Source organism: Pseudomonas abietaniphila (assembly GCF_039697315.1).
GTDB classification, from domain to species: Bacteria; Pseudomonadota; Gammaproteobacteria; order Pseudomonadales; family Pseudomonadaceae; genus Aquipseudomonas; species Aquipseudomonas abietaniphila_B.
The window spans coordinates 980,418-1,038,088 of the sequence record NZ_CP155619.1; the positions used below are offsets into that span (position 1 = coordinate 980,418).

Sequence of the window (57,671 nt, forward strand, 5' to 3'; positions counted from 1 at the left end):
GCTTCCAGATCGCGAGCCCCGAGACCACGATCAACACGCCGGCCGCCAGGACCAGCCAGTACATCAAGCGCTGGACGGCGTTGTACACGCCCTTCTCGTGCTTGAGGCGAAAGCGCAAGGCATCGACCAAGTCGCGCTTGACCGCGGCCGGCGTGACCGGAAGAAAGTCGCGTTTAAAGTGTTTGCTGAACAGGCTGTAGAGCACGTAGATCAGGCCGTTGATCACCAGCAGCCACATGACCGCGAAGTGCCAGGCCAGCGCGCCGCCGAGCCAGCCACCCAAGGTGAAATCCCGAGGGAAAGAAAAACGAAACAACGGCGATGCGTTATAGATGCCCCACCCGCTCATGAACATGCAGACCATGCCGAAGGCATTGATCCAGTGCGTCAGGCGAATGGGCCATGGGTGAATTCTGGTTTTTTTCATGGTGTAAGGCTCATCACGGAGATCTCGGGAAAGCATCCAATCCCAAGTGTAGTGGTGCCCGGACAGATGTCTTCGTGAGCAAGCTCACTCCCACAGGTCCGAGGTGGTTTCACCGGACCGGGTCAGCGACAACGAACCCTGTGGGAGCGAGCTTGCTCGCGAATGAGGCAATGCGGTGCTGATGACACACCGCAATCGCTTACATCGGAGGCTGGAAGCCATCCTTGCCGACGGCGACACCGCGAGCAGTCTTGCCGTCTTCGGCCGGGAAGACCACGACCTTGGCGCCTTTGACCAACTCGTCCACCTTGCCTGCCTGCACGTAAGCGATAGGCACATCGTCCGGTACGACCAGCTGCTTCTCACCGCCTTTGTAGCTCACGCTCAAGGTACGGCCGTTGGCCTGGGTCAGCTTGCCCACGGTGCCGTTGGTCATGGTGCCGGTGCTGCCATCGGCGTTCTGCCAGCCGTAGTGACCTTCGCCGCTGCCTTTGAGGCTCGCTTCGAACACCGTCACTTCCAGCGCTTTCAGCGTGCCGTCAGCTTGCGGGGTGGCGGCCGAACCGATGAAGCTGTCCGACTTGATGGTGTCGATGCTGGTCTTGGACACCGAACGGATGCCCGTTTTGTCCGTCAGGCCAATGCTCTGGTGAGCGCCGGAACGGGTGGTGAAGTTCAAGGTGTTGTTTTCGACGCTGTCGACCGTGCCACGCAACGGTTTGACCACCGGCATGTCGGCGGCCGAGGCCATGACGGCAGCGCTGAGCATCAGCATGCCGAAGGTGGTGGACAGAGCAGTCTTCATCTTCATTGTGAGGATCCTTGTCGATTGGAGGTGCGGGTTGAATGGCGATCATCCTGTGCCCCGAACCGGCACTGCACGATGACCGGCCGATGACATTTTTGTCATTCACCCGGGACGCCTCGAACACGCTGCGCCGATGACAAAAATGTAACCGACCGGACAGCGCCAGTTGGTTACACTCCACGTTCGACACGGTGCTCAGCCGTTTAGTTGCCCTTCAAATCAACACCTGATGCCACGTGTCGGCCGCGCCGCCAATGACGTGAAGCGAGCCAGACAGACGATGCACATCCTGCTTATCGAAGACGACACCAAGACCGGCGAGTACCTGAAAAAGGGCCTCAGCGAGTCCGGCTACAAGGTGGATTGGACACAACACGGCACCGACGGCCTGCACATGGCGCTGGAGCAGCGCTATGACCTGCTGGTGCTGGACGTCATGCTGCCGGGCATCGACGGCTGGCAGATCATCGAAATCCTGCGCGCCAAACAAGACGTACCGGTGCTGTTTCTCACCGCGCGCGATCAACTGCAGGACCGCATTCGCGGGCTGGAACTGGGCGCCGACGATTACCTGGTCAAGCCGTTTTCCTTCACCGAACTGCTGCTGCGTATCCGCACGATTCTGCGCCGTGGCGTGGTGCGCGAGGCCGACCATTTTCATCTTGCCGATCTGGAACTCGACCTGCTGCGACGCCGGGTCACGCGCCAGCAACAGGTGATCACCCTGACCAACAAGGAGTTCTCTCTGCTGCATCTGTTCCTGCGGCGCGAAGGTGACGTCCTGTCCCGCGCGCAGATTGCCTCGGAAGTCTGGGACATGAATTTCGACAGCGACACCAACGTGGTCGACGTGGCGATCAAACGCCTGCGCAGCAAGATCGACCTGCCCTATCCCGTCAAACTGATTCACACCGTGCGCGGCATCGGTTACGTCTGCGAGGTGCGGCCATGCGAGCCCGACGCCAGCCTTCCCTGACCCTGCGCTCGACCCTGGCGTTTTCCGTGGTGGCGATGCTCGCCGTAGCCAGCGCCGGGATGTACCTCTACGAAACCATGAAAGCTGCGGTCATGACTCGCAGCGACCACGCGGTGCTGGCGCGGCTCGATCACTTTCGCAAATTGCTGCAGTACGACCTGACGCTCGACACCTTGCGCAGCAGCCCTCAGCTGTTCGAAAACATGCTCGACAGCGAGGACGATATTTTCATCATCACCGAGCCTGGCAAGTCCCCGGTGATCATGGTCAACCCACTGCATGCGCCGTTACCGGACATGCCGGTGGTCAAAGCCAATGCACCGCTCAGCGCCGATGCCCTGCGCAGCGGCAGGGTCAACGCCGGACCGGCGCCAGACGTGCCCATGCGCGCCGCCACGGTCGAGGCGATCTCCGGCGGCAAAGTCGTGCACCTGACCGCCGCGCACCTTGCAGTCAAGGAAATGGCCACGCTGGCGAATTTTCGCAACCGCATTCTGTTTGCCGTTGCGCTGGCGTTCGTGCTCACGGCATTGCTGGGTTACCTGTTGCTGCGGCGGGGCTTACGCCCCCTTCGCAGAATGGCCGATCACGCCGCCGCCATCACCCCGGCCCGACTGGACAGCCGCATGGACAGTCGCGACACACCGGTGGAGTTGCAGCAATTGAGCGACGCCTACAACGGCATGCTCGATCGTCTTGCCGACGGGTATCAGCGTCTTACCCAATTTTCGGCTGACCTGGCGCACGAGATCCGCACGCCCGTAGGCTCCCTGATGGGCCACTGTCAGGTCGCCCTGCGTCAGCCCCGAACTGCTGATGAATACCAGGCGCTGCTGGCCTCGAACCTTGAGGAACTGGAGCGTATCTCACGGATGGTCGAAAGCATTCTGTTCCTGGCCCGCGCCGACGATGCGCAGGCGGCGCTCAATCGCCAGACGTTGAGTCTGGAGGACGAATTGCAGCGGGTGACGGGGTATTTCGAAGGCCTGGCCGAAGAGCGACAGATGACGTTGCGCACTGAGGGCGGCGGCCAACTGGATGCTGATCCTCTGCTGTTGCGCAGGGCACTGAGCAATCTGGTGGCTAACGCGATCCGGTATGCCGATGAAAGCAGCGAGATCGAGATCCGCGTGGTCAACGCAGAGAAGACCTGCCGCATCGAGGTGGAGAACCAGGGCCCCGTTCTGAGTGACTCGGCCCTGGGCAAGCTGTTTGACCGTTTCTATCGCGGCGACGCTTCACGCCACCAAAGCTCCGACTCCAACGGCCTCGGCCTGGCCATCGTCGCCGCGATCATGCAGTTGCACGGGGGCGAAGTGACAGTGAGCCAGCCCGTGCCTGGCCGGATCTGCTTCGCGCTGGTCTTCTCTGCTCGATAATCATTCGATGGCTGCCGCACGTTCTCGGGCGGACGCAGTACATGTAGGAGCCGTCCGAGGTTACGAGGGCCGCGAATGCGGTGGGTCAGTCAAATCAGTGCTACCTGATACAGCGCATTCGCCAGCAAGCCGGCTCCCACAGGTTTGATTTCAACCACAAATCATCGGAACGAAGCAGTACATGTAGAAGCCGTCCGAGGTTACGAGGGCCGCGAATGCGGTGGGTCAGTCAAATCAATGTTGACTGATACACCGCATTCGCCAGCAAGCCGGCCACACAGGTTTGATGTCAACCACAAATCATCGGAACGAAGCAGCACGTGTAGGAGCCGTCCGAGGTTACGAGGGCCGCGAATGCGGTGGGTCAGTGAAATCAATGTTGACTGATACACCGCATTCGTCCGAACGCGGCCCGCACCAAGCCGGCTCCCACAGGTTTGATGTCGACCACAAATCATCGGAACGAAGCAGTACATGTAGGAGCCGTCCGAGGTTACGAGGGCCGCGAACGCGGTGGGTCAGTCAAATCAAAGTTGACTGATACACCGCATTCGCCAGCAAGCCGGCTCCCACAGGTTTGATGTCAACCACAAATCATCGGAACGAAGCAGCACGTGTAGGAGCCGTCCGAGGTTACGAGGGCCGCGAATGCGGTGGGTCAGTCAAATCAATGTTGACTGACCCACCGCATTCGCCAGCAAGCCGGCTCCCACAGGTTTGATGTCAACCACAAATCATCGGAACGAAGCAGCACGTGTAGGAGCCGTCCGAGGTTACGAGGGTCTGGGCCGCACTTCGGACGAATGCGGGGTGTCATTCACCCTCGTAATCACCGACCCACCGCGTTCGCCAGCAAGCCAGCTCCCACAGGTTTGATGTCGACCACAAATCATCGGAACCAAGCAGCACGTGTAGGAGCCGTCCGAGGTTACGAGGGCCGCGAATGCGGTGGGTCAGTCAAATCAATGTTGACTGACCCACCGCATTCGCCAGCAAGCCGGCTCCCACAGGTTTGATGTCAACCACAAATCATCGGAACCAAGCAGCACGTGTAGGAGCCGTCCGAGGTTACGAGGGTCTGGGCCGCACTTCGGACGAATGCGGGGTGTCATTCACCCTCGTAATCACCGACCCACCGCGTTCGTCAGCCGGCTCCTACAATGAGTTGAGCTGCATCGGGTTTATGCCTTCTTATCGTGCGAGATCTGCAGTTTGTAAAACGTCGCCGCCCCACCCTCCGTCGCGTACCCGGTGTTGTCCTGGGTATACACGCCTGCCTTGAAATAAAGCTGTTTGCCGTTCCAGCTCGGATCAAGCTTGGTGCCCCACTGCATCTCGTGCGCATTCACCGTCAGGTTGCCGGACGGCGTCAGGTGGATGGTGTACGTGAAGCGCTCCTTGAGCAGCACGCCCGTGGCGATTTGAATCACCTCGGGTTCCGATGTCGGTGTCAGGCGAAACTTGGCGACGATGTTGCCGTTTTTGGTCTTCTCCTTGTACTGATACTCCAGCTTGATCAACGGCTCGGTGCTGCCATAGCAATGGATCTGGCCGATAACGATCTTGCCCGTCGACGGCACTTGATCCACGGTCAGCGCCGCGCGCAGGAAATTGTCCGCCTGGGTGTACGTCCAGTTGTGGACCGCACCGTTGGCGTAGGTTTCGCGTAATTCCGTGCGCGGGTAGATAGCGTTGTCAGTCCGTGACCCGGTCACTGGCGCCCAGAAGAACAAGGTGTCTCCGGAGCGGAAGTAACCATCCTGGTAGCCGCCGACCAATTTTGGGGTATCGACGGTGACGGCGGGCGTACCGACAGGTACGGAAAGATTCCAGGTGGCGAGATCGATCATGTTGCACTCGTGGGTGCGCACTGCGCACCAGCAAAGGGAGGTGTCTGGAACGGGGTTTTAAGCCCGGATTCCTGTCGCCTTTGCTATCGGCTGAATCGGTTGTTCTTTAACGTGTCCACACAGTCAAGAAACCGCCGAAATTGCGCGAAAAATAGCCAATGCCACTATTACAACATCAACCAGTTTTAACGCCGGATTGAACAAAGTTTGATCAACGTCCCGATTTCTGGACACGGTCGTCCTTTCTTACCCCGCCATTTTTTTGGTTTGGCGAGATCAGAAATCCGAAATTAAGTTCAAACGCCACGGAAAAGTCCGACAGACGGTCTCTAATTTCGACGTGGCCACGCCACGGAGAGCATACGGGCGATCTCAACGCGACAACTTCGCCCCACCGCTCGTCCACTTTTCATTTGACGAATCAACTTTGTTACCGGATATTAATAGTTAGCAACCTAATAATACTGAGACTAATCATTCACTGCCTAACCAAAATCCTTTTCGTGAATCAACCCAGTGGCACCTTCATGACTCTAGACTCACTGCAAATGCACATCACCGGCGGCGTCGTCGCGGCGTCCCGTCAATGGCGGCGCGTGTGTCAGACCACGCTGATGAACTATGGCGTGTCCGAGGCGTGCGCAGGTCCCTTGCTGATGATCGCGCGGCTGGGTGAAGGCGTGCGCCAGGTCACGGTGGCTCAGGCCTGTGGCCTGGAAAGTCCTTCGCTGGTGCGTTTACTCGACCAACTGGGCAAGGCCAATCTTGTGCAGCGGACCGAAGACCCGACCGACCGCCGTGCCAAGGCCCTGAGCCTGACCAACGAGGGCCGCGCGTTGGCCAACTCAATAGAAGAAGAACTGATCCGCCTGCGTCGCGATGTGTTCAGCAGCATTGATCCGGCCGACCTGGAAGCCACGCTGCGGGTCTTCAAAGCCTTCGCCAACGCCAGCCCCGTGGGGCCGGAGCTGTCATCTTGAACGGCATATTCAAAGGCTTCTTCGACGGTGTTCCGCCGTCCCGCGACTGGTTTTACGGCATCCGTACCTTTGCTGCGTCGATGCTTGCGCTGTACATCGCACTGATCTTCGAGTTGCCGCGTCCGTATTGGGCGATGGCCACGGTCTATATCGTCTCCAGCCCGTTCGTGGCACCGACCAGCTCCAAGGCGCTGTACCGCGCTGCGGGGACTTTTCTCGGCGCGGCCGCTTCGGTGCTGGTGGTGCCGATGTTCGTGCAGACGCCGTTTTTGCTGGCCATCGTCATCGCGCTGTGGACCGGCACCCTGCTTTTCCTTTCCCTGCACCTGCGCACCGCCAACAGCTATGCGCTGATGCTGGCGGGTTACACCATGCCGCTGATTTCCTTTCCGGTGGTGGACAACCCGCAAGCGGTGTTCGACATCGCCGTGTCGCGGACAGAAGAAATCCTGCTGGGCATCGTCTGTGCGGCCGTGGTGGGCGCGATGTTCTGGCCGCGTCGCCTGGCGCCGGTGCTGGTCGATTCGATGGGCAAGTGGTTCAAGGACGCCTCGACCTACAGCGACCTGTTCCTCTCGCGCAGCGCCACGCCGGAAGCGGTCGGCGCACTGCGCACAGCCATGGTCGGCACCTTCAACAGCCTGGAGCTGATGATCGGCCAGTTGCCCCACGAAGGCACCCATCGCCAGACCGTGCGCAACGCCAAGGAACTGCGTGGCCGCATGATTCACCTGCTGCCCGTCATTGATGCCCTCGATGACGCGCTATGGGCGTTGGAGCGCCGCACACCGGAGCTGGTCGCCGACCTGGCGCCGCTGATCATCGAATGCCGCGACTGGGTGGAAAAAACCGCCGAGGGCGCACCGGTCCGCTATTGGGAAGCGCTGCACAGCGAACTGGATCGGCTGCAACCAACACCGGCGCAACTGGATGACCGCCGCCAGTTGCTGTTGTCCAACGCGCTGTATCGTCTGCGTGAGTGGATTGACCTGTGGCAGGACTGCCGCAGCCTGCAATGCGCCATCGAAACCGGTGATCATCGGCCCTGGAAGGCGGTCTATCGCCACTGGCGCCTCGCCCGTCTTTCGCCGTTCCTCGACAAGGGCATGATGCTGTACTCGGTGGCGACCTCCGTCAGTGCAATCATCGTCGCGTCGGTACTGTGGATTCTGCTGGGCTGGCAAGACGGCGCCAGTGCCGTGGCGCTGGCGGCGGTTTCGTGCAGCTTCTTCGCCGCAATGGACGACCCCGCGCCACAGATCTACCGCTTTTTCTTCTGGACGCTGATGTCGGTGATCTTCGCCAGCCTCTATCTGTTCGTGGTGCTGCCGAACCTGCATGACTTTCCGATGCTGGTGCTGGCCTTCGCCGTGCCGTTCATCTGCGTCGGAACACTGACCGTGCAGCCGAAGTTTTACCTGGGCACGTTGCTGACCATCGTCAACACCTCGTCCTTTATCAGCATCCAGAGTGCTTACGACGCCGACTTCCTCAACTTTGTGAATTCCAACCTGGCGGGCCCGGCAGGCTTGGCCTTTGCCTTCGTCTGGACACTCATCGTCAGGCCTTTCGGCACTGAAACTGCGGCCCGGCGTCTGACCCGTTTCAGTTGGGGCGACATTGTTTCGCTCAGCGAAGAAGCGACGCTGGCCGAACACCGTCGGATGGGCGTGCGCATGCTCGACCGTCTGATGCAGCACCTGCCGCGTCTGGCGATCACCGCGCAAGACACCACCATCGCCCTGCGCGAGGTGCGCGTGGCGCTGAACATGCTCGACCTGCTGGCGTACATGCCGCGGGTCGATGCGGTTCCGCGCCAGCTTCTGCGCAATGTGGCGACCGAAGTCGGCAGCTATTTCCGTGCCTGCCTCAAGGCCCGTGAGCGTTTGCCCGCCCCCAAAGGTCTGTTGATGACCATGGACCGCGCGCGCCGCTCACTGACCTATGACTGGATGGGCGATGACGCCTCCCGTCTGCACCTGCTGCACGCCTTGAGCGGCTTGCGTCTGGCCCTGCTGCCGGGCGTGGAGATCGTCGATGTGCGAGCCGAGCAGGCAGAACAACCGCCGTATGGCATCGATGGAGCGCCACTGTGATCGGTGATCTGGATATCAGCGGGATTTTCCTGCCCACGTTCCTGGTGCTGATGGGCATCGCTTACGTGATTTTTCTGGTGGTCCACGCGGTCCTCACGCGTGTGCACTTTTACCGCCTGGTCTGGCACCGGGCTTTGTTCAACGTCGGTCTATACGCTCTGCTGCTCGGCGTCGTGGATACCCTTAGTCGATACCTGATGAAATGAAAAAACCTCTACTGACGCTGGGCCGTGTGGTCCTGACACTGCTGGTTGTCATCCTCGCCGCGATCGTCGTCTGGCGCATGGTGATGTATTACATGTACGCCCCCTGGACCCGCGACGGCCACATCCGCGCCGACGTGATCCAGATTGCCCCGGACGTGTCCGGCCTGATCGAAAAAGTCTCGGTGAGCGACAACCAGGCGATCACCAAGGGCCAGGTGCTGTTCACCATCGATCAGGACCGCTTCCGTCTGGCGCTGCGTCAGGCACAGGCCACCTTGTCCGAGCGCAAGGAAACCTGGGAGCAGGCACAACGCGAGAACAGGCGTAACCGTGGCCTGGGCAACCTGGTCGCTCGCGAGCAACTGGAGGAAAGCCAGTCCAAGGAAGCCCGCGCCCTGTCGGCGATGAACGAAGCCCAGGTGGCGGTCGATGCCGCGCAGCTCAACCTCGACCGTTCGGTGATCCGCAGCCCGGTCGACGGCTACCTCAACGACCGCGCGCCGCGCGACCGCGAGTTCGTCAGCGCCGGGCGCCCCGTGTTGTCGGTGGTCGACAGTGCGTCGTACCACGTGGATGGCTACTTCGAAGAAACCAAACTGGACGGCATTCACATTGGCTCGGCGGTGGACATCCGCGTGATCGGCGACAACGCTCGCCTGCGTGGCCATGTGGTGAGCATCGTGGCCGGTATCGAAGACCGCGACCGCAGCAGCGGCTCGAACCTGCTACCCAACGTCAACCCGGCGTTCAGCTGGGTGCGTCTGGCGCAGCGGATTCCCGTGCGGATCGCCTTCGATGAAGTGCCCGAAGACTTCCGCATGATTGCCGGCCGTACCGCCACGGTCTCGATCATTGATGACGTGACGGCCCGCAGGACCGACGCCAAGGCCACTGATAAAGGAGTCGCTCAATGAAACCCGGCGCACGCCTGTTAACCGTTGGGTTGGGCATGTTGCTCTCGGCCTGCACCGTGGTCGGGCCGGATTACTCGCTGCCCAAAGACGCGGCGGTCAATCGTCAGGACTTGCAGGGCGAACTTGCAGGCACCTCAGCCAACGTGGTGTCGGCGCCCGTGCCTGCCGACTGGTGGCGCCTGTACAACGATCCGAAACTCGACCAACTGGTGGCTCAGGCACTGGTGTCCAGCACCGACCTGCGCGTGGCCGCCGCCAACTTGCAGCGTGCGCGTTACCAAGTGAGCGAGGCCGATGCCGCCGGCGGATTCACCAACACCGCCAAGGCGGGCGCACAGCGTCTGCAGGAGGCCGGACAGGCGTTTCTGCTGCCAGAAAAAGTTCCGGTCTCCAACGTCGGCGACGCCAGCCTGACCACGTCCTATCAGTTCGACCTGTTCGGTGTTTTGCAGCGCGGTATCGAAGCGTCCGAGGCCAACGCCGACGCGGCTCAGGCAGCGGCGGACACCGCACGCATCACCTTGGTCGCCGATGTGGTGCGTTCGTACACGCAAATCTGCGCCGCCAACGAAGAACACGAAATCGCCCTGCACTCGCTGGACTTGCAAAAGCAAAGCCTGTCGCTGACCCAACGCCTGCGCGATGCCGGTCGTGGTGACGAAACCCAGGTCACCCGTTCTGAAACCCAGTTCAAATCCCTGCGCGCCGACTTGCCGCGCTATGAGGCGGCACGTCGCGCCGGGCTGTATCGCCTGTCGATGCTGCTGGCCCGACCATTGAATCAACTGCCGCAGGGCGTCGCTGACTGCGCCGAGCTGCCACGCATTGCTCAGGTCATGCCCGTGGGCGACGGCGCGGCACTGCTCAAGCGTCGTCCGGACGTGCGTCAGGCCGAGCGTCGCCTGGCCGTCTCCAGCGCTGCGATCGGCGTGGCCACCGGCGAGCTGTATCCGGACATCAGCATCGGTGCCACCGTCGGGACCGTCGGTATCCTCAAGGAACTGGGCGAACCCTCGACCAACCGCTGGGGTTTCGGCGGCGTGATCAACTGGACCATCCCGTCCAACGGCGCCCGCGCCCGGATTCACATGGCGGAGGCCTCGAACCAGGCCGCGCTCGCGCACTTTGATGGCGTGGTGCTCAATGCCATCCGCGAAGCCCAGACCGGCCTGTCGCAATACACCGCGCTGCTGGAACGCCGCGATGCACTGGCCGACACCGAAGAATCGGCAAAACAGGCGGCGGACCAGACCCATCGCTTCTTCCTGGCAGGCCGCGAATCGTTCCTGGCGGACTTGCAGGCCACACGCACCTACACCGACGTTACCGCGCAACTGGCGGCGGCGAACACGCAGGTGGCGATGGGACAGATCGATTTGTTCCTGGCGCTGGGTGGCGGTTGGGAGAATTCCAGGCCGGCGCAGAGTCCGGAACAGGCGCAGGCACAGAAATGACTGTCTGATGGAGATCAGACTGTGGGAGCGAATTCATTCGCGAAACGTAGGTCCCGGCGACAGAAATGTATCGACTGTAAGGCCTCTCGCGAATGAATTCGCTCCCACAGGGCTTATGCGTCGGCCCCTCAGTTGGGCGTGAAGCTCCAAGCGTGAAGTCCGAACCTGCTTACCAAATTGAACCCCTGCCCGCCTGAACTGCCTGATCTCTCATTACCCCATTCGGCAGGAGGCATCCCATGCGTACGCTTCAACTGGCAGACCAAACCGTCCCCGTCATCGGTCAGGGCACCTGGCGCATGGGGGAGGATCGGCACCAGCGTGACGCAGAGGTGTCAGCGCTGCAGCAGGGGATTGATCTGGGCCTGACCCTGATCGACACCGCCGAAATGTATGGCGAAGGTGGCGCTGAGGAGGTGGTCGGTCAAGCCATTGCCGGTCGGCGCGATAAGGTCATGCTGGTGAGCAAGGTCTACCCGCACAACGCCAGCCGCACGGGCATTCCCGCCGCATGCGAACGCAGCCTGCAACGCATGAAGACCGACTACATCGACCTTTATCTGCTGCACTGGCCGGGTTCTTACCCGCTCGAAGAAACCGTCGAGGCCTTCGAACGGTTGCGCGAAGCGGGCAAGATCGGGCGCTGGGGCGTGTCGAATTTCGACGTGTCAGACATGCTCGAGCTTAACAACCCGCGCTGCGCTACCAACCAGGTGCTCTATAACCCGGAGGAGCGCGGCATCGAATACGACTTGCTGCCCTGGATGCAGAGCGCCGGGATGCCGCTCATGGCCTACTGCCCGATCGGTCAGGCCGGGAACCTGCTGATGAATCCCGCGATCCTCGAAGTCGCCGAACGCCATGACGCCACGCCCGCGCAGATCAGCCTGGCGTGGGTGTTGAGGCAGGACGGTGTGATCGCGATTCCGAAAGCGGTCGATCCGCATCACCTTCAGTTGAACGCTGCCGCCGCAGACATTGAGCTGAGCATCGAGGATGAGCTGCTGATCGACACCTCATGGCCCGCGCCGATTCGCAAGAAGCGTCTGTCCATGGTGTGACCCATTCCTTTATGTAGGAGCGCGCTTGCCCGCGATTGCAGCGTGTCAGTCGGCATCAAGGTATCTGAGTCGGCACCTTCGCGGGCAAGCGCGCTCCTACAAAAGCGTTGCTGTAACGCGTCGATACAAACCGTCACAAAACTGTCAAAACCGCTTGCGATGATGCCGCTTCAGATCCTGTGTCTTTAGCGGCCTCTTCGCTTGTGAGCCTTCATGAATCAACGCATTGCTCCTCATCAGGAATCCGACCTGTTCGGGCTGCTGTACGGTTTTCGCTTTCGCCCTGGTGAACCCGGTCGAGAAATCGACTCCAGTACTGCCCTCGAATGCCTGCGGGCCCCTGCCGATCCCCAAGAATTCGTCTGGCTGCACTTGAATCTGGCCCACGCCAGTTGCGAACGCTGGATGAAAACCAATTTCGAATTGCCCGACGAATTCCTCGAAGCCCTGCATGAGGGCTCGCGCTCGACGCGGATTGAGCACGTCGACTCCGCCCTGCTGGCGGTGGTCAACGACGTGGTGTTCGACTTCAATCGGGTGTCCACCGACATCGCCACCTTGTGGGTCTGCGTGCGCAGCAACCTGATGATCTCGGCCCGGCATCAGCCGTTGCGCTCCGTGGACAAGCTGCGCTCTTCGGTCAAGCACGGGGAAATCTTCCGCTCGCCCCTTGAGCTGCTCGCGCACCTGCTGCGTGATCAGAGCGAAGTCCTGGCGCAGTTCATGCGCAAGACCAGCATCAGCGTCGATAAGATCGAGGACCAGTTGCTCTCGCAGCGGCTGAGCAACAACCGCACCGAACTGGGGACCATGCGTCGGGTGCTGGTGCGCCTGCAACGCCTGCTGGCGCTGGAACCCGGCTCCCTGATGCGCTTGCTGCACCGCCCGCCTACTTGGTTGCTGGAAGACGACTTACAGGAACTGCGACAGTCCACTGAAGAGTCGGCGCTGGTGATCAGCGACCTCACGGCGCTGGGTGAACGTATCAAGCTGTTGCAGGAAGAAATCGCCGCCAACCTCAACGAACAGACCAACCGCACGCTGTTCACCCTGACCGTTGTGACCGTGCTGGCACTGCCGATCAACATCGTCGCCGGTTTCTTTGGCATGAACGTCGGTGGCATCCCGCTGGCCGGGGACCCTCACGGGTTCTGGGTGTTGGTGGCACTGGTGGCCACGTTCACGTTCATCGCCGGGCGCTGGGCGTTTCGCAAGAGTCGGGATTATTGAGCGTGGCGTTGCGCAATCCCTTGTAGGAGCCCTCGGCAGAATAAAAGGCGGGGTTGCGTTTCCGAAGTGATCGGGCGAAACCCATTTTGCCAATGCCATCTGTCCCTTAGCGCAACAAATCCGTCGCTTGCCTGACCTGCGTCGCATCTCTGTCACATTTTGAAATGATCATGATTGCCATCCCATCTCAACAGGAATGTGAATCATGGCGACCCCAACACTGGCTCAAGGCTCCTTGCAACAAGGTGCCGGGCTGAGTTCCCAATTCGGGCGCAAGCCCGGCGTTCTGACGATGGTGATCTTCTTCGCCGTGCTCGGCCTGGGCTTGTTGTTCACCGCCTATAGCCTCAAGCAGGACATGGATGAACTGGGCACGGTCGTGCTGACCTGGACGCCTTTCCTGCTGCTCGGTGTAGCACTGCTGATCGCGTTGGGTTTCGAATTCGTCAACGGCTTTCACGACACCGCCAACGCAGTGGCAACCGTCATCTATACCCACTCCCTGCCGCCGAACTTCGCGGTGGTCTGGTCGGGCGTGTTCAACTTTCTTGGCGTGCTGTTTTCCAGCGGCGCGGTGGCGTTCGGCATCATCGCCCTGCTGCCGGTGGAACTGATTCTGCAGGTCGGTTCCTCGGCGGGTTACGCGATGATCTTCGCCCTGTTGATCGCGGCGATCCTGTGGAACCTCGGCACCTGGTGGCTCGGCCTGCCGGCGTCGTCGTCGCACACGCTGATCGGCTCGATCATCGGCGTCGGCGTTGCCAACGCGCTGATGCACGGCCGTGACGGCACCAGCGGCGTGGACTGGTCGCAAGCCACCAAAATCGGCTACTCGCTGCTGCTGTCGCCACTGGTGGGCTTCACCTGCGCGGCGCTGTTGCTGCTGGCGCTGCGCGCGTTCGTGAAAAACCGCGCGCTGTACAAGGCGCCGGAAGGTAACCAGCCGCCGCCCCTGTGGATTCGTGGCCTGCTGATCCTGACCTGCACCGGCGTGTCGTTCGCCCACGGCTCCAACGACGGTCAGAAAGGCATGGGCCTGATCATGCTGATTCTCGTCGGCACACTGCCGATGGCCTACGCGCTGAACCGTGCGATGCCTGCCGATCAGTCGGTGCAGTTCGCCGCGGTCGCGCAGGTCACCCAACAGGCACTGATCAAGACCGCGCCGCTGCCCGCGCCGGCCGACTCGCGCCAGACGCTGTCCAACTACATTCGCGACAAACAGGCAACGCCAGAATTGATTCCGGCGCTGGCGGTCATGGCCGGCAAGATCGGCGATCAGGTTGGCAGCTACGGGTCACTGTCCAAAGTGCCCGCCGAAGCGACCGCCAACGTGCGTAACGACATGTACCTGACCTCCGAGGCCATCCGTTTGATGGACAAGAACAAGGTCGGCAATTTCGACGCGGACACCCAAGGCAAGGTGCAGCTCTTCAAGCAGCAGATCGACAATGCCACGCGCTTCATTCCGCTGTGGGTCAAGATCGCCGTGGCCATCGCGCTGGGCCTGGGCACCATGGTGGGCTGGAAACGCATCGTGGTCACCGTCGGTGAGAAGATCGGCAAAACCCACATGACCTACGCCCAAGGCGCCTCTGCGGAAGTCGTCGCCATGCTGACCATCGGCGCGGCTGACATGTACGGCCTGCCGGTGTCGACCACCCACGTTTTGTCCTCAGGCGTGGCGGGCAGCATGACCGCCAACGGCTCCGGCCTGCAGATGCGCACCCTGCGCAACCTGGCGATGGCCTGGGTCCTGACCCTGCCGGCCGCCATCCTGCTGTCGGGTGGGCTGTACTGGTTCTTCACCCAGATTTTCTGATGATCAGCGCTTCACGTGCTCTCCTTCACAGGCGCTTCGGCGCCTGTTTTTTTGCCCGTCATAACGCGCCCGCCCTGGCGCCTAACCCGACCCATCAAACACGATCCATGTTTCAAGCCCTCACCGTTCGGCCATTGATGGCCACCCTCGCCTGCTTAAGATGTCAGCAAGCCTTCAAGGCCGTGATTTCTTTCAAGTGAGCCTGCTGATGACGCCAACAAGACCGACCTCAAGAACCCTGTACGACAAACACATCGACTCACACACCGTGTGCACGCTTGATGATCAGGGCCATGTGCTGCTCTATATCGATCGTCAGGTGATCAACGAATACACCAGCCCGCAGGCCTTCAGCGGTTTGCGCGAAGCGGGGCGCGATGTCTGGCGGCCTGAAACCGCGCTGGCGGTGGTCGATCACGTCAACCCCACCGCGCCGCAACGTGTCGCCGCCATGGCCGATCCGGGTGGCGCGCTGCAAGTGTCGTACCTGGCCGACAACTGCGAAAAATTCGGCATCGAACTGTTCGACGTGCTCGATAAACGTCAGGGCATCGAACACGTGATCGCTCCTGAGCAGGGCTTCATTCTGCCCGGCATGGTGATTGCGGCTGGCGACAGCCACACCACCACCTATGGCGCGCTGGGTGCGTTTGGCTTCGGCATTGGCACCTCGGAAATCGAACACCTGCTGGCCTCGCAGACACTCGTTTACAAACGCCTGAAAACCCTGCGCGTGACGGTCGATGGCGGCCTGTCCAGCGGGCTGACGTCGAAGGACGTGATCATGGCGCTGATCGGCAAGATCGGCGCATCGGGCGCCACTGGGTACGCCATCGAGTTCACCGGCTCGACCATTGCGGCGCTGAGCGTCGAAGCGCGCATGACCATCTGCAACATGGCCGTCGAAGCTGGCGCACGCGGTGCCTTCATGGCGCCGGACGACAAGGTCTTTGCCTACCTCAAAGACAAACCCCGCGCGCCGAAAGGCGAGCTCTGGGCGCGCGCCGTGGCCCGCTGGAAACACCTGCACAGCGACCCCGGCGCGGTGTTCGACCGTGAGATCCAGCTCGACGCCCGCGACCTCCAACCGATGGTCACCTGGGGCACAAGCCCGGATCAGGCGACCGCGATCAATGGCAGCGTGCCGGACCCGGAGGCCATTGCCGACCCGATCCTGCGCCAGGACATGCGTCGCGCCCTGACTTACATGGGCCTTGAGGCTGGCATGCCGCTGAGCGATATCGTCATCAGCCACGCGTTTATCGGCTCCTGCACCAACGCCCGGATCGAAGATCTGCGCGACGCCGCGAAGGTGGTGCGCGGCAAGCACGTCGCCGACCATGTGCGGGCGATGATCGTCCCCGGTTCCACCGCCGTGCGTGACCAGGCCGAAGCCGAAGGGCTGGCCGCGATTTTCCGCGACGCCGGCTTCGAGTGGCGTCAGTCGGGTTGCTCGATGTGCCTGGCGATGAACGACGACGTGCTCGCACCCGGCGACCGTTGCGCCTCCAGCACCAACCGCAATTTCGAAGGCCGCCAGGGCGCCGGCGCGCGCACCCACTTGATGAGTCCGGCGATGGTCGCCGCAGCCGCCATTACCGGTCACCTGACCGACGTTCGCAGCCTGCAAGGGAGTTTCTGAGATGGAGCCTTTCATCCAAGTCAGCGGCAAGGCCGCGCCAATGCTGGCGGCCAACATCGACACCGACGTGATCATGCCCAAGCAGTTCCTCAAAGGGATTGACCGGGCAGGGCTGGACCGGGGTCTGTTTTTCGACCTGCGCTTTCTGCCGTCGGGCGAACCCAACCCCGACTTCATCCTCAACCAGCCAGGCTGGCAAGGCGCGAAGTTCCTGGTGACCGGGCCGAACTTCGGCTGCGGGTCAAGCCGCGAGCACGCGGTCTGGGGCCTCAAGCAGATGGGGATCAAGGCGTTGATCGGCAGCAGCTTCGCCGGGATTTTTTACGACAACTGCCAGCGCAATGGCGTGCTGACCATCGTGCTGGAAGAGGCGCAGGTCCAGCTGTTGGGCAAACTGATCAGCCAGGCGGCGACGGCACAGATCGAGGTGGATCTGCAGGCCCAGGAGATTCGTTTGCAGGACGGCCGGGTCCTGCCGTTCAAGATCGATGAATTGAGGAAAGACGCACTCTTGCTGGGGCTGGATGCGATCGGCAGCACGTTGCAGAAACGCGAGCAGATATTGGCGTTTCAGCAGAAACACCTGGCCGAGAATCCTTGGCTCTAACACACCTTGAATACCTGTAGACGCTCACCAGGTTACTCAGACGTGTAGGAGCGTGGCTTGTCCCGCGATCTGCCGGGAACCGGCAGCAAAATCAGGCACCTTTGTCTACCTGACACACCGCATTTGCCGGGTTTGCTGCCGCTTCGCGCCAGATCGCGGGACAAGCCACGCTCCTACAAGGTGGTCGTGCTGAGTTACAACGACAACCCCCGAAAATGCGCCTGCAGAAACTCCACGCACACGCGCAGCTTCCCTGAATTGGCCAGCCGTGTCGGGTAGACCGCCCAGACGTTGGCGCTTTCGGTGTACTCCGGCAGCACTTGCACCAGCCGTCCCTGTTCGAGGAACGGTTTGACGTCCCACAACGAACGCTGCAAGACCCCTCGCCCGTCGAGCCCCCACTGCAAGACGATCTCGCCGCTGTTGGACGACAGCGGTCCGCTGACCCTCACGCTTTCCTGCGCCCCGTCGCGCTCGACGTGCCAGATGCCGAAGGCATTGTCGCGCTCCTTGATCACCAGGCAATCATGCTGTTCGAGGTCCGCAAGCTGCTGCGGCGTGCCACGGCGTGCCAGGTAATCCGGCGCAGCGCACAGCACCCGCCGGTTACTGACCAGTTGTCGGCCGATGTGCTGGCCGGGAATGTCATCGCCGACGCGTATCTCCAGGTCGAACCCCTCGCTGACGATGTCCACCACCCGGTCGAACAGGTCCAGGCGCACCTCCAGGTCGGGGTAAGCCTCGGCCAGTTTCGAAATCGCCGGCGCCACGTGATTGCGCCCGAACCCGAACGAGCTGCACAGGTGCAACTTGCCGCGCGGTGCCGAATGCGCGTCGGACAACTCGTCATGCAGCAGTTGAAAGTCCTCAAGAATCCGCACCGCCCAACGCTGCACGCGCTCGCCGTCTTCGGTCAGCGCGACCTTGCGACTGGTGCGATGCAGCAGGCGTGTGGCCAGGGTCGATTCCAGAATCTGAATGCGCTTGCTGACGTAAGCCGGGGACAGCCCGAGTTCGTCCGCTGCGGCGGCGAATCCGGCTTTGCGAATCACGGTGAGGAAAACCCGCAGGTCTTCGGGGAGTGGCGCCACTTCTTTTTTTGAGGTCATGCGGCTTCTTTCACGTTTTTCGTTTTTCTCACCTGTAGGAGCGGCCCAGAGACAAGCCACGCTACGGCAGGTTGCGTGCGGCTGAGGATACCACCGCGGCATGGACAATCGTTTCAACACTTAAAATCCGGCATATCTCTTTACGTTCTAAAAATATGGAATTCAGTTCTTTTACGGAATAAATCACAACCTCTATAAATAGTCCCCACTTGGCCTACACAGCCGACCCCGACAAAAGCCACCGATTCTGCTCGAAGGACTCTTCATGGATGTTTTCTGGTTTCTACCGACCCACGGCGACGGCCATTTTCTAGGCACCACCAAGGGCGCGCGCCCTGTCACCCTCAATTACCTGAAACAAGTCGCCCAGGCCGCCGACGACCTGGGTTATCACGGCGTGCTGATTCCTACCGGCCGCTCCTGTGAAGACTCCTGGGTGATCGCCTCGGCCTTGGTGCCGCTCACCGAACGCCTGCGTTATCTGGTCGCGATCCGCCCGGGCATCATCTCGCCGACTGTGTCGGCGCGCATGGCGGCGACGCTGGATCGGCTGTCAGGCGGGCGTCTGCTGATCAACGTGGTGACCGGTGGCGACCCTGACGAAAACCGTGGCGACGGCAGTTTCCTGAGTCACAGCGAGCGTTACGAAGTCACTGACGAATTCCTCAAAATCTGGCGTCGCGTGTTGCAAGGTGAAGCGGTGGATTTCGAAGGCAAGCACCTGAAGGTGCAGAACGCCAAGGCGCTGTACCCACCGATCCAGAAACCCTACCCGCCGCTGTACTTCGGGGGTTCCTCCGAGGCCGCGCACGAACTGGCCGCCGAGCAAGTGGACGTGTACCTGACCTGGGGCGAGCCGCCGGCCGCTGTCGCCGAGAAACTGGCTGACATCCGCGAACGCGCTGCCCGCAACGGTCGCACCGTGAAGTTCGGGATTCGCCTGCATGTCATCGTGCGCGAGACCAGCGAAGAGGCATGGAAAGCCGCCGACACGCTGATCGAGCACATCAGCGACGAAACCATCGCCGCCGCGCAAAAGTCCTTCTCCCGGTTTGACTCCGAAGGCCAGCGTCGCATGGCCGCGCTGCATGACGGTCGCCGCGACAACCTGGAAATCGCCCCGAACCTGTGGGCCGGCGTCGGTCTGGTCCGTGGCGGCGCAGGCACCGCGCTGGTCGGCAACCCGCAAGAGGTCGCGGCCCGCATCAAGGAATACGCGGACCTGGGCATCGAGAGTTTCATCTTCTCCGGCTACCCGCATCTGGAGGAAGCGTACCGCTTCGCCGAACTGGTGTTCCCGTTGCTGCCTGAGCCTTACCGCAGTCTGGCCGGTCGCGGCATCACCAACCTGACGGGCCCGTTCGGCGAAATGATCGCCAACGACCTGCCGCCGCAAAAGTAAGTCCCCTACCACCTTATGTGGGAGTGAGCTTGCTCACGAAGAGGCCGGTACATCCATCCCTCCTTCAGTGGATGTACCGCAGCCTTCGCGAGCAAGCTCACTCCCACCGGGAATCCCGTTTGCCGGGCGTTAGCGTAATGCTCAGCCGGCGGGCGTCCCCCACGGCGACAAGGAGTCATCCATGACCGCCAGCGTACCGTTTCAACCACAAGTGATCCCCATGCAGCTACTGACACTCCCACCCTCTCCCGCCCTGGCCACCTCGATCCGGGCCACCGCGCAGGTGTTCGAGGACCCGAAATCCCAGGCGTTGCTGGCCCATATCCAGCAAGTGGCGCCCAGCGATGCCAGCGTCCTCATCATTGGCGAAACGGGCACGGGCAAGGAATTGGTCGCGCGTCACGTGCACAACCTCAGCAGCCGTCGTCATCAGCCGTTCGTGGCGGTGAACTGCGGTGCATTCTCCGAATCGCTGGTGGAAGCCGAGCTGTTCGGTCATGAGAAAGGCGCATTCACCGGCGCGCTGACCGCCAAGGCCGGCTGGTTCGAAGAAGCCAACGGCGGCACGCTGTTTCTCGACGAAATCGGCGACCTGCCCTTGGCGATCCAGGTCAAGCTGTTGAGGGTGTTGCAGGAGCGTGAGGTGGTGCGGCTGGGTTCGCGCAAAAGTACCCCGATCAACGTGCGCGTCCTAGCGGCCACCAACGTGCAACTGGAACGGGCAATCAATGCCGGACATTTCCGCGAGGACCTGTTCTATCGCCTAAACGTGGTCAATCTGGAGCTGAGCACCTTGCGTGAACGGCCAGGCGACATCATGCCGCTGACCCGTCACTTCATCGAGGTCTACAGCCAGCGTCTGGGCTGCGGGCCGATCCAGATCAGCAGCGAGGCGGAGCACAAGCTGCGCACCTACAGCTGGCCCGGCAATATCCGTGAGCTGGAAAACGTTATCCATCACACGCTGTTGATTTGCCGCAATGGCGTGATCCAAGCCAATGACCTGCGCCTGTCGAACCTGAGGCTGGAACGTCAGGATGAGCCGTCGCCCATCGTCGATGACTCGACGGACGCGTTACTCGCTCGGGCATTTCAAAAGCTGTTTGAAGAGCAGGCCGGTGCGCTGCACGAGAAGGTCGAAGATGCCCTGCTGCGTGCGGCCTATCGCTTCAGCCACTACAACCAGGTTCATACCGCGCAGTTGCTGGGTTTGAGCCGCAATGTGATTCGCGCTCGGCTGATCAAGATTGGCGAGCTGGCCGTGAATAAACGCCGCCCTGGCGAACAGACTCAGGGTGACCGGATGATGCAGTTGTCGGTGTGACACGCATGGCTTGAAGGCTCGCCTCTTAGCTGTGGCAGTGAGCGTGCTGCCACAGGTTGCAACGCTCAACAGCGTTCATCTGCGCCGAGGGTCAGCGCGGCCCGACCGTTTCGCTCACCAGCTCATAGGCATTGAAGGTCATCGCCGTGGTGCGATGAGCACGAATCAGCCCCCACAGATCACCCTCGCCCTGCTCGGCATTCTCGAACGCCTTCTCACAATCGGATTTGGACCGCCACAGCACATGGCTGAGGACGCGCTGCTGATCCTCACTGACGTGCAGACTGGCGCGGATGAAGCCGGGGTAGGTGCGGGTGAATCGCTCGAAGCGCTCATTGAGCGCCGTCACCAGGCCCGATTGATGACGCGGATCAACCATAAACTCGACGAACTGACTGAACGGAAGGTTTGAGTCTTGTGACGTCATGGACGCTCTCCACTGATGACGGGTGTCGCTGAACAGAATGCTTCATGGCCTGATCGTGCGAACTACGAATCTTGCGGTGCTGTTACCGATGGGTTTCGCGGGACTCCCTGTTGCGAACCGAGGCCACGAAGGGTAAAACCTCCACCTAACTAGAGGTCAAGTGCGATTTGGCAATCAACAATGGAGCCCACAGCGACATGCGAAGCGCCGATACCCCGCTGGTCAACCGCGAACTCACTGTCGGCCAACTCTCGGCGCGCAGCGGCGTGGCCATTACCGCGCTGCGGTTCTACGAAGCCAAGGGTCTGATCAGCAGCCAGCGCAACGCCGGCAATCAACGTCGATACCCTCGCGACATGCTTCGTCGCGTGGCGCTGATCAAGACCGCACAACGCCTGGGGATCCCGCTGGCCAGCATCCAATCGGCCCTGGACACATTGCCCGCCGATCGCCCGCCGACCACCGAGGACTGGAACAGGCTGTCCGAGCGCTGGAAAGCCGACCTGGACGAACGGATCAATCGCCTGACGGCGCTGCGCGATCAACTCAACGGTTGTATCGGCTGCGGCTGCCTGTCCATGGAAGCCTGCCCGCTGCGCAACTGGGGCGACAGCCTGGGCGAAAGCGGCGCCGGACCGCGCCTGCTGGATCAGGACTGAAGGTTTTGCGGACTGACCAGCGTTGCCGCCAATGTACGGTCATCCAATGACAGTTTCATTTGCTGCATCGCCTCGTTCAGCTGATTGGTCGCCTGAATCAGTGAGTTGGTCATGGCCATGATTTCCATCTGCAATTGACGGATCTTGCCCTCGCGCGCCCTCGGCGACAGCGAACGGTCTTTCATGAACGCCTGCATGTCTTTCATGCGTTTGGCGATGCGCTCCTGAATCGAGCGGATCATCTTCAACTGTTCCTTGATGCGCTTGGGCAGGTTGGTTGCGTCGATGTCCGCGTTTTTATCACCGGTCTTCGCTGCCTGTTGCGCCTCGGGCGACAGCAACACCTCGATGCCCTGACGCACCTGGTCGGCCGCGCTGGGCGTGGGAGTTTCTTCGACAGCCTGCTGATTTTTAACGAAGGTTTGCTGCACCAGCGTCGCGGCGTCCGCCGGGTTCCTGAAATTCAAGCTCAACATGACTGAACGCCTCCATAGCCCTGATCATCGCATCGATCCACCCGGCCGCTTCAAACGGTATAACCGGGGCGATATCGGGCTTTCGGCTCGTTCGGATAGGGCTTTAGAGCAAACAGCAAAATTTGTGTCGAAGTCGACACAATCGGGGGCCATGCGGTGGGTCGTTCAACATTGATATGTCTGACCCTGCTTATTCGTCGGAATGCCGCCCAAACCAAGCTCGCTCCCACAGTTCTGAGGTTTGGACACAGATTTACACATGTCCTCAAACCCTGTGGGAGACGTCCGAGGTTACGAGGGTATGGGCCGCACTTCGGACGAATGCGGTCGGTCATTCCCCATTGATTCCGCTGCAAAACCGCCCCCCAGAAAGACGACTCAGTTTCGACGCCGGGCTCCCTGTGCGAGTTCGTTTCAACCAGCAACCAGCCGTGCAGCCAATGCCTTGGCCTGCAACGCCACGTCGGTCACCGCGGTGCTTTCCCACCACAGACCGCGCAACGGCGGGCCCATGGCGAACAGGCGGGAAGACACCCGTCCCTGTGCGTCAACGACCGCGCCGCCGGGATCGGCCGCGATCCCCAGCGCCAAGGGTCCAGGCTGAATGAGCCCGCGCGCCAGCAACTGGCGGGGCAAGGCGCGGTCGACTCGGCGCCAGTCGTATTGAATGCCGGTCGAATTGATCAGCGCCGCACCGCTTTCTACCGTTGAATGATCATCGCCACGATAGCGCACGCTGATCCGCACCTGCCCCGCGTGCGCCTCCTCAACGCTCAGCAAAGAAGCGGCGTGAATGTTCAATCGCCCCTCCTCCACCAGCCGGTCCAGCAACCGTGCGCTGGGCGGTGGCGAGCGGTGGTGATGGCTCTCCCACCAGGGACGCACATGGCGAACGAATTGACGTCGCTGCAGATCGCTCGCCTGACTCCACAACCGCGGGATGTGCACCCGAACGGTGTCCAGCGGCGCTTGCCAGTCGATGCCCTGCGCAATCGCCTGCTCGCATTGCTCGCGCAGTGCCCGGACCAACTGCCGGGTGCTGCGAATGCTGTGATCGGCGCCGAGAAAATCCGGCCAGGCCGGCGGTTGGCGGCGCACGTGGGGCAACAACCCGTGGCGAGAAAACACGTCGATCGGGCCGCGATGCCCGGCCTGTTCCAACGACACCACCGCATCGACCATGGTCAAACCCGATCCGATGATCAACACCCGCCCGCCCGGATCAAGGTGATGCATCGCCTCGACATCCCAAGGATCGACCGCTGCGGCATTGAGCGCGTTGGAGTCGCGTTGTGGCGTTCGAGCGGCCGCGAACATGCCGGTGGCCAGAACGCCGAGATCGCCCTTCAACCGAGCACCGTCCGCCAGCGTGAGGACAACACCTGAAGTATCGCTTTGCAGATCGGTGACTTCGCCACGCACGTGCTCGACCGTCGAGCCGTGAAGCGCGCCGACGGCCTTGGCTTCGGCCAGACGCTGCTGCACATAGAGCCCGAAAATGCCGCGCGGCGGAAACAGTTCGGCCACCGGGACATGCTGTTCGTCAGACTCGGGCCAGCCGCCTGCGGCGATGTAATCACCGAGCCATTGGGTCAGGTCGTCCGCGTTGTCCGGATCGACACTCATGCGCGCGGCGTTGCCGTTCAGCGTGTGACCCAGTTCGGTCGCACTATAGGCCTCGCCGCGCCCCAGTTCGCTGCGCGACTCGACGATCACGATGTGCCGCCTGCCCGGCAGACGCAGCAGCTGCACCGCCAGCATCGTGCCGCTCAGGCCGCCGCCAACGATGAGGACATCGGCGCCCGCTTGCGTGTTCTCTGAACTCATTATTCTTCGCCTTTTTCGCATTACTCATTGCCATGCCATCAGCACGGGCGCGCACGCCTGATTATGAAGAGCGTGCAAAGGGATTCAAGCAGGACCTTGGTCGGTCCGTTGCGGTACGAAGGATGCAAGGCACGGCGCATGCCGGGTTTTGGCGGGGTTTGGTGATTCAACGCGGGCAAACTGTTGATCAGCTGTCCCGCTTGCAACAGCACTGAGGCCGAAAGTGATCCCCGTGGGAGCGAGCTTGGTCTGGGCGGCATTCCGACGAATTCGGTGGGTCAGCGACATCCATGCTGAATGACACACCGCGTTCGCTGCCGTCGTAACCTCCGACGTCTCCTACAAATAGTGCGGGGTTACCAGAATTCGCGGTGGAGACTCAATCTGTGGGAGCCGGCTTGCTGGCGAATGTTGATGATGGGATGCACCGACCTTCTACAGCACCACATTGCGCACAAACCGCAGCACCTGGTCGCCATCGTTGCGATAAGCATGGGGCCGGTTGCTGGCGAACATGAAAAACTCACTGGCGGCGACCTGCCGTGTTTCATCCGGCAAGGCGACGGTCAGGCAACCCTCGATCACGTAGACCTGCTCGCTCCAACCATCGGGATCGGCCTCGGAAACATAGGACTCGCCTGGGGCGAGACTGAATTCCCACAGTTCCACCTCACGCCGCGCGACCGCCTTGGCCAGCAAAACCGCCTTGCTCCCCGGCAACGACCCGGCCCAGGCGACTTCGTTGATACGGCTTGGATCACGCTCGTCCGGCGCCTGGATCAGGTCACTGAACGCCACGTTCAGAGCCTCGGCCACCCGGTCCAGAGTCGCCAGGCTGACGTTCCTCTCGCCCGCCTCAATGGCCACCAGCATGCGCCGGCTGACCCCGGATTTTTCCGACAACACGGTCTGACTCAAGTCCGCCTCATGCCGCAGGCGCCGTACATTGAGGCTGACGTGTTGCAGCACCGAGGCGCGGGGTAAATTTTCCTTGGGCACTCGATCAACTCCTTCAACAGACGGCTTGAAACCCCTGTCTCACGCTTTGCGCTTCATATCCAGCCGTCGCAGGTGGCAGGTCACTTCCTCACGATCGTGGTAGAGCTGTTTGCAGCCAATCGAAACCTTGACGCCCCGCGCCTTGAAGCCTTCCTCGATGCGATCGAGCAAGCGACGCACCTCGGCATACCGCTGCTTCATCGGCAGTTTGAGGTTGACCACCGCCTCGCGGCACAGGCCCTCGCCCAGCCAGGTCTCCAGCAAGGCCGCGTTGCGCGCCGGTTTTTCGACGATGTCGCACACCATCCAGTCCACGGGCTGACGCGGCTTGTAGGTGAAACCGTCGGCCATCAAGTGCTGCACCAGCCCCGTGTCCATCAGGCTCTCGGCCATCGGACCGTTGTCGATGGCGGTCACCAGCATACCGCGCCTGACCAGCTGATACGTCCAGCCACCGGGCGCTGCACCGAGGTCGACGCCGGTCATGTCGCCCGACAACCGCTCGTCCCACTGATCACGCGGAATGAAGTGATGCCAGGCCTCTTCCAGTTTCAGCGTCGAACGGCTCGGCGCCTCACGCGGGAATTTCAGGCGGGGAATGCCCATCGGCCACATCGCTGAGTTGTCGCCATCGGCCAGGCCGAGAAACACTTCCCGGCCGCTTTTGAAGGTCAGCAGCAGGCGCGGCAGGCTTGGGTTTTCCACCAGTTTCCCGGCTTTCTCCAGCGCTTTGCGCAGCGGGCCTTCGAACTTGCGACAAAACGTCGAAAGCTCCTTGCCGTCGTTGGTATCGACCACCTCCAGCCACAGACTGCCGCACGTGCCAAAGCCGGCCATGTGCTCAAGGATGACGCTGATGCGGTCGGTTTCCGGCAGCTCGACGAACACGCCGCGGGCCCATTGCCGAGGGAAAATCAAATCGGTGAAGCGCACGCCGTTCATCAGGCGTTCGGCGCCATCCGGCTCGGTGCAGATGAACTCGGCGCAGGCGGCATTGGGTTTGGCCTTGGCATAACCCGACACGTTCAGCCGCGCGGCATGCTCGCTGATTTCCGAGCAGACTTCGCCTTCGAAGCCGGGGCGGCAGTGCATAAAAAGGGTGTTCACTGGACGGTCTCCTCGCGCACCGGACAATGGCCGGGCGCAACCTATACTTGAGGATTAACCTCAATGACTCGAAAGCGGCGCATGATAGCCGAATCAGGAACCACTGGCTTGGCCAGAGGGTCCAGTACTACTCAATGCGCATTAACAGGCGCCGACCAGAGCGCTCGACGACATCGTCTTACCGCCCGTTCCGTTAGTCCGTTTCGCCCGTCCGTACCGTGCGGACCCGTCAAGGAGTTAGTCATGCCCTCCCTCGATAGCCTGAAAAGCCTCAAGACACTCGACGTCAACAACAAGACCTATCACTACTTCAGCCTGCCTGACGCCGCGAAGGCGCTGGGCGATCTGGACAAACTGCCCATGTCGCTCAAAGTGCTGCTGGAAAACCTGCTGCGCTGGGAAGACAACCAGACCGTGACTGGCGAAGACCTGAAATCCATCGCCGCCTGGCTGAGCGAGCGCAAATCCGACCGGGAAATCCAGTACCGTCCCGCGCGCGTACTGATGCAGGACTTCACCGGCGTGCCAGCCGTGGTCGACCTGGCGGCGATGCGCGCCGCCGTCGCCAAAGCAGGCGGCGATCCGCAACGCATCAACCCACTGTCTCCGGTGGACCTGGTGATCGACCACTCGGTGATGGTCGACAAGTTCGGCGATGACAAGGCCTTCGGCGAAAACGTCGACATCGAAATGCAGCGCAACGGCGAGCGTTATGCGTTCCTGCGCTGGGGTCAAAGTGCCTTCGATAACTTCAGCGTGGTGCCGCCGGGCACCGGTATCTGCCATCAGGTCAACCTCGAATACCTGGGCCGCACGGTGTGGACCAAGGAAGAAGACGGCCGCACCTATGCCTTCCCGGACACCCTCGTCGGCACCGATTCCCACACCACCATGATCAACGGCCTCGGCGTATTGGGCTGGGGCGTGGGCGGGATCGAGGCGGAAGCCGCCATGCTGGGCCAGCCGGTGTCGATGCTGATTCCCGAAGTGATCGGCTTCAAGCTGACCGGCAAGCTCAAAGAAGGCATCACCGCCACCGACCTGGTGCTGACCGTGACCCAGATGCTGCGCAAGAAAGGCGTGGTCGGCAAATTCGTCGAATTCTACGGCGACGGCCTGGCCGACCTGCCCTTGGCGGACCGCGCGACCATCGCCAACATGGCGCCGGAATACGGCGCCACCTGCGGTTTCTTCCCGGTTGATGACGTGACGCTGGAATACCTGCGCCTGTCGGGACGCCCGGACGATACGGTCAAGCTGGTCGAGGCCTATTGCAAGGCTCAGGGCCTGTGGCGTCTGCCCGGCCAGGAGCCGGTGTTCACGGACGCGCTTGAGCTGGACATGGGCTCGGTGGTTGCCAGCCTTGCCGGTCCGAAGCGTCCGCAAGACCGCGTTGCGCTGCCGGATGTTGCCCAAGCGTTCAGCGATTTCCTCGGTCTCGCCCTGAAACCCACCAAACATGAAGAAAGTCGCCTTGAAAGTGAAGGCGGCGGTGGCGTGGCGGTCGGTAACGCCGAACAAGTGGGCGAGGCGGAATACGAATTCGAGGGCAGCACCTATCGCCTGAAAAACGGCGCAGTGGTGATTGCCGCGATTACGTCCTGCACCAACACGTCAAACCCGAGCGTCATGATGGCCGCAGGGCTGCTGGCGAAAAAGGCCGTGGAGAAAGGCCTGCAGCGCAAGCCGTGGGTGAAGAGTTCACTGGCGCCCGGTTCGAAGGTGGTGACCGATTACTACAACGCCGCTGGGTTGACCGAGTACCTGGATGCTTTGGGTTTTGATCTGGTGGGTTACGGCTGCACGACCTGCATCGGCAACTCCGGCCCGCTCCGTGACCCGATCGAAAAAGCCATCCAGCAGTCTGACCTGACCGTTGCATCGGTGCTGTCAGGCAACCGCAACTTCGAGGGGCGCGTGCATCCGCTGGTGAAAACCAACTGGCTCGCGTCCCCGCCGCTGGTGGTGGCGTACGCGTTGGCGGGCACCGTGCGCATCGACCTGAGCAGCGAGCCGCTGGGCGAAGGCAGCGACGGCCAACCGGTGTACCTGCGCGACATCTGGCCGACGCAAAAGGAAATCGCCGACGCGGTGATGAACGTCAGCACGGGCATGTTCCACAAGGAATACGCCGAGGTGTTTGCCGGTGATGAGCAATGGCAGGCGATTCAGGTGTCGAAAGACCCGACCTACGTCTGGCAAGACGATTCCACCTACATTCAACATCCGCCGTTCTTCGAAGACGTGGCCGGGCCATTGCCTGTGATTGCCGACGTGCAGAAAGCGCGTGTTCTGGCGATCCTCGGCGACTCGGTGACCACCGACCACATCTCCCCGGCCGGTAACATCAAGGCCGACAGCCCGGCGGGCCGTTACCTGCGCAGCAAGGGTGTAGAGCCGAAAGACTTCAACTCCTATGGCTCGCGGCGCGGCAACCACGAAGTGATGATGCGCGGCACCTTCGCCAACATCCGCATTCGCAACGAAATGCTGGGTAACGAAGAAGGTGGCTACACCTTGCACGTCCCGACTGGCGAGAAACTGCCGATTTACGACGCCGCCATGCGCTATCAGCAGGAAGGCACGCCGTTGGTGGTCATCGCGGGTCAGGAATACGGGACTGGCTCCAGCCGCGACTGGGCGGCCAAAGGCACTAACCTGCTGGGCGTCAAAGCGGTGATCGCCGAGAGCTTCGAGCGCATCCACCGCTCTAACCTCGTCGGCATGGGCGTATTGCCGTTGCAATTCAAGAATGGCCAAAGCCGTAAAACGCTGGAGCTGACCGGTAAGGAGGTGCTGAACATCACCGGCCTGACCGGCGCCACCCTGCAACCGGGCATGAACCTGACCCTGCAGATCACCCGCGAGAATGGCGAACAGGAGAGCGTCGAGGTGCTGTGCCGCATCGACACCTTGAACGAGGTGGAATACTTCAAGGCCGGCGGCATTCTGCATTACGTATTGCGGCAGTTGATCGCTTCGTAATCGAGGCCGCAGACACGCAAACCCTGTAGGAGCGAGCTTGCTCGCGAAGGCGTCAGATCAGAGACCTCTCTACTCATTGATCCAATGCATTCGCGAGCAAGCTCGTTCCTACAGGCTCACCCTTGAAGTCTGCCTTCTCGATAAACACCCTCCACCCTCGAAACGCTTTTCATCCCCTCACTTTCAGCCGATTCCCACAAGCATCCTCGTTTAATCAACGCTAAAATCGCCGGCCTTATCCCACCCTCAAGGACGACCTCATGCCGGCGCTCCGCTGGAGCACACTGACGCTGCTCACCCTCGGTTACTGCATCGCGCTGGTGTACGGGCAATTGAGCACGCCCGTGGTCGTCACATTCGGGCTGTTGATCATGGCCGGGATTTGCGTCAGTCATTTCCCACACCTGGGTGTGCGCACGTTGGGTCATGCGCTGTTCGTCGCACTCGCTGCGGGCCTGGCCAGTCATTGGTTGCCCGGCTTTTTCAGTGCCCGTGTGATCACGGCCGTACGCTTCACCCCGGAAGCCGCGCCCTTTTCGATGTACCTCAACCTCGATAAACCCTTGATTGGCTTCTGGGTAGCGCTGGCCTGTCCCTGGGTGTTCACCGCCGTTGCCCTGCGCCGTGCCGTGATCGCCACGTCCGTGATGCTGCCTGTCACCACCGTCCTCTGCCTGATCACCGCAATGTCGATGAGCCTGATTGGCTGGACACCGAAATGGCCCGCGCAAGGCGGTATCTGGGCGTTGAACAACCTGTTGCTGGTCACCCTCACCGAAGAGCTGATTTTCCGGGGTTACCTGCAGGGAGGGCTGACCCGTTTGCTCAAACGCGTGCCATATCACCAGACGCTGGCCCTGCTCCTCGCCTCGCTGGCGTTTGGTCTGTCCCACCTCGGCGCAGGCTGGCAATGGGCCGTGCTGGCGGGCATCGCGGGGCTCGGCTATGGAATCGCCTACCGTTCTGGCGGGCTTGCGGCTGCGGTCGTTACCCACTTCGGGCTCAATCTCGCGCATTTCAGTCTATTCACGTACCCGATGTTCGATCGCTGAGCGACATCCGCGCCAACCCTTCCCATGACGCAGTTCACAAAACGCTTAATTTCCTGACTGACGGGCCGATAACTCATCAAAGCCTTTCCGGATTGAACAGCGCATGCGAAATAACCAGCCCATCACCCAACGCGAACGGACGTTCCCGGCGCAACAACGGTTGATCTCGACCACCGACGCGCGCGGCGTGATCACCTATTGCAACGAAGCGTTCGTTGAAATCAGTGGTTTTTCCCACGATGAACTGATCAAAGCGCCACACAACACCGTGCGCCACCCTGACGTACCATCCGCGGTGTTCGAACACATGTGGGGCACCCTCAAACAGGGTCTGCCGTGGATGGGCATCGTCAAGAATCGCTGCAAAAACGGCGATCATTACTGGGTCAACGCTTACGTCACGCCGATCTTTGAGAACAAGCAGGTCGTCGGCTTTGAATCGGTGCGCATCAAGCCCACAGCCGAACAGATCCGTCGGGCGGAAGCGCTCTATCAACGCCTGAACAGCGGCAAGGCCGCCGTGCCGGGCCGCGATAAATGGCTGCCGGTGCTGCAGGACTGGTTGCCGTTCATCATGGTCAGCCAACTGAGCTTCCTGATCGGCGTGTGGCTCAACTCCCACTGGGGCTTTGCGCTGGCTGCCGCCCTCTCCGTGCCGCTGGGCCTGCTCGGCCTGAGCTGGCAGCAACGTGGCCTCAAGCGACTGCTGCGTCTGGCAGAACAGACCACGTCCGACCCGTTAATCGCGCAGATGTACACCGACAGCCGCGGCCCGCAAGCGCGCCTGGAAATGTCCATCCTGAGCCAGGAAGCGCGCCTGAAAACCTGCCTGACCCGGCTGCAGGACACGGCCGAACACCTGAACTCACAAGCCCGGCAGTCCGACACCCTGGCCCAGGCCAGCTCCAGCGGCCTGGAACGCCAACGCGTGGAAACCGAGCAAGTCGCCACGGCGATCAATCAGATGGCCTCGACCACTCAGGAAGTCGCCAGCCACGTACAACGCACCGCCGACGCCACCCAGCAAGCGAACGAACTGACCCGTCGCGGGCGCAACATCGCCAGCGAAACCCGTGAAGCCATTCAGCGTCTGTCCGCCTCGGTCGGCGAAACCGGCCTGACCGTGACTCAACTGGCCAAGGACAGCGACGAGATCGGCGGCGTGGTCGACGTGATCAAAGGCATCGCCGACCAGACCAACCTGCTCGCCCTCAACGCCGCCATCGAGGCTGCCCGTGCCGGTGAAATGGGCCGTGGTTTTGCCGTGGTCGCCGACGAAGTTCGTCAGTTGGCGCAGCGCACCACCGAATCCACCGGTCAGATCCATTCGCTGATCGCCAAACTGCAACAGACCGCCAACAACGCCGTGCAGACCATGGAAGTCGGTCGCCGTCAGGCCGAAGAAGGCGTCGAGCAGGTCATGGAAGCCGACAAGGCGCTGGTGGGCATCAGCGATGCCGTCGCCAACATCACCGACATGGCCACCCAGATCGCCGCCGCCACCGAAGAACAGAGCTCCGTGGCCGAAGAAGTCAGCCGCAACATCAGCACCATCGCCCACTTGGCCGACCAGACCTCCGACGAAGCCCGCCGCTCAGCCACCCTCAGCGCCGAACTGACCCACACCGCCAACACCCAATACTCCTTGGTGGAGCGATTCAACCGCTAACCTCTTCACGCAATACCCCGAGCCCCGACAGTGCTACTGTCGGGGCTTTTTTATTGTTTGCGAGAAAGTAGGAAGTTTCCGAAAGTTGCACACAGCTGCATTTTTCGCCGAATTATTGAGGAATGTCGGGTTGACAGAGCAGAACAATCGCTATTAGTTGAAATTCAGATAGCGAAATCAAATAACACCATGATGGTGTTGGCGCTGATCTAGAGCGCTTGTTCTCGAAGAATGCATTCCAGCGTTTGATCCGGACAATTGCGACTCACTACTAGCAAAACAAAGGAATCCAAATAATTAATAAGAAACTTGCAATACCTTTTATCCCGGTTGCCGCACCGGACGGCCTGATTTCTCTTGCAGACTCTCAAGACGACATTACTGTTCTTCTTGAAGTTTGGCTCTCCTCCGACCCGGGGGACACGTATCAACTAATGCTTGACGGTAATCCGATAGGCCCGATTGAAGCACTTCCAGATCCTGTGCCTGAAGAAGGTTCAGAATTGATGCTTACGCTGGCTCGGGAGTATCTCGAGCATGACGGCATGTATAGGGTTGCCTACAAAGCCACTAATGTCATAGGCCAAGTCTCGGCAACCTCTGAGTCCGTCCCAATTCGAATTGACCGCACCGCTCCAGGTGCAGCACTTCTTGCGGCAATGGTGTTTCCATCTGAGCCGTTCGGCGATGAAGTGACTGGCCTGGTCCCCGGCTACGCCGGCATGGAGCAAGGCGACGTCATCCAGACCTTGTGCAACAAAACCCCAGGCCCGATCCATCTCGTCCATGCCGATGAGCTCTCCCTGCGACCGATCGAGATCACCTTTAAGCGTGAATTTTTGCAAAGCGTCGGGAGCGAAAACGTCACGATCGAGTACTTCGTGACCGACCGGGCGGGCAACGAGTCGATCATTTCCCTGCCTGTTAAGCTTTTTCTGCAATTGTAACGGATTATTTTCACGATCCATCCGGATATCTGACGAGAAAGCCTCCACGCATTTGCGTGGAGGTCCGATCCTTTCAGAAAAAATCGGCGCGCGGTTACAATTTTCTTCAGCACTTTTACTTCCTCATTCCCTACAAGTTTGTCGGAAGTTTCCGAGAGGCAGCAGATTTTTTGTGACGCGTGTATATAAATAAATATTTTTAACCTCAATAAATCGGCAAAAAATGGCGGAAAACACATTTCCAGGCAATGTTCAATAACCTTTTTACACTTTAAAAGTCATGTAAAACCTCTGCATTTGAAGCGATTGACAGTAATTATTTTGCAACTGAACATATGCGGAAAGCGGACGGGTCTACACACCCCGTTGATAGACCCGAGCTTTTAAACATCATCACAGCCCGCTAACCAAGGAGTTTCCATGGAAGATGAAATGGACATCCCGCCACCCGTTGAATCACAAGCAAATACACCCGACAGCGATAAGGAGTCTAAGGAAAATCCAGTAATGGGAAACAGTGACGAACCGAAACAGCGGGCAGGTTATACGCCTTCGATTCCGCACTTTGAAGAGTTTCAGGCGGTGCCCTCTGCGGACGTCATTGCAAACGAAACCGCGATCATTTTTGAACACTATCTGCGCAGTGTCCCCAGCTTTCCCTGGCAGCCCCATGAAGCAACCATGGACGCCACGCCGGTGTTCGCAGCCCCGACACTCGTCAACAACAAGAGCGGCGTCGTGACCCGGGAGCAGCTCATCGATGGCATTTTCATCGAGGTTCCCCGTTCACCCAAGCTTTGGGCAGGTGATCAATTGAAGATGCGCTGGGGTTACAACACCTTCCTCACCACGGTCGGCGAGACCAAGGGCCGTAACGGGCCGCGCTTGACGCAGTACCTGGCCCATGCGGCGCTGGCGGACTACAAGAACGGCTTTGTCGAGGTCAGCTACGAAGTCGTTCGTCGCTCGCGTCTGGTGGGCGTTTCCGAAGTGCTGACCGTCGTTTTGAAGGGCAGTGCCAAACGGCGATCAAGTCGCAACCGCGTCCTTCGTCGAGGCAATCCGCACCCTTGATGGGTGCTGACCGGAACGGCTGACGCCGGGCATGAAAAAGCCCCGGTTACAGCGATGTAACCGGGGCGCTTACAACAAAAACAACAGACGCATCAGATCAGACGATCGAATGCCCGACGATCAGAACGCAAGGCGTAAACCGACGTTTGCGCCCCACGGCTGCTCGACATGCTCGCCCTTCATGTAATCGAAGTCGGCATGCACCTGCAGGCGTTCAGACAACGCTACCGAAACACCGGCTCCCAGCTCAGCCCGGGAACCGAACAGGTCGTTATCGAAACGCTGATCGTTGACGCTCACGTCATTGCTACGGGAAAACTCATGAGCCAAAGCCACACGCACATAGGGTTGAACCACACCACCGTCCTTGAGCGCAAACTGACGCCCTACGGTGCTACCCACTTTACCCAGTACCGATTGAGTCTGGCTGGTCCTGGCCTGCAGGCCATTGTCCAGCGTGTAGCTGTCGCCCTCGATCCAAACGCTCGACAACTGCGCATAAGGCGCCACGAAGTAATCGTCAGGCAGCTTGATGTGCTTGCCGAACTCTACAGAGCCGCCTACCGCCTTGTTGCTGTAGTCGCCTTTGGCCTTGCTGCCACCGCTCATCGCCACCTTGGACGCGTTGTGAAATTGGTTCAGCTTCAACACGCCGTCCACGTAGTAACCCTCGTCCGACAGCCAGGTGCCATAAGCGCCGACGTAGTAGCTGTCCACCTCCCCCGAGGTGCCACGGCTCATGTCCAGATCGGATTTGCTGTAACCCCCCATCAACCCCACCAACAGATGCCCGTCGTTGACCGGAATCGGCGCATCCGCACCGAACGACAGCCCTTGCTGCTTCTGCTGATAATCCACGCCCGCATCCAGCGACGCGTTGAAGCGGTTACCGTAACTGCGAATCCAGCCACCACCCTGCTCCTGACCACGCACCTCACCCATGCGGCTGCGCAAGGTGGTCAATTCACTGTTCCAGATGGTCGGCCCTGCGCTGAACAACGCCAACGCACTCTGCGTCGACGGGCTGACGATCTTGCCGGAGCCGACGATGAACCAGTCGTTGCCTTGCTGCTCCAGCGCGTAGGAGTAGACGCCGAGGTCGGCACGGCCACGGTCACCCGCCAACTCGAAAACCGCGTTACCGCTCTCTGTATGAATGATTCGCAGCGCGTCGAACTCCGCAGGCACGACCTCTGCGCCGGTATTCTCGACGTTAACGTGGTGAAAGCCGGTGGCCTGTCCAGTGACGTTCAGCATGTCGCCCGTGGCGTTGTCCAGGTTGATGCGCATGTCGAATACACCGCGGCCAGACAACTCGCCCACCGTAAGGGTATTGAAGGCGTCACCGCGGAAGCTGACACGGCCAGCCCCCATCTTCAGCGTCGGCACCTGGTTATCGGCCAGCAACTTCCAGCGCGCATCGGAGTTGATGGTCATGCTGTTGACGTTGGTCACATTCCCGCTCAATCGCGCGTCGTTTTGCAATACGACATCAAGACGAGCGCCCTCTGCAGCCAGCAGATCGCCCTTGAGGCGGCTGTCGTCGACGATCAGGTCAAGCTGACCCTTATCCTTGACCTCCACCAGATTGCCATTGCCAGCCACCAGTTCGGTGTTGTTTTGCAGCGTGATAGTGGCAACGGCGGGCGAAGTAGCATTGTCAAAAAGCTCTATCGCGGGCCCGAAGTGCCCCACCACCATGGAGTGATCGATCATCACGACGTCTGGGGGGGGGGGAAGATTGCCGGAACCAGGTATTGGACCAGAGGTGGTGACCGTCAGCCCCACCCGTTCACCCTCGATAAGGCTGTTATTTTCGATAGTGAGATTCGAACCACCGGTCTGCACGCCTACCCCGGGCCCGCCAGCACCCCCTACGCCAAGCACGTGGGTAGCGGTCAAAACGGCGTCGCTTCTCGCCATTTTTATCGCGTTACCAACGCCCGATACGAAACTGTTGTTCAGATTCATCGCATTGCTCGACTCGCCAGCAGCAACGAGGTCTATCGCCGTCTTGGTATCGCTCCATACAATCGCATCGGTCGCATTCAGCGTACCGGCGCTCACCAAAATGGCGGCCGATATGCTGGGGGCATCGATCGTTTGCTCGACTACGCCCCCTGTGATATTTACGAGCCCATCAAAAAAACCCGCTTGAATGTTGTTGATCACCCCTCCCTCAAGCAGGTTCAGCGTAGCGCCCCGGTTCAGCAGATACTCCAGGCCTGTGGCCTGATCAACGGTTTCGACGGCCCCCGCCGGAATAGTTATGGCGCCCGGCAATAACCTGAGAGGTTGCTCCTGTGCCACGCTCTGTATTGTGATCGACATGCCACATAACACCCCCAAAAGTTGCCAATGGGTGCCTGCGCCCTGAAATACACTGCATTTATCGTTCACGCTATACGCCCTTCTTTTAAAAGAACGACAGATTGCGACAGAGAGACTTTCTTCCAGCAATTAAAATGGATATAGGACAGCGTTACTCACTCCCAAATGAGTGTCATACCTTTCCTACGGAAAAAACGCTTATTGTGATGTTTTGTACAAACAAACAAGACGACTGCCCGGATGTTCAGAACGCAGGGGTGAGCTACCTCATTTCGACCAACGCTTGATTAAGTGACCGAGCCAAGACCCATTGAGTGACAATTACTCCTCAGATGAAAAAAAGACCTTTAACTATGCGCGTTAGCTTCCAGCAATTGCCCTAAATCAGAAAAGCCACTCGCAACTGACTTGAGCCAGATCATTCGTGAGTCCGTATTTTTACTCCAAATAAAAACTGCCCCCCTATATTTGCACGCCCACCATTGACAACCCGACGAAACCGCTATTAGTTAAGAAGTGCCACTCACATACCGCGCGTTTTACGCGTGAATGAAGCCTGCTGTTAATGACGCGTCAATACGCAGGAAGGCACTTGTATCTGTGAAGACGAAGCAACAATAAAAAACCATAACCTGCATCATCCAACAAGAGGCCAAAGCATATGTTGAAACCACCACTCATCCCTCAAGCCGACCCGGTAGATGGACTATTGACCCTGGAGGCCCTGCAACAGCCGATCATCATCAATCTGGTGGCATGGGCACAGGCCTTGCCTGGCCATTCTTATCAACTGGTTTGGAACGGTAGAGAGGCGGGTGAGAAAAAATACATTCGCGATGAACGTCCCGGCGATCCGTTGACGCTGGTCATTCCTGCAAGCCTGCTGGAGGAAGAGGGCACCTATGCCGTTGGTTACGTACCCAAGAACGAACCGGGTGGACAAACCGCCTACTCACCCGTATCCCCGTTGATCGTCGACCGCACCCCACCCGGTGGTGATCTGCTGGCGCCGCTGTTGTTCGAGGCCCACCAGCAGCCGTTGACCGAAGAGGCCCTGGCGCTGGCGGGCGATGTGCTGACCGCCCGGCTGCCCAGTTACTTCGACGCCAAATGGGGCGATGTGGTGCGCACCTACTGGGGCGAGCAGCCAGGGCCGGAACGCACCCTCAAGGCGGATGAACTGGGCGGCGGCAACATCGTGTTCAGCTTCACGCGGGATTTTCTAGAGCAATTGAAAGACGGCGAGGTCGTCGTGACCTACACCGTCACCGACCGCGCGGGTAATCTCTCCAGGGTGTCGGAACCGGCGCTGCTGAGCCTGCAACTGCGTAACCTGCCGCAGGCGTTGTTGGCGCCTGAGGTGCCTTCCGCCACCGACGGCTTGCTGGACCACAACGACGCTCGCCATGGTGTACGGGTGGATATTCCCCGTTATGACAATGTGCAGCAGGGCGATGAGGTCGTGCTGCACTGGGGCAAGGTGACGCTGCACGGCCAGTTGCTGAACGACACCTCCGTTTTACAGCCGATGATTCTGTCGTGGCATGTGCCCTACGCCACGGTGCAGGCCGCCGGAGACGGGCTCGTTGAGGTCCGGTATGAGGTGTACCGCAATGGCGTGTTGGGCGGCACCTCTCCCGCTGCGCAGGTGAATGTCTTCGTCACCTTGCCCGGCCCACAAGACCCGACACCCGCCACCTTGATCAACGAGCAACTGGCAGCGCCTACGGTGCGAGGTAGAAGCGAGCAGGCCAACCGTGAGCACAACGTTCTTGATCAAGACGATTACCGCCTCGACGCGGATGTGATCGTTCCTTGGCAAACGGGCTTCAAGGCGTTTGATCAGATCGCGTTGTTCTGGGGAACATGGCCACTCCCGGTTATGCGGACACTTGATCAAAACGATGTCGATGCCGGTGCCGACCTGGTGATCTGCCTGCCCAACAAGCTGATTGTCGGTGAAGGCCCCGGCCGTGCGATTCCTTTGCATTACACCGTCACCCGAGCGGACAACCCCAACACTTCATACTCTTCGACGCAACCTGTGCGGGTGGTGAACCAGGCGCAATTACCTGGTGGTGAGTGCGGGTTGGCCGGTGCCGTATTCGTGGACGCCGACACTACCCATACGTTGCGACTGCCTGCGGTGACAGAAGGCACTTCATTATGGGTCAAACCTTATCGCAACCTGAGTGTTGGGGATCTTATAGAAGTGTCTCTGAAAGGGTATGACGCGTTTATTGACGGGCAACTGATTGAGGCCACAGAGATGAACATGTCCGCAACGGTCGATGAACACACCCACCTCAATGAGGTGCTATTTAAAATCCCATCCACACTGCTCGATCATTTTACCGTCGGGCGAATTGAAGCGCGCTACCAGATTAAGAACGACTATGGCGGCGCCTGGTCATTAAACAGCGACGTTTATATTGACAGACGCTCCATCACGCCACAGCCAGTTAAATCCGATTGAAATATTTAGCAATCTAGACTCACTAAAATATAAATAACTACCACACGCCTATTGACAAGCCACACCCACTACAATTAGTTGAACTGCATCCCGTATATAGCAACCTATTTAAACGTACGCGGATGACCTTAATTGCAATACCCACAGGCGCACCCTGCCCTGTTAACTTAATAAAAAACTCGGCGGCCTTTTCAATCAAGGATCCCGGCTGCCTATTTAATGGAGAAGCACTATGTGTGAATTAAATCATCAATCATTGGTTACCCGCCACGTTAACAACAGAGCGTTGCCGCAACCGAGCGTTCCCGTCGCCGACCCTGTGGACGGCCTGCTGACCCGTGAAGACCTGCAGCAACCGGTCACCATGGATCTGGTGGCATGGGGAGAGTCTTTGCCTGGCCATTCTTACCAATTGGTTTGGAACGGCGACCTGGTGGGTGAGAAAAAATACATTGCCGATGAAATCCCTGGCGATGCATTGACGTTGCCTATTCCGGCCACTTTGCTGGAAAACGAAGGGGTCCATGCGGCTGGCTACGTAGCCAAGAACGAACTGGGAGGACAAACCGCCTACTCACCCACAATTCCGTTGATCGTCGATCTCACCGCGCCAGGCGGTGGCCTTCTGGCCCCCATGATCTTCCCGCCCGAAGCACAGGACGGCACGCTGACCTCGGACGAACTGACCGCCATGGGTGATGTGCTCACCGCCGAGGTTCCGGGCTATGCAGGCATGGACTGGGGCGACAAGATTGAGACCTTCTGGGGCAGCGTCCCAGGCCCACAGCATACGGTCACCCCGTCAGAAGTCACTCAGGACCGCGTGATGATTGGCTTCACGCGCGCGTTCCTCGAAAACCTCGGCGATGTCAGAGAGCCAGTGAGCTACACCGTCACCGACCGAGCGGGAAATACGTCGATCCCATCGCTCCCGGAGACGTTTCAACTGTTTCTGACGGAAATTCCGAACGACTACCCCGCGCCTCTGTGTGCACAAGCTGACGACGGCCTGATCGATGACGCCGACGCTCGCGCCAAGGTGGCCGTAGACATTCCGCAATACCCCAACCCTCAGGTAGGCGACAAGATCACGTTGTATTGGGGCAGCACCGCGCTCCCGGAAGTGCCTTTGCAGGCCGGCGATGAAACCTCGGATCCGGTTTTTACCCTCAATGTACCCTACGCGCTGATCGCACAGGCTGGCGAGGGTAATGTCGAGTTGCAGTACGAAGTTCGCCGCAACGATGTGCTCGTGGGCGTATCGCTGTCGCTGCCTGTGACTGTGAACCTGACCTTGCCAGGGCCGGTGGACCCGGATCCGGAAACCCCGGAAAACGAAGCGTTGGCCCTGCCGATCATCCGCGGCACCAGCAATAACCCCGACAATCAGGACAACGTCATCGACAAGGATGACTTTCTGCTGGATGCCGAAGCGGTCATTGGCTGGAAGGACGAATTTGCCATCGGCGACACCCTCAGCCTGTATTGGGGTTCGCAACGGACACCAGCCGTTTACACCTTGCGCTCGCCCGACATCGGTCTCGATCTGGTGCTGAGCGTTCCTAACGCGTTGCTGACCGCCGAAGGCACGGGCGATGCGATTAAGGTGTATTACACCGTGACCCATGCCGGCAACCCGAATACGTCGAAGTCGGGCGCGCAAACGGTGGTCGTCACCTCCGAGGGCGATCTACCTGGCGGACCAGATGGCCTTGACGGTCCGGTGTTCACCAACGCCAACCAATTCAACGCGATCAGCCCGGTGAACAGCCCTGACGGCACGCCGATCTTCATCCCGCCTTACGTCAATGCGGACAAGTATCCGCGCGTCAGCGTGGTCTTCCATGGGTACAACCGATCCAACGGCGACACGCCTGTACCTGGCGCCAGCATCGAGTTCACCCATCTGCTTGACGCCACGGAGCAAGCCCAAGGCTACACCTTCCGGGTTTCGGCCCAACAACTGAGCCTGATTTGTGAAGGTCGCGGCGAAGCCTACTACCGCGTAGAGGGCCCAGGTGGCGTGATGGTCAACTCGATCACCACCCAAGTGATCATCACCATGTCCATTCCAGGAGGGGGCTGCTGAGCAGCCCCAACGGCGAGCCTCCGGGCTCGCCAACCAAAATACAAAAACAAGGAAGACCGAATTATGAACAGTGCAACTAAAGCTTTACTGCCGGCACCGGCGATGCAGAACCTGCACGATCCTAGTGGCATCGGTTATGCGGATACGCTGGATCCAAAGGTTCCGCTCTCAGTGCGTGTGGGCCCCTATCTGGAAATCAGTGAAGGCGATGCCATCGATCTTTACTGCGACAATCAACTGGCCATCAACTACACCGTAAAACGCGAAGACCTTACGCCCGGAAGTTTCAACTTCGTCGTTCTGCCGCTTGATCAGAAGTTTATCCGTCAAGACGCAATTACCCTTGTGTATGAGGTCACCAAACCCATTGGCGGCCAGAAAAATCAATCCGTTCCAGCCATCATTCCTGTCAAGCTCACCCTCCCAGGCGGCACCGACACCAACCCCGCGACCCCTTACGAAAACGAACGCCTCGCCAAGCCCAAGGTGTTCCCGGAAGGTGTCATCACCTCACCTGAAAACGTGCGGGTCGAGGTCGCGCCTTACCTGAACATGTTTGTGGGCGACAAGATCACCCTGTCGTGGCACGGCGAACTGATTCTTACCGAAATCACCGAGCAGGATCAGGTGGGTAAGCCCGTCGTCATCCCGGTGAGCAAGGAAATCATCGACCTTGCAGGTGACTCGGACATGCTTGAAGTGCGTTACGAGATTCGCGACGTGGTGAACAACTGGTCGCGCTGGTCGCTACCCACTCAGGTGGAAGTAGAAGCCGGCGACTCCAGCCTGCCTGCTCCGGTAACGCCGCAGGCACCGGGGATGGAACTGAATCTTGACCAATTGGGCTCGGCTGATCTTCAAGTGCTGGTGATTGCCCATCCTGATATCCAGCGCGGTGATGAACTGGTGCTGTCGATGGAGCGCAACACTGCCGAAGGCATGCCGCTGGAGACCTTCACCGCCATCAAGACTGTCAGCACTTCGGGCAGCTTCTATGAGTTTCAGGTGCCGAACGCGCAATTCCAACCGATGGCGCAAGGGCGAGCCCGTCTCCAGTACCGGGTGAACAAGCCATCGGGCAACACCCTTCGTTCAAAGAGTCTGCCTCTGAAGATCGTGGGCAGTCCGATGGAGCTTCCACTGCCGCGTGTACCTGCGGCTGAACAAAACAACGGCGTACTGGACCCGACGGCGCGCAATGTTCGTGCAGAAGTACCCCCGTATTACTTCATGGCTGCAGGCAATGACGTGCACCTGTTCTGGATGGGTAAAACCGAAAGCGGCGCCAATGTCATGCACGACCAACTCATCAAGGTCGCCGAGGGGAATGTCGGCAGCCAGATCGTCTTCCAGATTCCAGACGAAAAAGTCAGGGCACTGGCCGGCGGTTCGGTGGAGGTGTACTACACCGTCAACACCTTCAGTCGCGCATTCTTCAAATCGCCGTCGCTGCGTTTGACCGTCAGCGATGGCCAGACCATTCCCATTCCCCTCCCCATCATCAAGGAAGCCATTAACGGCGTCCTCGACCCGGCCAACGCCCCACATGGGGCGACCGTGATCGTGCCTCCAGGCGCCAATCTGCGCCTGGGCGATCAGGTCAGGGTCAGTTGGAAAAGTCCAAAAGGCGATGAGTACAAAGACAACGTCATCGGTGACAGCGACGTGGGCAACTCCTTAGCCGTGGTGTTCTCCAACTTCCTGGTAATCGCCAACCGGGGTCAGCGCATCTCGGTGTCCTATCGCATTATCCGCACGACCGGTTCAACGCTGTTTTCCCGTCCGTACTCGGTAATGATCCAAGACGGCGAGTTGGCGCTGTCCAAGCCAGCGATGGACACCGTGAAAGAAGACGGGGTGATCACGCCCGGGTTGATCCCGGAATCGGGCGCCACGGTTCGGGTGCGCTATGACGCTCGCAGCGGCGACCGTGTCAAGGTGATCTGGGCCGGTGCTTCGCGGTATGAGACGCCGGAGCAAACGACCGGTGGCAGCAATCAACTGGTGTTCACTGTGCCGAAGTCCTTGATTGTGGCGACGCAGAACGCCATGGCCTCGGTGACGTATCAGGTCACTCGCGCAGGCACCATGCGCCAATCGATGGAGCTGAAACTGTCGGTGCTCAGTGCGCTCACGTTCGATACCAGTGCGTTGAGGCTGTCAGGTAAAACGTATACGGTGATTTCCCACCCGGATGTCTCTCAAAAGTGGACTGCCGACAACTCCGCGCAACGCGTGGCCAAGGGCGGAGTCAAGCCATACACCTACGCGTCCAGCAACACAGCGGTCGCGCGCGTTCAGGAGCATGGCGTGGTCTGGTCGCGTGGCAACGGGACGGCGACCATCAGTGTGACCGACGCCACCGGGGCCACGCTTTCCTATCCGATCACAGTCAGCGGCGTCATCAAATGCTCCCGGCTCAAGCCCAACACGTATCAGGAAGTGGTGTGGGATGCGGAACGCAACAACGCTCGCTTGCCAACGATGCAGGAGCTGCGTGAGGTCTACGCCGCCTTTGGCGATAAGTGGCCGTTGGAGAAAACCGACATCTGGGCGTCCACAGATGCCAAGCTCGCCAAGGCGCCGATTAAACACTTTGGCAATGGGCAAGAGGGCTACGCCTTCACCTTCAACAAAGTCCTGGGCGTCGGGCTGCACTTTTCCTGACCGACGTTAACCGGTGAAATCCGACCGGATCCAGCCTGCAAAGTGGTTCCGGTCTCCCCTTCATGTTCATAACGCGTGTGCCTGCCCTTGCTGACCTCGACTCAGCGGGCGCAGGTCCACGATCAGGGAGAGCACTTTATGAACAACACCACGCAACCTGCATCGCCAATATTCCCCAGGCCGGACATCTTCAGGGCCTGCGTTAACACCAAACCGTTCCTGACCACTCGCCTGAGTGGTCTGTCCTGTCTGCGCCCTGAGTTGGTGGGCGCGCGTACTCACCGGATCTGGAAGATTCATGCCGATGGACACGTCGGCCGACACCGGACGATGCTGGGCCTGTTCATCGATCAGACACTGGAACCCGGTACTTACGACCTCGTGCGCAATGACCGCATCACGGCGGTTTACCACCGCACCCCCAAGCAAGTCGCGCAGGTCTATCACTCGCGGGATTTCCAGCGCGGGAGCGTGACACTGCTTGAGTTCAACCCTGATACCGGTCGCCTGCGCGGCACCTTCGAGTTCGCCATGTCGGCCATTGGCTTTGACGTGTCCGGGGGCGAATTCGACGTGATGTGTCCACGGGAAGAGGGAGGTCTGGCGTCACCGCGATAGAAAACCGGCGATGCGCTCTGCGGCATCCTGCAGGCAGGCCGAATAACTGATACCCGCTGCTTTCAACGGTTTCAGGTCGTGGTTGGCGGTGGGCAACCAATGGACATTGATCTGGCGCGAGAGCGTGTAACCCTCCACCGCCTCTCGATTGCCCAGCGCGTCCCGTTCGCCTTGAATGATCAGGGTCGGTGTGCGCAGTTCAGCAAGATGTGCAACGCGCGGCTTTTCGGGCTTGCCCGCCGCATAGAACGGGTAGCCAAGGCAGACGAGCGCATCGGCCTGGACCTCATCGGCCATCAGGCTGGCCATGCGCCCTCCCATGGATTTGCCGCCGACGGCCAGACGCCCGCTGACAAGGGGACGAACGACGGCGTACACCTCATGCCAGGATTCGAGCAATTTAGGTTGTGGATTGGGCGGGCGTTTGCCGCCGTCGATTCGACGTTGAGCCATGTACGGAAACTCGAACCGCAGCACCCCGATCCCTGAACCCGCCAGACGCTCTGCCATGTTATTCATGAAATCGCTGTCCATGGGCGCACCTGCGCCGTGCGCGAGGATCAACGTCGCAGCCAATTTTTGGGTCGTCGGCGCGTTCCACAACCAGCCCCGTTTTTTTGCCAGTTGCTCACATTGATCGACGGCAAGCGTTACCGGGTGCTCTTTGCTCATGCTGGCCTCGTGCCCTGATCTGATGATGTGCGTCATTATGCCCAACACGCAGGGCAATCTGAATGTTTCCCGAGACCATGAAGATGCCCGCACACGACAGCGAAGGTTCAGCTTCCACTCTTTACCCTGACAGGGCACTTCGGACAAAAGCACCGACACGCTGAGCGCCCCAAACCACACACAACCGGGCGGTTTCACCGACGGCACAGCCTTTTTGTCTGTTTTCGGTCGATCAACCGCAACGATCGCCGACCTTTTCTGCCAGCTCGGGCCAAATTTTTGGGCAGTGAAAAAGTGCAATTGTTGACGGCTTCTGTATACAACTTTAGACGTAGAAACCCTCCACCAAAGGACAAGGAGATCAGGGGGAGGAACGTTTCAGCTGTCTTCTGAAATCGTCGTGCGCCGCGCCCTGAAGATGGGCGCGGCGCCTCGGCAATCCCGCGCGGCCAAGTGTCGCAGTTGTTTTTACGGCTTCCATCGCCAGCCAATCACGTCTAAGCTTGCCGCCATGGTGGTCCGGCGACAGCTAGCCACAGGCCCAGTGAAAGGATTGTGCTCGACCCTCCTTCCCTCTTGCAGACAGACAGCATCGACCTGTTCGTCACCCGCAGGGTTGTATCCAGTTTTCGGCACTCACGCGCGCTGCCTCACTCGTCCTGTTCCCCCCGTCCTGGCGGCCCACTCGGGCAACTCAATCCTGCGCCTCGTTGCGCGGCGGGTTGCCAAAAACCGCATCTGTCGTTTCCGTCGTCCGTGTCGTGCTCGTTGCGCGGCAAACGGTCTACGCTTATTTCGATGTTGCGGCTGTTACCACACTAATAAAACACCAAACCGTGGAACCTTAGAATGAGCACAGCAATCAGTCCGACTGCTTATAACTATAAGGTAGTCCGCCAGTTCGCCATCATGACGGTGGTCTGGGGGATCCTTGGCATGGGGCTCGGTGTCTTCATCGCCTCACAACTTGTTTGGCCGGACCTGAACCTCGGTCTTCCCTGGACCACGTTCGGACGCCTTCGACCGCTGCACACCAACCTTGTGATCTTCGCCTTTGGCGGATGTGCGCTGATGGGCACTTCCTACTATGTCGTGCAGCGCACCTGCCAGACACGACTGATCTCCGATGGCATGGCCGCCTTCCACTTCTGGGGCTGGCAAGCGGTCATAGTCGGAGCCCTCGTTACGCTGCCCATGGGCTACACGACCACCAAGGAATACGCCGAGCTCGAATGGCCGATCGCGATTCTGCTGGCCATCGTCTGGGTGACCTACGCGGCGGTGTTCTTCGGCACCATCGTCAAACGCAAGACCAAGCACATCTATGTCGGTAACTGGTTCTACGGTGCGTTTATCGTGGTCACGGCGATGCTGCACATCGTCAACCACATGTCGCTGCCAGTGAGCCTGTTCAAGTCGTATTCGGCGTATTCGGGTGCGACCGACGCGATGATCCAGTGGTGGTACGGCCATAATGCCGTGGGCTTTTTCCTGACCACCGGTTTTCTCGGGATGATGTACTACTTCGTGCCGAAGCAGGCCGAACGCCCGATCTACTCCTATCGCCTGTCCATCGTGCACTTCTGGGCACTGATCACGCTGTACATCTGGGCCGGCCCGCACCATTTGCACTACACCGCGCTGCCGGACTGGGCGCAGTCGCTGGGCATGGTGATGTCGATCATCCTGCTGGCGCCAAGCTGGGGCGGCATGATCAACGGCATGATGACCCTGTCCGGTGCCTGGCATAAGTTGCGCACGGACCCGATCCTGCGCTTCCTCGTCGTGTCGCTGGCGTTTTACGGCATGTCGACGTTCGAAGGCCCGATGATGGCGATCAAGACCGTCAACTCGCTTTCGCACTACACCGACTGGACCATCGGTCACGTACACGCCGGCGCCCTCGGTTGGGTGGCGATGATTTCCATCGGTGCGGTCTACCACATGATCCCGCGGCTCTACGGCCGTCCGCAGATGCACAGCATCGGCCTGATCAACACTCACTTCTGGCTCGCGACCATCGGCACCGTGCTGTACATCGCGTCGATGTGGGTCAACGGCATTACCCAGGGCCTGATGTGGCGTGCGATCAACGATGACGGCACGCTCACCTACTCCTTCGTCGAAGCGCTGCAAGCCAGCCATCCGGGCTACATCGTGCGCGCCCTCGGTGGGGCGTTCTTCGCCAGCGGCATGCTGTTCATGGCCTACAACGTGTTCCGCACCGTGCGTGCGTCGAACACCGAGGAAGCCGAAGAAGCCGCCCAGATCGCTGTCGTGGGAGCCCACTGATGATCAAACATGAAATGCTCGAGAAGAACATCGGCCTGCTGTCGATCTTCATGGTCATCGCCGTCGCCGTCGGTGGCCTGACCCAGATCGTCCCGCTGTTCTTTCAGGACGTGACCAACAAACCGGTCGAAGGCATGAAGCCGCGCCCGGCCCTGGAGCTGGAAGGTCGCGATGTGTTCATCGCCAATGGCTGTGTCGGTTGCCACTCGCAGATGATCCGCCCCTTCCGCGCCGAAACCGAACGCTACGGGCACTACTCGGTGGCCGGCGAAAGTGTTTGGGACCACCCGTTCCTGTGGGGCTCCAAGCGCACCGGTCCTGACCTGGCCCGCGTCGGCGGTCGCTACTCCGATGACTGGCACCGCGCGCACCTGTACAACCCGCGCAACGTGGTGCCGGAATCAATCATGCCCGCCTATCCGTTCCTGGTGGAAAACAAGCTCGACGGCAAGCTGACCGGTCGCAAGATGGAAGTGATGCGCAGCCTGGGCGTGCCCTACACCGACGACGACATCGCCGGTGCAGGCGCCGCCGTGAAAGGCAAAACCGAAATGGACGCCCTGGTGGCCTACCTCCAGGGCCTGGGCACCATCATCAAGAGCAAACGGTGATCGCTATGGATATCGGGATGATTCGAGGCCTGGGCACCGTGGTCGTGATGGTGGCCTTCATCGGTCTGGCGCTGTGGGTGTTCAGCCCGCGGCGCAAAGCTGAATTCGACGACGCCACCCTGCTGCCCTTTGCCGACGACCCCGAGGCCATCAAGCACCTCGAGCAAGCAAAAGCTTCCAGGAGCAACACACAATGACTACGTTTTGGAGCCTGTACGTGACGGTGCTGTCGCTGGGCACGATCTTCTGCCTGACCTGGCTGTTGCTGGCGACCCGCAAGGGCCAACGCGCCGACACCACCGACGAGACCGTTGGCCATTCGTTCGATGGCATTGAGGAATACGACAACCCGCTGCCCAAGTGGTGGTTCATGCTGTTCGTCGGCACGATCGTCTTCGCCCTGGGCTATCTGGTGCTGTACCCAGGCCTGGGCAACTGGAAAGGCCTGCTGCCGGGTTACGACTACGTCGATAACGACAAGCAGATCGCCTTCTCCAACGGCCAGTCCGGCTGGACCGGCGTGCATGAATGGGAGAAGGAAATGGCCCGTTCCGACGCCCGTTTCGGACCGATTTTCGCCAAATTCGCCGCCATGCCGATCGAGGAAGTCGCCAAGGACCCGCAAGCGCTGAAAATGGGCGGTCGCCTGTTTGCCACCAACTGCTCGGTCTGTCACGGTTCCGACGCAAAAGGTGCCTACGGCTTCCCCAACCTGACCGACGCTGACTGGCGCTGGGGCGGTGAGCCGCAGACCATCAAAACCACCATCATGGGCGGCCGTCATGCTGTGATGCCGGCGTGGGGTGAAGTGATCCTGGATCAGGGCGTGCGTGATGTTTCCGCCTACGTGCTGACCCAACTGTACGGACGTAAGCTGCCAGACGACGCCAAAGCCGACCCGGTGGCAGGGCAGAAAATCTTCGCCGCCAACTGTGTGGCCTGCCACGGTCCGGAAGGCAAAGGGACGCCCGCCCTGGGTGCGCCGAACCTGACCCACCCGGCGGCCTTCATTTACGGCTCCAGTTTCGCGCAGCTGCAACAGACGATCCGTTACGGTCGCCAGGGCCAGATGCCCGCGCAGGAACTGCTGCAAGGTAACGACAAGGTGCATTTACTGGCCGCGTACGTGTACAGCCTGTCTCACGGAGACAAGCCCGTCGACGCCCAGTGAACCGTTCCCGATAGCAGGACCTTCGCCCGCGCAGGTGGGCGAAGGTCCATTGATCGGCGGTCGGTAACTCGCACTTACACTTAACGACCCGGCATTTGAAACTTGAGCTTTATCTACGCCTGATTTTGTTCTTACGTCCCTAGACTGCACGCACAAGTCGCAGGAAGCGCACTTGGCATTCGCTCTCTCAAGGACGTATCGAACATGAACAAATGGACGCTTTTAATCGGCTCGCTAAGCGTTTGGCTCGCGAGCATCGCCGCCCACGCGACGCCTTCAACGCTGGTCTTTGCTTCGGACCCGCAATACCCATGGAGCCCCTACAGCGACTACAAACAGGACATCTCGGCCAAAGCCAACCAGCAACTGTCGAGGGATTTGATTGAAGCGCAATACAAAAGCATCGCCGATTTACGCAGAGCCCATCCCGATCAGGACGTGCCCGTGATGATCAATGGTGACATGACTGCCTTTGGCCACGGTTGGCAGCGCGATTATCTGTACCGCACGCTGGACGCTCATCTGGGCGGTGATTATTACTTCGGTCTGGGCAATCATGATTACGAAAACAATGTTGGCGACTGCGCCAACAACGGTTGCGCCCGGGACAGCCTGTTCGACCTGCGTGACCGGATGCTGAACAAAGTCGATTCGATGGCGTTGTACGTCGAGAAGACCGGCTGGAACGAAACGTGGGTCGGCAGCCTCGCCTACAGCAAACGGATCGGCGACGTTCAGCTTATCCAGTTGAATAACGAGCCGACTTACGAAGCCAGTTTCAATTCGCGACAAGGTTTTAAGACGTATGACTTCAGGATCAAGGGCTCGCTTGACTGGCTTGAAGAACAGCTCAAGCGTGCAAGGGCCGACAACCTGATCATTTTGCTGAATATGCACAAACCCGATGGCTGGCAGACCAGCGCCCAGGATCTGCAGCGTTTCAAGGCCATGATCAAGGCGTACGAGGTGACCGCCGTGTTCGCAGGGCATTATCACAAGTACGGTGGCCGCTATTACGGCGCGGACTATTTCGGATCGGTGCCACTGTTTCTCAGCGGCTCCGCTTCACAGCGCACGTATCTGACCGCCGAGATAGACCGAGAAAAACGCCGGATGAGGGTGAGCAAAGTCGCTGACAACGACTGGAAAACCAGAAAGGAGCTCGCGGTGATACCCCTGCCCGGCCATGAAAACGATCTAAAATGACAGGAGTCGCCTGTGCGGCATGACAGCAACCCAATGACCTCGGCCGGCACGTACTGACCGAGGCACCTCCCCACCGCCGTGGACCGCTTCAATGAGCACGCCTCGATGAGTATGCTGCGATGAGCAACCAGATTCCGGTACACAACGTCACGCCGCCGGCCAAAAAAGACGATGACACCGTCGACCTCTACGCCTCTCGGGAGAAGATTTACACCCGGGCGTTCACCGGGCTGTTTCGCAACCTGCGGATCGGCGGCGGACTGGTGCTGTTTCTGTTGTACTTTGGCACCGTCTGGCTCGACTGGGGCGGCCATCAGGCCGTGTGGTGGAACCTGCCCGAGCGCAAGTTCTACATTTTCGGGGCGACGTTCTGGCCACAGGATTTCATCCTGCTGTCCGGCATTCTGATCGTCAGCGCCTTCGGGCTGTTTTTCATTACCGTATTCGCGGGGCGCGTCTGGTGCGGATACACCTGCCCGCAGAGCGTGTGGACCTGGATCTTCATGTGGTGCGAAAAGGTCACCGAGGGCGACCGCAACCAGCGCATGAAACTGGACAAGGCGCCAATGAGCGCCAACAAGTTCACCCGTAAACTGGCCAAACACAGCCTGTGGCTACTGATCGGGTTCGTCACCGGCCTGACCTTCGTCGGTTATTTCTCACCCATCCGCGAGCTCACCGTGGACTTCTTCACTGGCCAGGCGGACGGCTGGTCGTATTTCTGGATCGGTTTTTTCACCCTCGCCACCTATGGCAATGCGGGCTGGCTGCGCGAACAAGTGTGCATCTACATGTGCCCGTACGCGCGCTTTCAAAGCGTGATGTTCGACAAGGACACCCTGATCGTTTCCTATGACCCACGTCGTGGCGAGAAACGTGGCCCGCGCAAAAAGGAGCTGGATTACAAGGCGAACGGACTGGGCGACTGCATCGATTGCACGATGTGCGTGCAGGTGTGCCCGACCGGAATCGACATTCGCGACGGGCTGCAGATCGAGTGCATCGGCTGCGCCGCCTGCATCGATGCCTGCGACACCATCATGGACAAGATGAGCTACCCTCGCGGGCTGATCAGCTACACCACCGAACACAACCTGTCCGGGCAAACGACGCACAAGCTGCGGCCTCGTCTGATCGGTTATGCGGTGGTGCTGGTGGTGATGATCGGCGCGCTGACGGGCGCATTCTTCATGCGCTCGCTGGTGGGCTTCGACGTCAGCAAAGACCGCGTGCTGTATCGCGAAAATGCCGAAGGGCGTATCGAAAACGTCTACAGCCTGAAGGTGATGAACAAGGATCAGGTCGATCACACCTACGTGCTTGACGCCACGGGTCTGCCGGACCTGAAACTGCAAGGGCGACGGGAGATCAAGGTGGCCGCCGGCGAGATCTTCACCCTGCCGGTCGAGCTGTCGGTTTCACCGGAAAGACTCCCGTCCAGCACCAACGAGGTGACGTTCAACCTCAAGGACATTGAAAACAGCGGCACCGAAATTCAAGCCAAGAGCCGATTCATCGGCCCACACGTTCGTTAAGAGATGTCAGACATGACCGCAGCAACTGCCTCAAGCCCTTGGTACAAGCATCTTTGGCCGTGGATCATCATCGCCATTCTGGCCTGCTCGGTCACGCTGACGCTGTCCATGGTGACCATTGCGGTCAACAACCCCGACAACCTGGTCAACGACAACTATTACGAAGCCGGTAAAGGGATCAACCGCTCACTGGACCGTGAGCTGCTTGCCCAGACACTGAAACTGCGTGCGACCGTCACCCTCGATGACGTGACGGGCGAAGCCGACCTGCGACTGACGGGGAACAGCCGCCCTGAAACGCTGGTAATGAACCTGATCTCGCCGACCCAACCGGAAAAGGACCGCAAGATCGTGCTCGCGCGCAACCCTGCCCAGCCGGGTCGCTACGTCGGCCAGATGAGCGACAAGGTCGAGGGCCGGCGCTTCGTCGAACTGCTGGGCGTGGAAAACAGCCAGACCTGGCGCCTGTTCGAAGAAGAAGCCATCACCCGCGACAAGGATCTGATCCTGGGTGACGAACCGATTCAAGGTGCGGAAAAGAAGTGAGAATGACGATCGAGCGTCACGACCCTCTTTACCACGCAGCGCGTGGGAACGATCCGTGGTCATAACGCCTTGTTTCCACTGCGCCCTGCCCGTTCCACCTGGAGGTCGTTTCACCGCTGTGGTACTCGGCGAAGCCCGTGAATTCTGCTGCCCCGGTTGTCAGGCCGTGGCACAGGCCATCGTCGCGGGCGGCCTGGAAAGCTATTACGGCCACCGCAGCGAAGCCTCGACCAATCCGCAGGCCCTGCCTTCACAATTGCTCGACGAGCAGGCGCTGTACGACCGGCCCGACGTGCAGGCACCTTTCGTGCTGCACGACGAGGACCTGGCCGAGACCACGCTGATGATCGAAGGCGTCAGCTGCGCCGCCTGTGGCTGGTTGATCGAGCGCCATTTGCGAACCTTCCCGGCCGTCGTAGAAGCACGCCTGAACCTGTCCAGTCACCGACTTTACCTGCGCTGGAAAGACGCTGCCCTGCCGCTCAGCCAGGTGCTGAACGAACTGCGCAGCATCGGTTACGCAGGCCATCCCTGGCAGGCCGACAAAGCCAGCGAGCAGTTGGCGCAAGATAACCGGCGCAGCCTGCGTCAGCTGGGCGTTGCCGGCCTGCTGTGGTTTCAGGCCATGATGGCGACGATGGCCACGTGGCCTGAATTCAACATTGACCTCAGTCCCGAAATGCACACCATCCTGCGCTGGGTGGCGATGTTTCTGACCACGCCGATTGTGTTCTACAGCTGCGCGCCGTTTTTCAGAGGCGCCTTTCGAGACCTTCGCACGCGTCATCTGACAATGGATGTCTCGGTGTCACTGGCCATCGGCCTGGCTTACGTGGCTGGCATCTGGACCGCGATCACCGGCGTCGGCGAGCTGTACTTCGACGCGGTGGGCATGTTCGCGCTGTTCTTGCTGACCGGACGCTACCTGGAACGGCGCGCGCGGGAACGCACCGCGGCCGCCACCGCGCAATTGATCAACCTGCTGCCTGCGTCCTGCCTGCGCGTGAATGAGGACGGTCAGAGCGAGCGGATTCTGCTCAGTGAGCTGCGCCTCAACGACCAGGTGATGGTGCATCCTGGCGCGGTGCTGCCGGCAGACGGACGTATTGTTGCCGGTCAGTCGAGCATCGATGAATCGCTGCTCACCGGAGAATACCTGCCTCACCCGCGCGCCCCCGGCGATGCCGTGACCGCGGGCACGCTGAACGTCGAAAGCGTGCTCACCGTCGAAGTTCTCGCCCTCGGCCCCGAGACCCGATTGTCGGCCATCGTCCGGTTGCTTGAGCGCGCTCAGTCCGAGAAACCGCGCCTGGCGCAGATCGCTGATCGCGCGGCGCAGTGGTTCTTGCTGATCTCGCTGATTGCCGCGGCCGTCATCGGCGTGATGTGGTGGCAGCTGGACCCGAGTCGAGCATTCTGGATCGTCTTGGCCATGCTGGTCGCCACCTGCCCGTGCGCGCTGTCACTGGCGACACCGACGGCGTTGACCACCGCCACCGGCACGCTGCATACACTCGGGCTGCTGCTGACGCGTGGACACGTGCTGGAAGGGCTTAATCAGATCGATACGGTGATCTTCGACAAGACCGGCACACTGACCGAAGGCCGTTTGACACTCAGGACGATCCGCAGCCTGGGACCGCTGGGCAGTGAAGAGTGTCTGAGCCTGGCGGCGGCGCTTGAAAGCCGCTCGGAACACCCTATCGCCCGGGCGTTCGGCAACACGCCGCTGATGGCTGACGACGTGGTCAGCACGCCGGGCCTGGGGCTTGAGGGACGCGTCGGGACGCGACAACTGCGCATCGGTCAGGCAGACTTCGTCTGTGCGCTCAGTGACAGCCCCGTGCCGACCCTGCCGGATGAGCCCGGTCAATGGTTGTTGCTGGGCGACGAGACTCAGGTGCTGGCCTGGCTGGTGCTGGACGATCGCGTGCGCGACGACGCCGCCACCTTGGTCCAGGCCTGCAAGCAGCGTGGCTGGAAGACCTTGCTACTGTCCGGGGACAGCTCACCGATGGTCGCCAGCGTGGCCGCACAATTGGGCATCGACGAAACGCGCGGCAGTCTGCGCCCGGATGACAAGCTGCAGATTCTGCAAGAGCTCAGAGCGCAGGGGCACAAGGTGTTGATGCTGGGTGATGGCATCAACGACGTGCCGGTCATGGCCGCCGCTGACATCAGCGTTGCCATGGGGTCTGCCACCGATCTGGCGAAAACAACTGCCGACGCAGTGCTGCTGTCCAATCGTTTACAGGCGTTGGTTCAGGCGTTCACGCTGGCTCGGCGGACGCGCCGCGTCATCCTGCAAAATCTGTGGTGGGCTGCGCTTTACAATGGCCTCATGCTGCCGTTCGCCGCGCTGGGCTGGATCACGCCCCTGTGGGCGGCTGCGGGCATGTCCGTCAGTTCGCTGATCGTTGTACTGAATGCGCTGCGTCTGACGCGCATGAAGGTCGATGCGGCCACGCCTGCGTTGGTCGGCAGCCACCGGCCATTGCCGGCATGAACGCGTTTTCTCTGCACACGCCCTGGATTTCGGAGGCTCAATGCCCGCGCTTTACATCATGATCCCGGTGGCCCTGCTGATTGTGGCGGTGGCGATCTACGTGTTTTTCTGGGCGGTGGACAGCGGTCAGTACGATGACCTCGACGGTCCGGCGCACAGCATTCTGTTCGATGATCAGGATCCGGGGCACAAGGCCGGGGTGGATGAGGCGTCGGGAAAAAGCGGGCAGCAAGCGGACGAGAAGAACATCGGGTGATGAATCCACAATTAACGGTGCATCGACTGGCCTCTTCGCGAGCAAGCTCGCTCCCACAGGGGACCCGTTTTTCGACGTCAGACCTTTATTCGCCGGAGCTTGTCGATAATGGAAACCCATTACGGACAATGATCTTCACGCCTGTTCACGACTCGACACCCTTCCCCTGTGGGAGTGAGCTTGCTCACGAAGAGGCCCCGGCGGCCGCCATCACGGCACCGGGTCACCACCATGTCTGATCTACTCCCCCAACTGCTCTCGGCCCTGATCCTCGGCCTGCTCGGCGGCGGGCATTGCCTGGGCATGTGCGGCGGCCTGATGGGGGCGTTGACCATGGCGATCCCCAAAGAGCAACGCAGCCGACGCTTTCGCCTGTTGCTGGCCTACAACGTCGGGCGCATTTTCAGTTATGCCTGCGCGGGATTGCTGATTGGCCTGGCGGGATGGGCGGTCGCCAACAGCCCCGGCGCGATGGTGCTCCGTGTGATGGCTGCCCTGTTGTTGATCACCATGGGTCTGTACCTGGCGGGATGGTGGAGCGGTCTGACGCACATTGAAGGGTTGGGACGCTGGCTCTGGCGGTACATTCAGCCGGTTGCCAGCCGACTGCTGCCGGTGTCGAGCCTGCCTCGCGCGTTGCTGCTCGGCGGATTGTGGGGCTGGTTGCCCTGCGGACTGGTCTACAGCACCCTGCTCTGGTCGGCGAGTCAGGGCAATGCGCTTTACAGCGCGCTGTTGATGCTGGCCTTCGGGATCGGCACCTGGCCTGTCCTGATCGCCACCGGGCTTGCCGCCGAACGCACCACGGCCTTGCTGCGCAAACGGAGCGTGCGGGTCGCCGGGGGACTGTTGGTCATTCTGTTTGGCCTGTGGACCCTGCCCGGCCCGCACCAGCACTGGTTGATGGGGCACTGAACATTAACCCACCCGTCGGGCGCGTTAGCTTCCTGTAGGAGCGAATTCATTCGCGATTGGCAGGATGGGGTCGCTGGACCTCTGTCGCCTACCCTACCTTTCGCGAATGAATTCGCTCCCACTGAGGATGTCGGCCATCCATTGATCCAGGTCAATAGTGGCCCGATCCGCTCTCCCTAAACTGCCTTCACCGCCAGCCTTTTCGGGAATGCCCGCATGCTCGACGACCTTCGTTGGGACTCTGACCTCATCCGCCGCTACGACCTGACAGGACCGCGTTACACGTCCTATCCCACTGCGGTGCAGTTTCATACGCAGGTGGGTGCGTTCGATCTGTTGCATGCGCTGCGTGAAAGCCGCAAGACCGTGCGTCCCTTGTCCCTGTACGTGCACATCCCGTTCTGCGCCAACATTTGCTACTACTGCGCCTGCAACAAGGTCATCACCAAAGATCGCAGCCGCGCTCAAGTTTATTTGCAGCGACTGAAACAGGAGATCCAGACGATCGCTCGCCATGTCGACGGTCGTCAGGTGGTCGAGCAACTGCATTTCGGTGGCGGCACGCCGACCTTTCTCAGCCATGTCGAATTGCGTGAGTTGATCGCGCACCTGCGCCAGCACTTCACCCTGCTGGACGATCACTCCGGCGACTACGGCATCGAGATCGACCCGCGCGAGGCCGACTGGTCGACCATGGGCCTGCTGCGTGAACTGGGCTTCAACCGTGTCAGCCTCGGCGTGCAAGACCTCGATCCGCTGGTGCAACGCGCGATCAACCGGCTGCAAAGCCTGGATGAAACCCGCGCGATCGTCGAAGCCGCCCGCACGCTGCAATTTCGCTCGGTGAACATCGACCTCATCTACGGACTGCCACTGCAGACACCCGAGGGTTTCGCGCGCACGGTCGACGAAGTCATTGCCCTGCAACCCGATCGTCTGTCGGTTTTCAACTACGCGCACCTGCCCGAACGCTTCATGCCCCAGCGGCGTATCGACACGGCGCAGTTGCCCAGCGCCGAACATAAACTGCAGATGCTGCAGCGCACCATCGAGCAGCTGACCGGGGCCGGTTACCGCTACATCGGCATGGACCACTTCGCTCTGCCCGATGACGACCTGGCCATTGCTCAGGAAGAAGGCACGCTGCAGCGCAACTTCCAGGGTTACACCACCCACGGCCATTGCGACCTGATCGGCCTGGGAGTCTCGGCCATCAGCCAGATCGGTGACCTGTATGCGCAGAACAGCAACGACCTCAACGACTATCAGAA

At 60.2% G+C, this 57,671-nt stretch carries 47 protein-coding genes (2 of these 47 cut by a window edge); 36 read left to right on the forward strand and 11 right to left on the reverse strand.

All coding sequences use genetic code 11. The features are described 5' to 3' along the window. Positions 1–427, reverse strand: partial view of a cytochrome b/b6 domain-containing protein gene (locus tag ABDX87_RS04315; protein WP_346831766.1) — the 5' portion only. It extends 197 nt beyond the left edge of the window; the window shows 427 of its 624 coding nt (coding positions 1–427); the start codon lies at positions 425–427; its stop codon lies off the left edge, out of view. A gap of 199 nt (positions 428–626) precedes the next feature. Next, positions 627–1,232 (reverse strand): hypothetical protein, encoded by a 606-nt coding sequence (locus tag ABDX87_RS04320; protein WP_346833699.1) that lies wholly within the window; start codon positions 1,230–1,232, stop codon positions 627–629. 283 nt (positions 1,233–1,515) lie between these two features. Here ABDX87_RS04320 and ABDX87_RS04325 point away from each other — a divergent pair, with 283 nt between their 5' ends. Next, positions 1,516–2,211 (forward strand): heavy metal response regulator transcription factor, encoded by a 696-nt coding sequence (locus ABDX87_RS04325; RefSeq protein ID WP_074755385.1) that lies wholly within the window; start codon positions 1,516–1,518, stop codon positions 2,209–2,211. Beyond that, positions 2,184–3,590 (forward strand): heavy metal sensor histidine kinase, encoded by a 1,407-nt coding sequence (locus ABDX87_RS04330; protein ID WP_346831767.1) that lies wholly within the window; start codon positions 2,184–2,186, stop codon positions 3,588–3,590. The genes ABDX87_RS04325 and ABDX87_RS04330 overlap by 28 nt, the downstream gene beginning before the upstream one ends. Before the next feature lie 1,181 nt (positions 3,591–4,771). Here ABDX87_RS04330 and ABDX87_RS04335 read toward each other — a convergent pair. Continuing rightward, positions 4,772–5,440 carry a polysaccharide lyase family 7 protein gene (locus tag ABDX87_RS04335; RefSeq protein ID WP_346831768.1) on the reverse strand — a complete coding sequence of 223 codons (669 nt, stop codon included), beginning with the start codon at positions 5,438–5,440 and terminating at the stop codon, positions 4,772–4,774. A 527-nt stretch (positions 5,441–5,967) separates the two neighbouring features. On the opposite strand from ABDX87_RS04335, the gene ABDX87_RS04340 reads away from it, so the two are divergent. The 10 genes from ABDX87_RS04340 to leuD all read left to right on the forward strand — a co-directional run bounded on the left by ABDX87_RS04340 (position 5,968) and on the right by leuD (position 17,452). Beyond that, a complete protein-coding gene (locus ABDX87_RS04340) occupies positions 5,968–6,420 on the forward strand; it encodes a MarR family winged helix-turn-helix transcriptional regulator (RefSeq protein ID WP_074754984.1) in 453 nt (150 codons plus the stop codon). Positions 6,421–6,500: 80 nt separating this feature from the next. Continuing rightward, entirely contained in the window at positions 6,501–8,516 is a 2,016-nt protein-coding gene (locus tag ABDX87_RS04345) for an FUSC family protein (protein WP_431061308.1), read from the forward strand. Continuing rightward, the gene (locus ABDX87_RS04350) at positions 8,513–8,722 is read left to right on the forward strand and encodes a DUF1656 domain-containing protein (protein WP_074754986.1); all 210 of its coding nucleotides are present in this window, start codon (positions 8,513–8,515) and stop codon (positions 8,720–8,722) included. Before ABDX87_RS04345 ends, ABDX87_RS04350 begins: the two co-directional genes overlap by 4 nt. Further along, positions 8,719–9,636 carry an HlyD family secretion protein gene (locus tag ABDX87_RS04355; RefSeq protein ID WP_346831769.1) on the forward strand — a complete coding sequence of 306 codons (918 nt, stop codon included), beginning with the start codon at positions 8,719–8,721 and terminating at the stop codon, positions 9,634–9,636. The genes ABDX87_RS04350 and ABDX87_RS04355 overlap by 4 nt, the downstream gene beginning before the upstream one ends. Beyond that, a complete protein-coding gene (locus ABDX87_RS04360; protein ID WP_346831770.1) occupies positions 9,633–11,090 on the forward strand; it encodes a TolC family protein in 1,458 nt (485 codons plus the stop codon). The genes ABDX87_RS04355 and ABDX87_RS04360 overlap by 4 nt, the downstream gene beginning before the upstream one ends. Before the next feature lie 239 nt (positions 11,091–11,329). Then, a complete protein-coding gene (locus ABDX87_RS04365) occupies positions 11,330–12,151 on the forward strand; it encodes an aldo/keto reductase (RefSeq protein WP_346831771.1) in 822 nt (273 codons plus the stop codon). A 213-nt stretch (positions 12,152–12,364) separates the two neighbouring features. After that, positions 12,365–13,381, forward strand: coding sequence for a transporter (locus ABDX87_RS04370; protein ID WP_346831772.1), 1,017 nt, complete (start codon positions 12,365–12,367; stop codon positions 13,379–13,381). 205 nt (positions 13,382–13,586) lie between these two features. Then, positions 13,587–15,203: an inorganic phosphate transporter gene (locus tag ABDX87_RS04375; RefSeq protein WP_346831773.1), complete on the forward strand. Its 1,617-nt coding sequence runs from the start codon at positions 13,587–13,589 to the stop codon at positions 15,201–15,203. 208 nt (positions 15,204–15,411) lie between these two features. Then, a complete protein-coding gene (leuC, locus tag ABDX87_RS04380; protein WP_346831774.1) occupies positions 15,412–16,845 on the forward strand; it encodes a 3-isopropylmalate dehydratase large subunit in 1,434 nt (477 codons plus the stop codon). Position 16,846: 1 nt separating this feature from the next. Continuing rightward, positions 16,847–17,452 carry a 3-isopropylmalate dehydratase small subunit gene (gene leuD / locus ABDX87_RS04385; RefSeq protein WP_346831775.1) on the forward strand — a complete coding sequence of 202 codons (606 nt, stop codon included), beginning with the start codon at positions 16,847–16,849 and terminating at the stop codon, positions 17,450–17,452. A 194-nt stretch (positions 17,453–17,646) separates the two neighbouring features. Here leuD and ABDX87_RS04390 read toward each other — a convergent pair whose 3' ends face one another. Next, positions 17,647–18,561, reverse strand: coding sequence for a LysR substrate-binding domain-containing protein (locus ABDX87_RS04390; protein ID WP_346831776.1), 915 nt, complete (start codon positions 18,559–18,561; stop codon positions 17,647–17,649). 265 nt (positions 18,562–18,826) lie between these two features. Here ABDX87_RS04390 and ssuD point away from each other — a divergent pair, with 265 nt between their 5' ends. Together ssuD and ABDX87_RS04400 are read left to right on the forward strand one after the other, a co-directional pair. After that, positions 18,827–19,963, forward strand: a complete 1,137-nt coding sequence (gene ssuD / locus ABDX87_RS04395) for an FMNH2-dependent alkanesulfonate monooxygenase (RefSeq protein WP_346831777.1) — start codon at positions 18,827–18,829, stop codon at positions 19,961–19,963. A gap of 220 nt (positions 19,964–20,183) precedes the next feature. Then, positions 20,184–21,287 carry a sigma-54 interaction domain-containing protein gene (locus tag ABDX87_RS04400; protein WP_346833701.1) on the forward strand — a complete coding sequence of 368 codons (1,104 nt, stop codon included), beginning with the start codon at positions 20,184–20,186 and terminating at the stop codon, positions 21,285–21,287. 91 nt (positions 21,288–21,378) lie between these two features. On the opposite strand, the gene ABDX87_RS04405 is transcribed toward ABDX87_RS04400, so the two are convergent. Then, positions 21,379–21,714 carry an antibiotic biosynthesis monooxygenase family protein gene (locus ABDX87_RS04405; protein WP_346831778.1) on the reverse strand — a complete coding sequence of 112 codons (336 nt, stop codon included), beginning with the start codon at positions 21,712–21,714 and terminating at the stop codon, positions 21,379–21,381. 197 nt (positions 21,715–21,911) lie between these two features. Between ABDX87_RS04405 and soxR the strand changes: the two genes are divergently transcribed. Further along, entirely contained in the window at positions 21,912–22,373 is a 462-nt protein-coding gene (gene soxR, locus ABDX87_RS04410; RefSeq protein ID WP_346831779.1) for a redox-sensitive transcriptional activator SoxR, read from the forward strand. Here soxR and ABDX87_RS04415 read toward each other — a convergent pair. The 4 genes from ABDX87_RS04415 to rlmM form a co-directional block, all read right to left on the reverse strand. Next, a complete protein-coding gene (locus ABDX87_RS04415; RefSeq protein WP_346831780.1) occupies positions 22,364–22,849 on the reverse strand; it encodes a hypothetical protein in 486 nt (161 codons plus the stop codon). The genes soxR and ABDX87_RS04415 overlap by 10 nt on opposite strands. A 414-nt stretch (positions 22,850–23,263) precedes the next feature. Then, entirely contained in the window at positions 23,264–24,676 is a 1,413-nt protein-coding gene (locus tag ABDX87_RS04420; RefSeq protein WP_346831781.1) for an FAD/NAD(P)-binding protein, read from the reverse strand. A gap of 435 nt (positions 24,677–25,111) precedes the next feature. Beyond that, positions 25,112–25,675, reverse strand: a complete 564-nt coding sequence (locus tag ABDX87_RS04425; RefSeq protein WP_346831782.1) for a helix-turn-helix domain-containing protein — start codon at positions 25,673–25,675, stop codon at positions 25,112–25,114. A gap of 39 nt (positions 25,676–25,714) precedes the next feature. After that, positions 25,715–26,782, reverse strand: a complete 1,068-nt coding sequence (gene rlmM / locus ABDX87_RS04430; RefSeq protein WP_346831783.1) for a 23S rRNA (cytidine(2498)-2'-O)-methyltransferase RlmM — start codon at positions 26,780–26,782, stop codon at positions 25,715–25,717. Between the two features lie 243 nt (positions 26,783–27,025). Here rlmM and acnA point away from each other — a divergent pair, with 243 nt between their 5' ends. The 5 genes from acnA (at position 27,026) to ABDX87_RS04455 (ending at position 34,509) form a co-directional block, all read left to right on the forward strand. Beyond that, the gene (gene acnA, locus ABDX87_RS04435; RefSeq protein ID WP_346831784.1) at positions 27,026–29,767 is read left to right on the forward strand and encodes an aconitate hydratase AcnA; all 2,742 of its coding nucleotides are present in this window, start codon (positions 27,026–27,028) and stop codon (positions 29,765–29,767) included. Between the two features lie 260 nt (positions 29,768–30,027). Continuing rightward, entirely contained in the window at positions 30,028–30,819 is a 792-nt protein-coding gene (locus ABDX87_RS04440) for a CPBP family intramembrane glutamic endopeptidase (protein WP_346831785.1), read from the forward strand. A 103-nt stretch (positions 30,820–30,922) separates the two neighbouring features. Next, the gene (locus ABDX87_RS04445; RefSeq protein WP_346831786.1) at positions 30,923–32,488 is read left to right on the forward strand and encodes a methyl-accepting chemotaxis protein; all 1,566 of its coding nucleotides are present in this window, start codon (positions 30,923–30,925) and stop codon (positions 32,486–32,488) included. 434 nt (positions 32,489–32,922) lie between these two features. Next, positions 32,923–33,435: a hypothetical protein gene (locus ABDX87_RS04450; protein WP_346831787.1), complete on the forward strand. Its 513-nt coding sequence runs from the start codon at positions 32,923–32,925 to the stop codon at positions 33,433–33,435. A 420-nt stretch (positions 33,436–33,855) separates the two neighbouring features. Continuing rightward, positions 33,856–34,509, forward strand: coding sequence for a hypothetical protein (locus ABDX87_RS04455; protein WP_346831788.1), 654 nt, complete (start codon positions 33,856–33,858; stop codon positions 34,507–34,509). Between the two features lie 120 nt (positions 34,510–34,629). Here ABDX87_RS04455 and ABDX87_RS04460 read toward each other — a convergent pair whose 3' ends face one another. Further along, on the reverse strand, positions 34,630–35,964 hold the full coding sequence (locus ABDX87_RS04460; protein ID WP_346831789.1) for an autotransporter outer membrane beta-barrel domain-containing protein: 1,335 nt from the start codon (positions 35,962–35,964) through the stop codon (positions 34,630–34,632). Between the two features lie 24 nt (positions 35,965–35,988). Between ABDX87_RS04460 and ABDX87_RS04465 the strand changes: the two genes are divergently transcribed. From ABDX87_RS04465 to ABDX87_RS04485, 5 genes are all read left to right on the forward strand, one after another. Continuing rightward, positions 35,989–36,795, forward strand: coding sequence for a hypothetical protein (locus tag ABDX87_RS04465; protein WP_346831790.1), 807 nt, complete (start codon positions 35,989–35,991; stop codon positions 36,793–36,795). 706 nt (positions 36,796–37,501) lie between these two features. Then, positions 37,502–39,316: a hypothetical protein gene (locus tag ABDX87_RS04470; RefSeq protein WP_346831791.1), complete on the forward strand. Its 1,815-nt coding sequence runs from the start codon at positions 37,502–37,504 to the stop codon at positions 39,314–39,316. Positions 39,317–39,548: 232 nt separating this feature from the next. After that, a complete protein-coding gene (locus ABDX87_RS04475) occupies positions 39,549–41,405 on the forward strand; it encodes a hypothetical protein (protein WP_346831792.1) in 1,857 nt (618 codons plus the stop codon). Positions 41,406–41,468: 63 nt separating this feature from the next. Further along, a complete protein-coding gene (locus ABDX87_RS04480; RefSeq protein ID WP_346831793.1) occupies positions 41,469–44,072 on the forward strand; it encodes a hypothetical protein in 2,604 nt (867 codons plus the stop codon). Positions 44,073–44,210: 138 nt separating this feature from the next. Next, on the forward strand, positions 44,211–44,690 hold the full coding sequence (locus ABDX87_RS04485) for a hypothetical protein (RefSeq protein ID WP_346831794.1): 480 nt from the start codon (positions 44,211–44,213) through the stop codon (positions 44,688–44,690). On the opposite strand, the gene ABDX87_RS04490 is transcribed toward ABDX87_RS04485, so the two are convergent. Then, complete coding sequence (locus ABDX87_RS04490; RefSeq protein WP_346831795.1) at positions 44,679–45,362, reverse strand: alpha/beta family hydrolase; 684 nt, start codon at positions 45,360–45,362, stop codon at positions 44,679–44,681. The genes ABDX87_RS04485 and ABDX87_RS04490 overlap by 12 nt on opposite strands. A gap of 849 nt (positions 45,363–46,211) precedes the next feature. On the opposite strand from ABDX87_RS04490, the gene ccoN reads away from it, so the two are divergent. The 11 genes from ccoN to hemN all read left to right on the forward strand — a co-directional run. After that, a complete protein-coding gene (gene ccoN / locus ABDX87_RS04495) occupies positions 46,212–47,654 on the forward strand; it encodes a cytochrome-c oxidase, cbb3-type subunit I (protein WP_346831796.1) in 1,443 nt (480 codons plus the stop codon). After that, positions 47,654–48,265, forward strand: coding sequence for a cytochrome-c oxidase, cbb3-type subunit II (gene ccoO / locus ABDX87_RS04500; protein WP_346831797.1), 612 nt, complete (start codon positions 47,654–47,656; stop codon positions 48,263–48,265). Before ccoN ends, ccoO begins: the two co-directional genes overlap by 1 nt. Positions 48,266–48,270: 5 nt before the next feature. Next, positions 48,271–48,462, forward strand: a complete 192-nt coding sequence (locus ABDX87_RS04505; protein WP_346831798.1) for a cbb3-type cytochrome oxidase subunit 3 — start codon at positions 48,271–48,273, stop codon at positions 48,460–48,462. Beyond that, entirely contained in the window at positions 48,459–49,436 is a 978-nt protein-coding gene (gene ccoP, locus ABDX87_RS04510; protein ID WP_346831799.1) for a cytochrome-c oxidase, cbb3-type subunit III, read from the forward strand. Before ABDX87_RS04505 ends, ccoP begins: the two co-directional genes overlap by 4 nt. A 204-nt stretch (positions 49,437–49,640) precedes the next feature. Continuing rightward, on the forward strand, positions 49,641–50,642 hold the full coding sequence (locus ABDX87_RS04515) for a metallophosphoesterase family protein (RefSeq protein ID WP_346831800.1): 1,002 nt from the start codon (positions 49,641–49,643) through the stop codon (positions 50,640–50,642). A 119-nt stretch (positions 50,643–50,761) separates the two neighbouring features. Continuing rightward, positions 50,762–52,177 carry a cytochrome c oxidase accessory protein CcoG gene (gene ccoG, locus ABDX87_RS04520; protein WP_346831801.1) on the forward strand — a complete coding sequence of 472 codons (1,416 nt, stop codon included), beginning with the start codon at positions 50,762–50,764 and terminating at the stop codon, positions 52,175–52,177. A gap of 12 nt (positions 52,178–52,189) precedes the next feature. Further along, complete coding sequence (locus tag ABDX87_RS04525) at positions 52,190–52,723, forward strand: FixH family protein (protein ID WP_346831802.1); 534 nt, start codon at positions 52,190–52,192, stop codon at positions 52,721–52,723. A gap of 55 nt (positions 52,724–52,778) precedes the next feature. After that, positions 52,779–55,229, forward strand: a complete 2,451-nt coding sequence (locus tag ABDX87_RS04530; RefSeq protein WP_346831803.1) for a heavy metal translocating P-type ATPase — start codon at positions 52,779–52,781, stop codon at positions 55,227–55,229. 40 nt (positions 55,230–55,269) lie between these two features. Continuing rightward, the gene (gene ccoS / locus ABDX87_RS04535) at positions 55,270–55,485 is read left to right on the forward strand and encodes a cbb3-type cytochrome oxidase assembly protein CcoS (RefSeq protein WP_346831804.1); all 216 of its coding nucleotides are present in this window, start codon (positions 55,270–55,272) and stop codon (positions 55,483–55,485) included. Positions 55,486–55,716: 231 nt separating this feature from the next. Continuing rightward, positions 55,717–56,400 (forward strand): sulfite exporter TauE/SafE family protein, encoded by a 684-nt coding sequence (locus tag ABDX87_RS04540; RefSeq protein ID WP_346831805.1) that lies wholly within the window; start codon positions 55,717–55,719, stop codon positions 56,398–56,400. 216 nt (positions 56,401–56,616) lie between these two features. Beyond that, positions 56,617–57,671, forward strand: the 5' portion of a protein-coding gene (hemN, locus tag ABDX87_RS04545) for an oxygen-independent coproporphyrinogen III oxidase (RefSeq protein ID WP_346831806.1). 328 nt of this gene lie beyond the right edge of the window; only the first 1,055 of its 1,383 coding nucleotides appear in the window; it begins with the start codon at positions 56,617–56,619; the stop codon falls past the right edge of the window.

Excerpts from the sequence above, each read along its gene's own strand:
- ABDX87_RS04450 (WP_346831787.1), top strand. The coding sequence starts at position 32,923 with ATGCTTGACGGTAATCCGATAGGCCCGATTGAAGCACTTCCAGATCCT.
- ABDX87_RS04505 (WP_346831798.1), top strand. The coding sequence starts at position 48,271 with ATGGATATCGGGATGATTCGAGGCCTGGGCACCGTGGTCGTGATGGTG.
- ABDX87_RS04525 (WP_346831802.1), top strand. The coding sequence starts at position 52,190 with ATGACCGCAGCAACTGCCTCAAGCCCTTGGTACAAGCATCTTTGGCCG.
- ssuD (WP_346831777.1), top strand. The coding sequence starts at position 18,827 with ATGGATGTTTTCTGGTTTCTACCGACCCACGGCGACGGCCATTTTCTA.
- ABDX87_RS04345 (WP_431061308.1), top strand. The coding sequence starts at position 6,501 with ATGCTTGCGCTGTACATCGCACTGATCTTCGAGTTGCCGCGTCCGTAT.
- ABDX87_RS04540 (WP_346831805.1), top strand. The coding sequence starts at position 55,717 with ATGTCTGATCTACTCCCCCAACTGCTCTCGGCCCTGATCCTCGGCCTG.
- ABDX87_RS04365 (WP_346831771.1), top strand. The coding sequence starts at position 11,330 with ATGCGTACGCTTCAACTGGCAGACCAAACCGTCCCCGTCATCGGTCAG.
- leuC (WP_346831774.1), top strand. The coding sequence starts at position 15,412 with ATGACGCCAACAAGACCGACCTCAAGAACCCTGTACGACAAACACATC.
- ABDX87_RS04320 (WP_346833699.1), bottom strand. The coding sequence starts at position 1,232 with ATGAAGACTGCTCTGTCCACCACCTTCGGCATGCTGATGCTCAGCGCT.
- ccoN (WP_346831796.1), top strand. The coding sequence starts at position 46,212 with ATGAGCACAGCAATCAGTCCGACTGCTTATAACTATAAGGTAGTCCGC.
- ccoS (WP_346831804.1), top strand. The coding sequence starts at position 55,270 with ATGCCCGCGCTTTACATCATGATCCCGGTGGCCCTGCTGATTGTGGCG.
- ABDX87_RS04475 (WP_346831792.1), top strand. The coding sequence starts at position 39,549 with ATGTGTGAATTAAATCATCAATCATTGGTTACCCGCCACGTTAACAAC.
- ccoO (WP_346831797.1), top strand. The coding sequence starts at position 47,654 with ATGATCAAACATGAAATGCTCGAGAAGAACATCGGCCTGCTGTCGATC.
- ABDX87_RS04420 (WP_346831781.1), bottom strand. The coding sequence starts at position 24,676 with ATGAGTTCAGAGAACACGCAAGCGGGCGCCGATGTCCTCATCGTTGGC.
- ABDX87_RS04515 (WP_346831800.1), top strand. The coding sequence starts at position 49,641 with ATGAACAAATGGACGCTTTTAATCGGCTCGCTAAGCGTTTGGCTCGCG.
- ABDX87_RS04485 (WP_346831794.1), top strand. The coding sequence starts at position 44,211 with ATGAACAACACCACGCAACCTGCATCGCCAATATTCCCCAGGCCGGAC.
- ABDX87_RS04330 (WP_346831767.1), top strand. The coding sequence starts at position 2,184 with ATGCGAGCCCGACGCCAGCCTTCCCTGACCCTGCGCTCGACCCTGGCG.
- ABDX87_RS04335 (WP_346831768.1), bottom strand. The coding sequence starts at position 5,440 with ATGATCGATCTCGCCACCTGGAATCTTTCCGTACCTGTCGGTACGCCC.
- ABDX87_RS04325 (WP_074755385.1), top strand. The coding sequence starts at position 1,516 with ATGCACATCCTGCTTATCGAAGACGACACCAAGACCGGCGAGTACCTG.
- ABDX87_RS04455 (WP_346831788.1), top strand. The coding sequence starts at position 33,856 with ATGGAAGATGAAATGGACATCCCGCCACCCGTTGAATCACAAGCAAAT.
- soxR (WP_346831779.1), top strand. The coding sequence starts at position 21,912 with ATGCGAAGCGCCGATACCCCGCTGGTCAACCGCGAACTCACTGTCGGC.
- acnA (WP_346831784.1), top strand. The coding sequence starts at position 27,026 with ATGCCCTCCCTCGATAGCCTGAAAAGCCTCAAGACACTCGACGTCAAC.
- ABDX87_RS04445 (WP_346831786.1), top strand. The coding sequence starts at position 30,923 with ATGCGAAATAACCAGCCCATCACCCAACGCGAACGGACGTTCCCGGCG.
- leuD (WP_346831775.1), top strand. The coding sequence starts at position 16,847 with ATGGAGCCTTTCATCCAAGTCAGCGGCAAGGCCGCGCCAATGCTGGCG.
- ABDX87_RS04360 (WP_346831770.1), top strand. The coding sequence starts at position 9,633 with ATGAAACCCGGCGCACGCCTGTTAACCGTTGGGTTGGGCATGTTGCTC.
- ABDX87_RS04480 (WP_346831793.1), top strand. The coding sequence starts at position 41,469 with ATGAACAGTGCAACTAAAGCTTTACTGCCGGCACCGGCGATGCAGAAC.
- ABDX87_RS04470 (WP_346831791.1), top strand. The coding sequence starts at position 37,502 with ATGTTGAAACCACCACTCATCCCTCAAGCCGACCCGGTAGATGGACTA.
- ABDX87_RS04405 (WP_346831778.1), bottom strand. The coding sequence starts at position 21,714 with ATGACGTCACAAGACTCAAACCTTCCGTTCAGTCAGTTCGTCGAGTTT.
- ABDX87_RS04490 (WP_346831795.1), bottom strand. The coding sequence starts at position 45,362 with ATGAGCAAAGAGCACCCGGTAACGCTTGCCGTCGATCAATGTGAGCAA.
- ABDX87_RS04375 (WP_346831773.1), top strand. The coding sequence starts at position 13,587 with ATGGCGACCCCAACACTGGCTCAAGGCTCCTTGCAACAAGGTGCCGGG.
- ABDX87_RS04440 (WP_346831785.1), top strand. The coding sequence starts at position 30,028 with ATGCCGGCGCTCCGCTGGAGCACACTGACGCTGCTCACCCTCGGTTAC.
- ABDX87_RS04340 (WP_074754984.1), top strand. The coding sequence starts at position 5,968 with ATGACTCTAGACTCACTGCAAATGCACATCACCGGCGGCGTCGTCGCG.
- ccoP (WP_346831799.1), top strand. The coding sequence starts at position 48,459 with ATGACTACGTTTTGGAGCCTGTACGTGACGGTGCTGTCGCTGGGCACG.
- ABDX87_RS04370 (WP_346831772.1), top strand. The coding sequence starts at position 12,365 with ATGAATCAACGCATTGCTCCTCATCAGGAATCCGACCTGTTCGGGCTG.
- ABDX87_RS04390 (WP_346831776.1), bottom strand. The coding sequence starts at position 18,561 with ATGACCTCAAAAAAAGAAGTGGCGCCACTCCCCGAAGACCTGCGGGTT.
- ABDX87_RS04415 (WP_346831780.1), bottom strand. The coding sequence starts at position 22,849 with ATGTTGAGCTTGAATTTCAGGAACCCGGCGGACGCCGCGACGCTGGTG.
- ABDX87_RS04355 (WP_346831769.1), top strand. The coding sequence starts at position 8,719 with ATGAAAAAACCTCTACTGACGCTGGGCCGTGTGGTCCTGACACTGCTG.
- ccoG (WP_346831801.1), top strand. The coding sequence starts at position 50,762 with ATGAGCAACCAGATTCCGGTACACAACGTCACGCCGCCGGCCAAAAAA.
- ABDX87_RS04400 (WP_346833701.1), top strand. The coding sequence starts at position 20,184 with ATGCAGCTACTGACACTCCCACCCTCTCCCGCCCTGGCCACCTCGATC.